Below are 55215 nucleotides of genomic sequence, written 5' to 3'. Positions count from 1 at the left end.
GACCCGGCGCATCAGGCGATCGCCGAGCGACGTCGCCTCCCAGCGGTCGAGATCGTTGCAACAGATGACGAACTCGTCGCCGCCATAGCGCACCAGCACGTCCTCCTTGCGCAGAACGCCCTGCATCGTCGCGGCCATCTCTTTGAGAACGGAATCGCCGCACGCATGGCCGAAATCGTCGTTGATCGCCTTGAACTCGTCGATGTCGACGATGAGCACGCTGAACGGCCGCCCCGCCTCGGGGGTGCAATTGAGCGCATCCTTGCCTTCGCCCGGAAGCCGGCTGCGATCGAAAACGCCGGTCAGCTCGTCGCGTCCGACCCGCTTCAGAAGATCCTCGTATTTTTCTCGATATGTGAGGATATCGAAAATGTCGGAGATCCGCTTCTGCCGCGGCGCCACCAGCGGCGGGCGCTCCAGATGGCGCAGATAAAACCAGGCTAGCACGCCGTAGATGCAGGCCGTCACCATCTTGGCGAGCCAGCCGCCCACCAGAACGTCGATCGGCGCATCGAGAAGCGCCCAGAGCGCCGAATAGAAGCCGATCTGATCGATGGTGAGGATCACCATGGCGCTGACCGCGATGCGCAGGCCAATGCTCTGGCGCATGATCCGGCCGAGCCGCTCGTAAAGCAGGATGATGAGGATGCTGTCGACGAACAGAAGCACCGTTCCCCACACCATCAGCCAGCCCATGTCGTTCATGAAGCTGAAATCCGGCAATTGCCCCGTCGCCGGCGCGACGATGTGATGGCGCGCCAGGAAGACGAGAGCGACGGTCAGGAAATTGCCGATGAGGAGCCCGTAGATCGGCTGGCGAACGGTGGAGGCGTCTTCGCGGATGTAGACGAGGAGAAGGAGTACGAGCTTGCCGGCGAAGAGAACGGTCGAGCCCGGTGAAATTGCAGTCCCCTCCGCGAAAGGCACGTAGAGGATCGCCGCCAGATAGGTTTCCAGGAAATGCATGGCGCCGAGGGCGCAGAAGAAGATGCCGATCCCCAGCCGATGACGAAGCCTGAAGAGACCGGCCATGACCGCGAAATAGACGGTCAGCTCCAAAAACAGCAAAAGGACGTTCATCACATCCATGAGGCGATCCCTCAATGGTGCCGCCCTCCCCTGGTGCCGACCGCTTCACACATGCGGCGCGATTTCCAGGAAGGGGGAACGGCGTCACTTCGACTTTATGGAGCCCATAAATCCGATGTGCGGGATCAAACCAAGTGAAAAACTTGATTAAAAGACGAGCAATCTCTCCACAGAGCCGCCGCCTTCAGCCGCCGACCGTCAACTTCGTCAGACAATAAAAAACGGCCGCAGCATGCGCTGCGGCCGTTGGAAAACCGAAATCCCTCGGACCCTAGCCGAGCGACTTGACGATCGCTTCCGTCATTTTCTTGGCATCGCCGAACAGCATCATCGTCTTGTCGAGGAAGAAGAGCTCGTTCTGAATGCCGGCATAGCCCGACGACATGGAGCGTTTGACGAAGAGCACCGTGCCCGCCTTGTCGACGTCGAGGATCGGCATGCCGTAGATCGGCGATTGCGGATCGTCGCGCGCGGCCGGGTTGGTGACGTCGTTGGCGCCGATGACATAGGCGACATCGGCCTGGCTGAACTCGGAGTTGATATCTTCGAGCTCGAAGACCTCGTCATAGGGCACGTTCGCTTCGGCCAGCAGCACGTTCATATGCCCCGGCATGCGGCCGGCGACCGGATGGATGGCGTATTTCACTTCCACGCCCTCCTTCTTCAAAGCCGCCGCCATTTCGTGAAGCGCGTGCTGCGCCTGCGCCACCGCCATGCCGTAACCCGGCACGATGATGACCTTGGAGGCGTTCTTCATCAGGAAGGCCGCATCTTCCGCCGAGCCCTGCTTGACCGGACGATCGTCGGCACCGCCGCTCGCAGCCGTGGTCTCGCCGCCGAAACCACCGAGGATGACGGAGATGAAGGAGCGGTTCATGCCCTTACACATGATGTAGGACAGGATCGCACCCGACGAACCGACGAGGGCGCCCGTGATGATGAGCGCTGTGTTGCCGAGCGTAAAGCCGATGCCGGCGGCCGCCCACCCCGAATAGGAGTTCAGCATCGACACGACGACGGGCATGTCCGCCCCGCCGATCGGGACGATGATCAGAACACCCAGCGCCAGGCTGACGATGGTAATCAGCCAGAAAGCCGTGTGGCTCTCGCTGGCCGCAAAGATGATGATGCACAGAAGCAGGAAGACGCCGAGGCCGATATTCACCTGATGGCGCATCGGCAGCAGGATCGGCTTACCGCTCATACGTCCGTCGAGCTTCAAAAACGCAATGATCGAACCAGTGAAGGTGATCGCGCCGATCGCCACGCCGAGCGACATCTCGACGAGGCTCGCTCCGTGGATCGATCCGACATCGCCGATGCCGAAGGCCTGCGGCGCATAAAGCGCGGCTGCGGCCACCAGAACGGCGGCGAGGCCGACGAGCGAATGGAACGCGGCCACCAGCTGCGGCATCGCCGTCATGGCGATGCGCTTGGCGATCACCGCGCCGGCGCCACCGCCGATGGCGATCGCCAGGATGATGAGACCCCAGGATCCGAAGCTGGCCGGCGGATGCCCGATCAGCGTGGTGAGCACGGCAATGACCATGCCGGCCATGCCGAACTGGTTGCCCTGGCGGCTGGTTTCCGGGTGTGAAAGACCGCGCAGTGCCAGAATGAAAAGGACACCCGCAATCAGATAAAGAAAGGCTGTGACGCTGGCAGACATCAGGCGCGCACTCCCTCAGCGGCGGCGCCTGCCGCCCGAGCCTTGGAAAACTGGCTCATTTTACCGCTCTTTCCGCTTGTACATGGACAGCATGCGCTGCGTGACGAGAAAGCCGCCGAAAATGTTGACGCTCGCCAGCATCACCGCAAAGAAACCGAACCAGCGCGCTGTGCTGGAACCGTCCGCGACGAGGTCGACGCCGACCGCGAGAAGCGCGCCGACGACGATGACCGACGAGATCGCATTGGTCACGGACATGAGCGGCGTATGCAGCGCCGGCGTCACCGACCAGACGACGTAATAGCCGACGAAGATCGCCAGCACGAAAATCGAGAAGCGGAAGACGAACGGGTCGATCATGCCACCGCTCGCGGCATGCGCGAGCTGACCCACGGCCTCCCCGTCTCCCAGCGCATTGAGCGCCTGCGAGGCGGCTTCCCGCGCCGCCTCCGCGGCCGACTGCGCCTGTTCGACAGCCTGCCTTACTGTTTCTTCAGCCATCGGCTATCCCCTATTTCTCGTTCGGCGCGTTCGCCGGCTCGCCACCAAACTGCGGGTGCACGACGGCCCCGCCATGGGTGAGCAGCGTCGCCGCCACGATCTGGTCTTCACGGTTGATGGAAAGGGCCTTCGTCTCCTTGTCGACCATCGGCTCGACGAAGGCGTAGATGTTGCGGGCGAGAAGCGCCGAAGCGGATGCTGCGATCTGGCCCGCCATATTGACGATGCCGATGAGCGTGACGTTGTCCTTCACGACCTGCTTGTCGGCTTCCACGCCCTCGACATTGCCGCCGCGTTCCACGGCGAGATCGACGATGACGGAACCGTCCTTCATCGACTTCACCATCTCCGCATCGACGAGCTTCGGGGCCGGACGGCCAGGAATGAGCGCCGTGGTGATGACGATGTCCTGCTTGGCGATGTGCTCGCGCACCAGCTCCGCCTGCTTGGCGCGGTATTCCGCCGACATTTCCTTGGCGTAGCCGCCGGCCGTCTCCGCCGCCTTGAACTCTTCGTCCTCGACCGCGATGAACTTGCCCCCGAGGGACTCCACCTGCTCCTTGGCGGCCGGGCGCACATCCGTCGCCGTGACGACGGCGCCGAGGCGCTTGGCGGTCGCGATCGCCTGCAGGCCGGCAACGCCAGCCCCCATCACGAAGACGCGGGCGGCCGGAACCGTGCCCGCAGCCGTCATCATCATCGGCAAGGCGCGCCCATAGGCTTCCGAAGCCTCGATGACGGCACGATAGCCCGCAAGGTTCGCCTGCGAGGAGAGAACGTCCATCGACTGGGCGCGGGTGATGCGCGGAATGAGCTCGAGCGCGAAGCCGGAAAGCTTCGCCGCGGCCATCTTCTTCAGTGCCTCCTCATGGCCGTAAGGGTCCATGAGGGCGACCACGGCCGCGCCTTCCGGAAAGCCGGAAAAATCGTCCGGACGGCGAACGGTGAGGACGACATCGGCACCTTGAAGGGCCGCCTGCCGGGTCTGGGCGATGTCCGCGCCCGCCTCGGCGAAGACCTCGTCGGCAAGCGAAGAGCCTGCCCCGGCCCCACTCTCCACGACGACATCGGCGCCGAGAGACTTGAATTTCTTGATCGATTCGGGAGTTGCCGCGACACGCGGCTCGTCGTCCCGCGGTTCCTTAAGAACTGCAATGCGCATAATGATTTAGCTCAGGCCACTGCGAAGAGGAAGAAGACGAAAGTAATCCCGAGGACGACCGCGGAGGGTCCCCATCTGCTCTGCCTGAAAAGGCCGTAGAACAGCGTGCCAAGCGTCAGCGCGAGCGCGATAGACCCGAGCCACAGGGCGCCCCCGAGGCCGAATATAGCGACGATCAGGACGATCGTGACGACATGTATGATGCCCAAGATGAGGAGCGACAGAAATCTGTCGTACGTCTTCTCATGGTGCTCGTAATCCATTGCGGAACCTGTCGACGCCATCACCTGTTCAGCCATGCGCTACTGCCCTTGCATCATTTGGCGGGATATATCGCCGGCCTTACCACGCCATCTTAGACAAGGGCAACGCCGGGTAAACCTCCAAATGCCGCAGGGGCCGGAAGAGAGCTGAAAAGAAACGCAAAGACGGCGCCACTTGGGCGCCGTCTTGAGTAAAGATCAGGCGTTGCGTCCCAGACGCGGTTCTCAGACGCGGTGCAGCGTGAAGGACGCGCCCGGCTGACGGCAGGTCATGCTGCTCGAGCCTGCAAGCGTGCAGGTGGCCGCGCGCTGCTGCTTCGTGGCGATGGAGTACCAGCTGATCTCGACCGTCTGCGGACCGGCCATATTGTAGCTGCCGGAGGCGAGCTGGGCGCCCGTCTTGGCGTCTTCGGTGGTCATGGAGCCGTTCGAGAAGGTCGAGACGAAGACCCGGTCGCTGGACATCCAGCGCCCCTCGACAGGCGATGAAATCTCTCGTCCCCCGATGCCCGTTTGACAGCCGGCCAGAAAGGCCGCGGAAAGAAGGACGGCAGCGGTAACGTAACGGGTTTGCAAATTGAGCCTCCAGCAGTTCATTGCTGCTTTAATGCCCTTGCCGCGAATTTGATCCCGCAGATTCAACGACAAGATTCGCGGCTCGAAGCGCCGCCGCCTGGTTGCGGGTGACCGTGTCGACGGAAAATCCGTCGATTTCCTCGTTGAAGAGACGGTGGAAATTCATCTCCGCACGCAGATGCAGGAAGACCCCGCCGAGACCGATCGCCGCACGGTCCATGAAGACGAATTCGCGCGGCACGGTGACCGGCCCTTTCTCCTTGAGAGCCATATGCACGCGGTAGGCCTCGCCACGCCCGTACTGTGCCGGCGAGATGCCGTCGGCGATCGCCCGCGTCCGATCGTCGAGAAGCGGCCCATAGATGAAGCGCGCCCAGATGTTGAGGATATCGATGAGCTCGTTGGAAAGCCCGCGAAAGCCCCAGGTCTCGTACGCGCTGACGATACGCTCGCGGTCGTCGCTCTGCAGCCCGCGATAGAGCTCGATCACGCCTTCCACGAAATGCGGCGGGAAGATGCGCACGCAGCCATAGTCGAGGAGATTGATGCCGGCGGGGCGCCCCTCCTCCTCAAAGACCGTGTAATTGCCGAGATGCGGATCGCCGTGGATGATCGCCTGATGGCTGAAAGGCTGCCACCACGCCTTGAACATGGAGGCGGCGAGATGATTGCGCTCCTCCAGTGAATGGTCACGGTAGTCGAGGAGCTTCTTACCCTCGAGCCAGGTCATGGTGAGAAGCCGGCGGGTGGAGAGCTCAGGCCGCAATTTCGGCACGCGCACCCGCGGCTCGTCGGCAAGGACCGCGTCGTAGAGAGCCATATGCTTGGCCTCGCGCTCGTAATCGAGCTCTTCGCGCACCCGCGCGGCGATCTCTTCGGCCATCTCGCGCGTATCGATCGCCGTATCCATCCGCCGGTGCAGCGAGAACAGAACGGAAAGCTGTCCGAGATCGGCTTCGACCGCGCTCGCCATCTCCGGATATTGCAGTTTGCAGGCAAGCTTCGTCCCGTCGTGATCGACGGCACGGTGCACCTGGCCGAGCGAGGCGGCGGCGGCCGGCTGATGCTCGAACTCCTTGAAGCGGCTTTGCCAGCCCGCCCCGAGCTCCGCCGTCATGCGCCGCTTGACGAACGCCCAGCCCATCGGCGGCGCGTCGGACTGAAGCTGCGTGAGTTCGGCGGCATATTCCGGCGGCAGCACGTCGGGGATCGTGGCCATGAGCTGGGCCACCTTCATGATCGGACCTTTGAGCCCGCCCAGCGCCTGCGCCAGCTCCTGCGCGTTGCGGCTCGGATCGATCTCGCGACCCAATGCACGCGAACCAACCATGCGCGCCGCGATGCCACCCATTCCCGCACCCACACGCGCATATCGCGTCATACGGCCGGTAAAACGGTTGCGTTCATCGTCACGAGGCGGATCAACAGGCATCGAGATAACCTTCACGTCATACGGCAAGCGGGATCGTCGTATGCGCTAGATAGGGTGCCTGAGGCTGACCTTCATCCGCCAATCGCACATCGCCAGGCTGAAACTTCTCCGGCACAGCGACGAGAAAGTGCAGGCGCTCTTCGGCGGGCGGGCCGCCACGCCAAGGCTGCCCCGCAGAGGCACTCCGGAGCGCTTTGCAAAACGGATCGCCAAAAAGGAAAAGGGCCGCCAGATTGGCGGCCCTCCGCGAGAAGCGGGCAATTTGCCCAGAATTTACTCGTTCACGAAAGCGACAGAGGTTGCTCCACCGTCCCGAGACCGATCAGGCAAATACCCCATCCATTCTCACTCGACACTGGATCACCTCCTTTCAAGCTGTTTCGACCGATTCTGAGTTTCTTCATCAAGCGACCGCTTGGCAAGCGCAAAATTTGCAGGGTCAGCAAATTTTCTAGGCCCGATGAAAAAGCGCTCATACGCGCTGTTTGCTGCAGCTCATGCTGCCTGCACCCTCTCTAATTCGTCGATCAGCCCTTCGACAACCGAAAGGCCCTGCATCCAGAAGGCGGGATCGGACGCATCGAGCCCGAAGGGGGCCAGAAGCTCTTTGTGGCGCTTGGTGCCGCCGGCTTTCAGCATGTCGAAATAGCGGTCCTGGAAACCGGTCTCGGCATCGCGATAGACGGCATAGAGCGAGTTCACCAGGCAATCGCCGAAGGCATAAGCGTAGACGTAGAAGGGTGAATGCACGAAATGCGGGATATAGGCCCAGAACACCTCATAGCCTTCGCCGAGCCGGATCGAGGGTCCGAGGCTCTCCTTCTGCACCTCCATCCAAATCTCTCCGATCGCCTCCGCCGGCAATTCGCCGTCGCGGCGCGCCGTGTGGACGCGGCGCTCGAACTGATAGAAGGCGATCTGGCGCACGACCGTGTTGAGCATGTCCTCCACCTTGCCGGCGAGAAGGATTTTCCGCTCCTTCGGCGTCGCGGCATTGTCGAGCATGGAGCGGAAGGTCAGCATCTCACCGAAAACGCTCGCCGTTTCCGCCAAGGTCAGCGGCGTCTGCGCCATCAAAAGCCCCTGCTCCCCAGCGAGGACCTGATGCACGCCATGCCCGAGCTCATGGGCGAGCGTCATCACATCCCGTGCCTTGCCCTGATAATTGAGGAGCACATAGGGATGCGCGCTCGGCACCGTCGGATGCGCAAAGGCGCCTGGCGCCTTGCCCGAACGCGTCGGCGCATCGATCCAGCTCTTATCGAAGAAGCGCCCGGCAATCTCCGCCATGCGCGGATCGAAACTGCCATAGGCGGAAAGCACCGTCTCTTTCGCTTCCTGCCAGTCGATCGTCCGCTTCAACGTCTCCGGAAGAGGCGCATTGCGGTCCCAATGGTCGAGCTTGTCCTTGCCGAGCCATTTCGCCTTCATCGCGTAATAGCGGTGCGACAGCTTCGGATAGGAGGTCGCCACGGCCTGCACCAGCGCATCGACCACCTCCGGCTCCACCCGGTTGGCGAGATGGCGCGCCGAAGCCACATCCGTGAAGCCGCGCCAGCTGTCGGAGATCGCCTTGTCCTTCGCAAGCACATTGGTGATCAGGGAGAACGTGCGGAGATTCTCACGAAACGTGTCGGCAAGCGCGGTTGCGGCGGCCTTGCGCTGCGCCTCGTCATGGTCGGTCAGAAGATTGAGCGTCGGCTCCAGGGTGAGATCCTTCCCGTTCACCTTGAAGCGGAGCGCCGCCATCGTCTCGTTGAAGAGCCGGTTCCAGGCGCCCCGGCCTGTCAGCGACTTCTCATGGAAAAGCCGCTCGATCTCATCTGAAAGCTGATACGGGCGCTCTTCGCGCAGATCGTCGAGCCACGGCTTCCAATGCGCAAGCTCCGGGCTCGCCATGGCCTTGTCGAGCACCGCATCGTCGATCCGGTTGAGCTCCAGCGGGAAGAACAAGAGCTTGGTCGAAACCCCGGTCAGCTTGTCCTGCAGATCGCCATTGAATTTTGCCCGCTTAGGGTCGCTCGTATCGCCGGCATAGACGAGCCCCGCATAGCTCATCAGCCGACCGATGATCTCTTCGATCGCCTGAAATTCCTCGATCACCCCGGCAAGGCGGCCGCCGCCTTCGGGACTTTGCGCGATCTCGGCGAGCTTGCCTTTATATGCGCCCTCGAAAGCCGTCGCCTTTTCGTCGACCTTGGCGATGTCGGCGGCCACTTCCGGCGCATCCATCGACGGGTAGAGGTCGGACAGATCCCATTCCGGCAGGGCGCCGAGGCCCTCGTCTGCGACCTGCGCACCCTCCTTCGTCACATCGAAGCCAGGCTGGAACTGCAGCAAACTCTGCTCGGTGCGCATCAATAACTCTCCTTGATAGCTGGTGCAGACGACGTAACGCTCAGCCTCTCATCTGGCAATTTGTGCGGCAAGAGCAAGCTTTGTGGGCGCGCCTCACGAGCGTGGCCGAGAATTCCCGCGCCGCGAAAGTGATCGCGGAACGCAAGATTTCCGTCGGTCCGGCGTCATGGGTAACAACCCCTTAACCTGAGTCGGGGCAGCTTGGTGCGAAATGAAACGCTCTCGTGCCCACGAAGACGCTTGATGCCAGCTCGTATGCTTCTGGTCGATGACGACCCGATCACCCTGCGTCTGCTCGCAGGCATGATGCAATCCTTCGGCTATCTGTCGGAATCGGTTTCCGGCGGCCAAGCCGCCCTCGATCGCCTCAACGACACCACCTCGCCTCCGGTCGATGTCGTGATCCTCGACCTCGTCATGCCCGATGTCGACGGAATGATGGTGCTTGAGGAATTGAAGAAAAGGCCCGCGCCTCCGGCGGTCATCGTCCAGACGGCGCAAGGCGGCATCGATACTGCCGTCTCGGCGATGCGTGCCGGCGCCTTCGACTTCCTGGTCAAGCCGGCAGCTCCTGAACGCCTGCGCGTATCGATCTCCAACGCACTCAAACTCTCGGCGCTCCAGGGAGAGGTGCAGCGCCTGCGCCACCGGCGCGAAGAAACCGTCTCCTTCGACGACATGATCGCATCCGCGCCGGCGATGATGCGCACCATGGAGCTCGGCCAGCGTGCGGCACGTTCTACCATTTCCGTCCTCATCGAGGGCGAGGCCGGCACCGGCAAGGAATGGTTTGCGCACGCCATCCATGGCGAGAGTGCCCGCCGGGCGAGGCCCTTCGTCAGCGTCGATTGCGGCGCCGTCCCCGCCGACGATATCGAGGTCCTTCTCTTCGGCCGTCCCGCGACAGGCACGTCACCGGCCCTTCGCGGCCGCATCCACGAAGCTCAGGGCGGCACACTGCTTTTGCGGCAGATCGCGGATCTGCCGGCCAGTGTGCAGGCGCGCCTTGCCGCCGTTCTCGAGGAGGGCACCCTCCCCCTTCTCAGCGGCGAACGTGCGACGCGCTGCGACTTTCGCCTCATCGCCACGACCGACCGCAGGCTCGTCGACCGCGTGGCCGAGGGCGTCTTCCGCGAGGACCTGTTTTACCGGCTGAACGTCTTCCCGATCTGGCTGCCGCCACTGCGCGACCGTGTCGAGGATCTTCTCCCGCTCGCGGCCACCTTCCTCGCCCGCTTCGCCGCCGAAGAGGGCCGTCCCCGGCTCAAGGGCCTCGCACCAGAGACGGAAGCGCTTCTCGCCGCCTTCCACTGGCCCGACAATATTCGCCAGCTCGAAAACGCCGTCTACCGCGCCGTCATCCTGTGCGAGGGAGAGTTTCTGCGCCCTTGGGATTTCCCGCAGATCCAGACGGCTCTCGACGCCGGCGCCATCCCCGAACTGGTCAAAGCCTGGCAAAACGAAGGTGCAGCCGCAGCCCGCACACGAGCGTCCGGAACGGGCCATGTTGCACGCGCGCACCATCGCGAGAGGGAAACACCTGACAAGTCCTTTGCATCGGCTGACAAAATCTCGCCCCCCCTTTATGGTCTCCTGCATCTTCTGGATCGGGACGGTGAGATGCGGGCGCTCGATGCGCTCGAGGAGGCAGCTGTGCGCTTTGCCGTCGAGCATTACGGCGGCCGGATGAGCGAAGTGGCAAGGCGCCTGCACATTGGCCGCTCGACGCTTTATCGGAAGCTGAAAGACTACGGGATCGAGACGGCCGCCGCCGATGCGGCCTGAGGCGCAGGTTCGCCGAAGAATGACAAGCTGGAGAGTTTGATGCGGTTGAGAGGTACGGCGGTTTTCCTGGCGTTGATGGCGGCGACACCTGTCGCAGCGGCACCTGCCCTAACGGTTGCCACGATCGGCGTCGAAGACGCCGCCGAGACGTCGTCACCGGCCATCACCACAGAGGCCGCAGCGATCCGGGCCGCTCTCGCCCATCAGCCGCAATTTGCCGATCCTCGCGCCAAAGACATCGCCGCGGCGGTGCGCAGTTTCTACGAGGAGCGGTCTTTTGCGCCCGTGTGGATTCACAACGGCGAAGCGACAGCGCAGGCCCGTGCTCTGCTCGACCGCATGGCGCGGGCGGCCGAAGACGGTCTTGCTCCTTCCGACTACGAGGCGATCGAGCTGCCGCAAGACGCGCTCACCGATACCGACGTCATCGCGGCGAAGGATGTGGCACTCAGCGAGAACGCGGCCCGCTTCATCACGCATCTTGCGATCGGCCGGGTTCTGCCGAAATCGGTCGACAAGGAAGTCTATTACACCCCGGCACTGCCGGATCTCGGCGAAGCCCTGGCCAAGACGACCATGGCGAAGGATGTCGACGCCACGATCTCCGCCTTTGCGCCCCCGCATCCGCAATATCAGGCGTTGAAGGCGAAGCTCGCGAAACTGCGCGAAAGCGACGGCAAGCCTTTGCCGCACATCGCCGAGGGACCGACCCTGAAGGCCGGCCAGCGCGATCCGCGCGTCGTCACGTTGCGCGAGCGCCTTGGCATCGAGATCCCGGAAGCGCCGCAGAAAGCGGTGTTCGCCCCCGCCGCGGATATGCCGGAGCCGAAGACGACGGGCTCGCTGGCGCAGAGCGTTTCCTCCAGCAAGATGGATGAGGCCTCGAGGTCACAGCCCCCGGCAGGGTTCCTGGAGAAAGCGCACGATTACAGCGCCGATCTGAAGCTCGATCCGACGCCGGCTGCCTTTCGCGCCGGCAACGACGCGATGCTCTACGACGACACGGTCGTCGCCGCCGTCGAAGCCTTCCAGCGCGAAAACGGCCTTTCGGTCGACGGCATGGTCGGTCCGCAGACGCTTCAGACCCTGAACGGCGCGAGCCGCGAGAACCGCATCAAGACAGTCATCGTGAATATGGAGCGGTGGCGCTGGATGCCGCGCGAATTCAGCGACGACTATATCTTCGTCAATGTGCCGGAATTCATGGTCCGCGTTTACCGCGACGGTGCGCTCAACCACGAGGCGCGCGTCGTCGTCGGCCAGCGGGCGCATCCGACGCCGCTGTTCGGCGATCAGATGGACCATCTCATCCTCAATCCTTACTGGAACGTGCCGAACTCGATCGTCACCGCGGAAATGCTGCCCAAGATCCGACAGGATCCCTATGGATACTTCGCCTCGACCGGTTACCAGCTCCTCGCCGACATTCGCGGCAAGACGTACCGGCTCGATCCGACGCTGATCGACTGGTACGCGGTCGACACGCGGCAGCTTCGTATTCGCCAGCCGCCGGGCGACCGCAATGCGCTCGGCCGCATCAAGTTCATGTTCCCGAACCGTCATGCCGTCTACCTGCACGACACGCCCGCAAAGAGCCTGTTTACGCGATCCTCTAGGGCTTTTTCTCACGGCTGCGTGCGCGTGCAAGACCCGATGGCGTTTGCGGACGCCATTCTGGCCGACGATGACCAATGGAATTCCAAGCGGCTGAAAAGAATGTTTTCGAACCAGGAAGTGCGCATCAATCTGCAGCGGAAACTGCCGGTTTTTCTTGCGTACTTCACGATGATCCCAGAAGCGGACGGAAGCTTGAAGACCGTTCCCGACGTTTATGGCTATGACGAGAAGCTAGCTAAATTACTGAATCTGTAACCATGACATGGGCTGAGGCGAGAAAATGGCGCCTCAGTCGCATTTTCGCCATAGCTTTCCATTTTGTAATTGAGCGTTAAGCAAGAGAAGCGAGAATTCGCTCTCGTGCCTGGGGATGGGGAAGGGGCTTCCCTCAAGAGAAGGCGATCACGCTTGCTGATACCGGCCGAGTCCAAACTCTCGCGCCTGCGCGGCCCAATGATGTGCCTGACGCTGGCCTTCGCCCTCCTTCTCGGAGGTTCCGATCCGTCTCTTTCGCGTTCCGGCGACCGAACCCTAAAACTCTATTTCGCCCATACCGGCGAACACGGCGAGTTCACGTTCCGCCGCAATGGCCGCTACGACCAACGCGAGCTGAAGCGCCTCAACTACTTCCTGCGCGACTGGCGTGCCGACGAGCCGACCGATATGGATCCGCGCCTCTTCGACCTCGTCTGGGAGGTCTACCAAGAGGTCGGCGCGCAGAACCCGGTCACGGTCGTCTCCGCTTTCCGTTCCCTGAAGACCAACAATATGCTGCGCAAGCGCTCCTCCGGCGTCGCCAAGCGCAGCCAGCACACCGCCGGCAAGGCGATGGATTTCTTCATCCCGGGTGTGCCTCTCGAAAAACTCCGGAAAATCGCATTGAGGAAGCAGGTCGGCGGCGTCGGTTACTATCCGACCTCCGGCTCGCCTTTCGTGCATCTCGATGTCGGCAGCGTCCGCCACTGGCCGCGCATGACGCGCCAGCAGCTTCTGGCGCTCTTCCCGGACGGCAAGACGCTGCACATCCCATCCGACGGCAAGCCTTTGCCGGGCTACAAGATCGTGCTCGCCGAATATGGCCGCAGCGGCAAGAAGGAGACGCTCGGCAGCTCTCGCGGCTCCTCGAACCCGAACGAGAAGGCGACCGTCGTCGCCTGGCTGAAGAATGTGTTTGACGGCGACGAGGACGAGGGCGATCAGACCCGCCCGATGCGCTCCAAGACAGCTCCGGCGCGGGCCCTTGCCCCCGTCCAGACGGCACGCTCCGCACCTCAGGAAGTTCAGGTCGCAAGCGTAGCGCCGCAAGAGCTGTCGCCTCCGGAGATGCTGCCACGCGCCGCTCCTTCCGCCATCCGGGCGATCGCAGTTGCGACGCGGACCGAGACGGCGGATCCGACCGCATCTGCGGCACCCCAGATAGCCGAGCAGGACACTGTCGGTCTTCTCGCTTATGCGGCGATGGCGCAGGCCCGCCCGGACGGCCTGCCAGCCGTCATGCCTGAGACGGCACGCCTGGCGACGGCCGAGGATGCCAGCGAGTTGACGGCTCTTTATGAGCGCGCGCTTGCAGATGCCGACCCGGCCACCGCCGCCCCGCGCGATGCGCGGGCAACGGCCGGCCTCGTCCTGGCGAATGCCGTGATGGCCCCGTCGAATATGGCGAAAGAAATCAGTCTGCCGGCAGCCCGTCCGATCGTGACGGCCTCGCTCGGCGCCGAGCCGCAGGGTTTTGATGCCATTGACGCCGCTGCGGGTCTCGCCGGATCGAAAACCGGGATCGCCTCCGAAGAGGAAGCGACGCTCGCCTATGCCTCTCCCCAGGAGCGCCTCGCCCAGGAACGCCTCGACACACCAGCCGCGCTCGAAGAAGCCGCCGGCCTCGCCATTCCGCAGGAGACCCCGCTGAGCCTCGCAGCCGCAGTCGAGATGACGGCGCCGTCGGCACCGGCCGCTCGCCTCATCACCCAAAGGCCCGATTCCGGCGATCTGTCACGGCTGATGGGCAAGGATACGACGCGGACCTTCATCTTCGCCCTGTTGCAGGCCCCGCGGCCCTCCGGCGCGGTCGAGTTCTTCGCCATTCCGGTGAATGAGGGCGTCGCCCGGGCCATCAGCAAGGCAGAGCAGCTGCGCACCGATCGCTTCGCCACGAAGGACGACCTCGCCTTCATCGACGAACCCGACCAGGTCTATCTTCTCGTCGCGTCGCTGGACTGACGCAGATCCCAGAGATCATTCACCAGAGATCACTCAGCGGTGTCCGCGCTCAAGAATGAGCGCCGACCCATCCGCTCACGTGGCGGGCGCCGCCGCTGCGCTCGCAAGCCCTTCGCCGAGGTAGCGATCGAGCGCCTCCCGATCCTCCGCCGAAACGTGCAGACAGAGCTTTGAACGGCGGTTGAGGATATCCTCCGCACTCACCGCGAACTCCGCACGGCGGAGATACTCGACCTCCTTCTGATAGAGGTCGGCGCCGAAATGCCGTCCGAGATCGGCGGGCGATGACACCCCTTCCAGGATCTCGAACGTCTTCGTGCCATAGGCGCGCACAAGCCGGGCGATCAGCGGACGCGGCAGACCCGGATGCTGGCCGGCCACTTTCTCTTCGAGCGCGGCGAGACCGTCGATCGGAAAATCGCCGCCCGGCAGAGGCGCATCGGCGGTCCAGGGCTTGCCCCGCTTTTCGTTGAGCGCCGCCTCGATGCGCAGAAGAACCGTCTCGGCAAGACGCCGGTAGGTGGTCAGCTTGCCACCCAGAACGTTGACGAGCGCCGCTCGGCCATCGCCATCGTCGACCTTGATGACGTAGTCGCGGGTCGCTGCCTGTGCCGACCCGCTGCCTTCGTCGACGAGCGGACGGACACCGGAAAACGACCAGACCACCTCGTCCGGGCGCACCGTGCGGCGGAAATAGGCGCTGATCGCCTCGCACAGATAGCTGGTCTCTTCGGGCGTGATGCGGACTTTGGCGGGATCGCCGTCGTAATCGCGATCGGTCGTGCCGATCAGCGTGAACTCCCCTTCATAAGGGATGGCGAAGACGATGCGCCCGTCGGCATTCTGGAAGATATAGGCGCGGTCGTGCGCGTAGAGTTTCGGCACGACAATGTGACTGCCCTGCACGAGACGCATGGGCTGCTGCTTCGCACCCGCGGCCGTCTCCAGGACATCATCGACCCAGGGACCGGCCGCATTGACCACGAGCCGGGCGCGAACTTCGCTTTCCTCGCCATCCGACGTGCGAAGAATGGCTTTCCAGCCGCCCTCGACGCTCTCCAGCTTGACGACCTTGGTCCGCGTTTCGATCGTCGCGCCCCGGTCACGGGCATCGCAGGCGTTGAGCGTCACAAGCCGCGCATCGTCGACCGCGCAGTCGGAATATTCGAAGCCGCGCCGATAATCGCCGGCAAGCGGCTCACCGGCCGGGTCGTGCCTGAGATCGAGCGTCTTCGTCGGCGGCAGATTCTTGCGCCCGCCCAGATGGTCATAAAGGAAAAGTCCGAGCCGCAGAAACCAGGCTGGGCGCAACCCGCGATGATGCGGCAACACGAAACGCAAGGGATGGATGATGTGCGGCGCGATCGCCCACAACCTCTCCCGCTCCATCAGCGCTTCGCGCACCAGACGGAACTCGTAATATTCGAGATAGCGCAGACCGCCGTGAATGAGCTTCGTCGACCACGACGAGGTGCCGCTGGCGAGATCGTTCATCTCGCATAAGAGAACCGACCAGCCACGCCCGACCGCATCCCGCGCAATGCCGCATCCGTTGACGCCGCCTCCGATAACAAGAATGTCGTAGCTCGGCGTCATGATAGAGGCTCCTGCGGGAGGCAAAGAAAGGGGCGGGAAAGAAAGGTCGATCGCGCCCGTCTCGCCTCGCAAGGCTCACACACGGGCGCGGCGCAATCCTCGTTCATCGGACGGGTCAGGCGGCCTCATCGTCGTCGAGCGCCGCCGGCGCCATGCCGAGCGCATGCATATAAAGGTCGAGGATCGCCTCCTGCTCCTGCCGCTCCGCGACATCCTGCTTCCGGAGGCGCACGACCTGGCGCATCACCTTGGTGTCGAAGCCGTTCGATTTGGCCTCCGCATAGACCTCGCGGATATCCTCAGACAGGGTCTTCTTCTCTTCCTCCAGCCGCTCGATACGTTCGATGAAGGCGCGCAGCTGGCCGGCGGCCACCCCGCCCGGTCCGGATGACTCTTCGGCCATGATTTTCTCCTGAGATTCAAGTTCTTGGGTTTCGCGTGCAGGTGATGCCCGCTTCGGTCAATGCCGGAAAGACCTCATCCACGTTTTCCACGCGGCGGGCCGGCCTGCCCTTAATGCTGTGGCTTGTTCTTCTCGAAATCGGCTTGCTGGTCGGCGTTCGCAGGCGTCTGGTGACGGCTCTTCCACTCCTCGTACGGCATGCCGTAGACGATCTCGCGGCTTTCGGCCTTGCTGAGCGCAAGGCCCCTCTCCTCCGCCGCCTCCTGATACCAGTTCGACAGGCAGTTGCGGCAAAAGCCGGCCAGATTCATGAGGTCGATATTCTGCACGTCGCTGCGTGCGCGCAGATGCTCGACAAGCCGGCGAAAGACAGCCGCCTCGATCTCGCTTCGCTCCCTATCTTCGCTCACTGTCTCTCCTTTCACGCTTGCGCATCGGCATGCGAGCCGTAATGGCGGATCTCGTAGAGCTCCTCATTGGCGAGAAGTGGGCGCAGGAGCGCTTCCAGGCGCTCGGCCCATTCCGCGATGCCGGAAGCGGTGGAGATAAGGTCGTTGCGGACTTCGACGAGGGCATGCGCGAGGCCGCGCAACGTGCCGTGTCGGTAAAGCGTGTCGCCGGCGAGAGCCCCCGTGTAAGGCTCGTTGTCGCCGATCCTGAGACCATGCTCGCCCCTCAGCGCCTCCAAAAGCGGCAGCGGCAGGCGGGGATCCTTGTCCCACAGAATTCCTGCATGCCAGGGCCGCCGCGTTCCCTTCCAATCCGGCGTGAACGAATGCACCGAAAAGATGACCGGCGGACGCCCCGCCTCGATCATCTGATCGATCGTCTCCGACACTTTGCGATGGTACGGCCGATAGAAGCGCTCAAGACGCCGCGCGCGCTCATCGCCTCCGATGCGGGCATTGCCGGGCACCACCGCCCCGTCGGAAATCCGCATGACGAGGGTCGGATCGTCCTCGCCGCGATTGGGGTCGATCAGCAATCTGGAGAATTGCGTGAGAACCGCCGGTGCATCCAGACGTTCGGCGAGCTCCTCGCTCAACGCACCGGCACCGATATCGTAGGCGATATGGCGTTCAAGCTCCGCTGCCGGCATGCCGAGATCGCGGTATTCCGGGGGTATGCGCCGCGTGGCGTGATCGCAGAGGATCAGAAGTCCGCCACCCGGATCACCCGGGACAACCTTGTAGGAATCGGCAGGCGCGGTCTCGGTCACGGCCCGCGCCGCATTCGTATCGTTCATCTGTCCGTGTGAAGCAGTTTCGCAAGGGGCCCGGCCATGTTAGGCCCTGCCATCCATAACGCCGCCCGGCTTCGAGGCCAAGGCGTGCCGGAGATTGTCTTGAGCGAAGCTGGTGAACGTAGCGGTCTCGTGACCGCAATGCCGGATATCATCCCGATGTCCGCGCTGGTGCTCGGCGCCTTTGCCATGGGCGCCTCCCCGATCTTTGTCCGTTTTGCCGAAGTCGGCCCTTTGACGAGCGCCTTTTGGCGCGTCGCACTTGCCCTGCCGCTCTTGTGGATCTGGGCGAGGCTCGAAACCCCGTCCGGCCGCACCGCACCCTCCTGGCGGCCCGTCGCCGGATCGCTGGCACTGGCCGGCATCTTCTTTGCCGGTGACCTCACCTTCTGGCATCTCGCCGTTCTCAACACGACGGTCGCCAACGCCACCTTCATGGCGACGCTCGCGCCGGTCTGGGTGGCGCTCGGGTCCGGCCTCTTCCTGGGCGAGCCGGTCGACCGCCGGCTTGTCGTCGGATTGGGCCTGTGTCTCCTCGGCGGCGGTTTCCTTATCGGCGAGAGCCTCTCCGTCTCGCCGGAAAATCTCGCCGGCGATATCTACGGCCTCATCACCTCGCTCTTTTTCGGCGGCTATTTCATCGCCGTGCGCCGTGCGCGGCGGGTCCTCGGCGGCGGCCGGACGCTGTTTCTTTCCTCCATCGTCACCGCCGCCGTTCTCGCCGTAGAAGCCGTCTCGATGGAAACGCAGCTTTGGCCGCAAAGCGGTGCCGCGGTCGGGGCCCTCTTATCGCTTGCCATCATCAGCCATTCCGGCGGCCAGGGCCTTCTCGCCTTCGCCCTCGGCCATCTGCCGGCCGCCTTCTCGGCACTGGTGATCTTCCTGGAGGGTGTTGCCGCGGCTCTCCTCGGCTATCTCGTCTTCAACGAATCGCTCGGCGCCCTCCAGGCGGTCGGTGCGGCCGCGATCTTCGCCGGTGTCATCTTTGCGCGGCCCCGCACGCATCGCCCCGTCACCAAGCCGCTCTGAGTGCTCCCCACACGGCCATCTGCCCAAAATCTCGCCGTTCCAGCAACGACTTTGCCGCACCACCTCGTTGACAAGCCGCGCTCACTGCGCAAAACCCGCGCTGGGGCAGCCGAGAATGTGAGAACGTCGAGAGACCTTATGACGCCAGTACGTCTCGGGCTGATGGTCACCACCCTAGCCGCCTTCCTCGCCGCGACAGCCGGAACCGCCCTGGCAGACCTCCGGTTGTGCAACAAGACCTCGAGCCGCGTCGGGGTTGCAATCGGCTACAAGGGAGCCGACGACTGGCAGACGGAAGGTTGGTGGAACATTGATCCCGGCGTATGCGAAACGCTTCTCGCCGGGGCCCTGTCAGCCCGCTACTATTACATTTACGCCGTCGACTACGACCGCGGTGGCGAATGGGGCGGCAAGGCCTTCATGTGCACGCGGGACAAGGAATTCACCATCACCAGTGTCGGCGACTGCGTCGCCCGCGGCTTCCAAAGAACGGGCTTTTTCGAGGTCGACACCGGCGAACAGGCAAGCTGGACAGTACAATTGACAGAACAGACGAGCGGGGGCGTGGATAGCCAATGAGACGCAATCGCAAGGTCAAGATCCTGGCAACTCTGGGTCCTGCCTCGAACACCGCTGAGACGATCAGCGCGCTCTTCGTGGCCGGAGCGGATATTTTCCGCATCAATATGAGCCACGCCACCCATGAGGAAATGCGCCGCCTGGTGCGCCTCATCCGCAATGTGGAGGCCGAGCACGGTCGCCCGATCGGCATTCTCGTAGACCTGCAGGGTCCAAAGCTCAGGATCGGTGAGTTCGCGGAAGGCCGCATCCCGCTCGAAATCGGTCAGAAGCTCATCCTCGACAGCGACCCGACGCCTGGCGACAAGAATCGTGTGCAGCTGCCGCATCGCGACGTGATGGAATCCCTGCGCCCCGGCGCCCGTGTTCTCCTCGATGACGGCCGCGTCCAGCTGCGCGTCATCAAGAACGCGCCGGACCAGGCGGAAACCGAGGTGATCGCCGGCTCGCAGCTTTCCAACCGCAAGGGCGTCAGCCTGCCGGACACGACGCTCAAGACCTCGGCCCTCACCCCGAAGGATCGGCGCGATCTCGAAGCCGCGCTCGAAGAACCCATTGATTGGGTCGCGATGTCCTTCATTCAGCGCCCGGACGACATCGCCGAAGTGCGCAAGCTGGCGCGCGGGCGCGTCGGCGTGCTCGCCAAGATCGAAAAACCCCAGGCCGTCGAACAGCTCGATGAGATCATCGAGCTCGCCGATGCCATCATGGTGGCGCGCGGCGATCTCGGCGTCGAAATCCCGCTCGAGCAGGTGCCGGGCATTCAAAAGCGCATCACGCGGGCCGGCCGGGCCGCCGGCAAGCCGGTCGTCGTGGCGACGCAGATGCTGGAATCGATGATCGGCGCGGCGACCCCGACGCGCGCCGAGGTGTCGGACGTGGCCGGCGCCGTCTTCGAAGGGGCCGATGCCGTCATGCTGTCGGCCGAATCGGCATCCGGCGAGCATCCCGTCGATGCCGTGCGCGTGATGAATTCCATCGCGGAAGCGGTCGAGCGCGATCAATATTATCCGATGATCATCAATGCCCAGCGGGCCGAACCGCTGGCAACCGGCGCCGATGCCATTACGGCCGCAGCGCGCCAGATCGCCGAAACCCTGTCGCTTGCGGCCATCGTCTGCTTCACATCGTCGGGTTCGACGAGCATGCGTGCCTCGCGCGAGCGGCCGACCGTGCCGATCCTCGCTCTGTCGCCCGTACGCGAAACGGCACGTCGGCTCTCCCTCGTCTGGGGACTGCATTGCGTCGTCAGCGACGACGTCATGAACATCGACGAAATGGTCGACCGCGCCTGCTCCGTTGCCCACAACGAGGGCTTCGCGGCACCTGGAGAACGGATCATCACGACGGCCGGCGTCCCGTTCGGCACGCCGGGGTCGACCAATCTCCTCCGGCTCGCCTTCGTCAGCCCGGACGGTCATTCAGGGATGTAAGGCCGGCCTCTGGCCGGCATCTGAAAAGCGAAAAGGCGCCGAGCCCCTCGGCGCCTCACCTGCTGCGGCGAACACTTGGCACACCAGACGCTCTGTCAGGAGACGTCTGCCAAGAGACGCCGAACCAGAACGCCCGGCCAGCGATCAGATCTCCTGGCCCGCCTGTTCCTTTTCCAGCTCTTCGAGCGCCTCGCGCGCTTCCGTCAATTGGGGATGGATGGCAAGAGCCGCCTTGAACGCGGCGATCGCCTCGTCCTTCTCGTCGAGCTCGCGCAAGATCATACCGAGCCCGACGAGCGCCCCGAAATGGCGCGGCTCGATCTGCAGCGTGCGCTCGATATCGGCGATCGACTTGCCGTATTCCTTCTGCGCGAAATGCGCGGTCGCCCGCTTGTTCCAGCCTTCGGCAAAACCTGGATCGAGAATCACGACCCGGTCGAGCACGTCGAGAGCGGCGCCCCATTCCTCGCCGTTCATCGCCCGGCTCGCCCAGCCCATGAACAGATCGATCGTGTCGCTGTCGGATTCGCGGAAACGGCGCAGCAGCTCGCTCTCCGCCGGCTTGGCGGAGGCCTCGTTCGGCGCGACCTTGAGCATCTCGAAGAGGTCATCTTGCGAGAGATCGCGCAGCGACGGCGCCTCATGGCGCATGATGGATGACGGATGGCCCCCAGAAGGATCGTCAGGGGATGGGTTGGCCCGAGGCAGCTCCTGCGCCCCGCCCTGAGACGGGATCGTGAGAGCGGCAAGGAGCGCGGCACAGCCGGCGCTCAGGCACAAAAGTTTCCTCATGCCGGAAAGCTAGAGCCTGCCGACATCGGCGTCAAAGGGGGAAATGCAACAAGAGGGCCGCGCAAAGACGGCCACCGGAAGGGTTCAGCCCTGGCGGACTTTGAACTTCTTCTGCGTCTTGTTGATGATGTAGATGCGTCCCTTGCGACGAACCATGCGGTTCTCGCGGTGACGGTTCTTCAGCGTCTTCAGCGAATTGCGAATTTTCATTGATCTCTCGCAGCGCCCTTCAGGCGCGCGCCCGTGCTCGTTTTCGGCGGTGAGATAGGCGCGGGCAGCGCCTTTTGTCAATCCGCAGAGGGAGAATCTGCGCTTTGTCGGCATGACGCGCGCCTCCCCGCCACCTATGCTCGCTCTCTTTGGGACGATCCCAGCAAAATACCAGGAGAACCGGGATGCCTTCACCCATTCTGTCGTGGCAGGTCTGGGCACTTCTTGCCGCCGTCTTCGCCGCCCTGACGGCGATCTTCGCCAAAATCGGCGTGGAAAACGTCAACTCCGATCTCGCCACCTTCATCCGCACGGTGGTCATCCTGGTGGCTCTGGGCGGGATCCTCATAGCCCTCGGCGAATTCCGCGGGCTGCCGGAGATCCCGGCGCGCAGCTACGCCTTTCTCATTCTCTCGGGCCTCGCCACCGGCGCGTCCTGGCTCTGCTATTTCCGCGCGCTCCAGCTCGGAAACGCCTCGCAGGTGGCGCCGATCGACAAATTGAGCGTGCTTCTGGTCGCCATCTTCGGCGTCACCTTCCTCGGAGAGAAACTGAGCGCGCTCAACTGGCTCGGGATCGCCGCCATTGCCGGCGGCACCTTCCTCGTCGCCTATCGCGCCTGAAGCTCGCTGCGGCCGCGGATGAGCGCACCGAACAACTCCTCGTCGCCGATCACGCCTTTGACGCCGTCGTCACCGACGACGACGAAATCTCCCCGATGCATCAGCCGCGCATCGATCAGATCGCGCAACCCGGTCTCGCGGCCGACCCGCACCAGGCTTCCGGGCGCCAGAGAACCGGAGCGGAGATTTTGCAGATCGATGAGCGGCAGCGTCTCACCGTTGCGCACGATCCCATCCGAGACGAGTTCGTAGCTCTCGGCGCCGCCGTTCTCGGCTCGTGCCCCCTCGCCCGTGGTCGTCGACCCCTCTCCGTTCACCCGCAGAGGCCGCATCACCTCCTGCGCCCGCAGGACGTTGAGCGGGTTCATATGCGAGACGAAGGCGCGCACATACTCGCTCGCCGGCGACAGCACGATTTCCTGCGGCGTGCCGACCTGGACGATGATGCCGCCTTCCATGATGGCGATGCGGTTGCCGAGCTTCAAAGCCTCGTCGAGATCGTGACTGACGAAGATGATGGTGCGCTGAAGCCGCCGCTGCAGATCGAGAAGCTCGTCCTGCAGGCGGTCGCGGATCAGAGGATCGAGTGCCGAAAACGGCTCGTCCATGAGAAGGATCGGCGCATCGTTGGCGAGCGCACGGGCAAGCCCGACGCGCTGCTGCATGCCGCCGGACAATTCCTCCACGCGTTTGTCGCCCCAGCCGCCGAGGCCGACGAGCTCGAGCTGGCGTTCCACGTCCTTGCGCCGACGGCGTCGCCCGACATGTGAGAGTTCGAGCCCGAGCGCCACGTTTTCGCGCACCGTCCGCCACGGCAGCAGCGCGAATTGCTGGAACACCATGGAGACGCGGTTGCGCCTGAGTTTGCGCAATTGCCGCGTCCCGCAGGAATGCACCGGCACGTCGCTCTCGCCGTTATGCACGAAGACCTCGCCGCGCGTCACCGGATTGAGACCGTTGACGGCGCGCAGCAGCGTCGACTTGCCGGAGCCGGAAAGCCCCATCAGCACCACGACCTCGCCGTCATAGACGTCGAGGTCGGCATTCTTGACGCCGACGATCTGATTGGTCTCGTCCTGGATCTCGGCGCGGCTCTTGCCGGCATCGATCAAGGGCAGCGCTTTCGCCGGATGATCGCCGAAGACGATATCGACGCCTTTGAAGCGGACGACCGGCTGGCGTGAGGATCTCCCGCTCATGCCTTTTTGTCCGTCTGGCCGCGGCACAGGCGATCGAGGATGATGGCGACGAGGACGATCGCCACGCCCACCTCGAAGCCGCGGGCGATATTGACCTGATTGAGCGCTCGCAGCGTCGGCACGCCGAGCCCGTCGGCACCGACCAGGGCGGCGATCACCACCATGGAGAGCGACAGCATGATCGTCTGCGTGAGCCCCGCCATGATCTGCGGCAGGGCATAGGGAAGCTCCACCTTGAAGAGCCGCTGCCAGGAGGTGGCCCCGAAGGAATCGGCCGCCTCGATCAAAGGCCGCGGCGTCGAAACGATACCGAGCTGGGTGAGGCGGATGGGTGCCGGAATGGCGAAGACGACCGTTGCGATCAGCCCCGGCACCATGCCGAGCCCAAAGAGAATGAGCGCCGGGATGAGATAGACGAAGGTCGGGATCGTCTGCATCAGATCGAGGATCGGCCGCAGCCCCTGCATCAGCCAGGGCCGTCGCGCGGCCGCGATGCCGATCGGCACGCCGATCACCATGCAGATGATGGCGGAGGACAGAACGAGAGCGAGCGTTTCCGTCGTCTCTTCCCAATAGCCCTGATTGACGATGAGAAGGAGACCCGCCGCCACGAAGATCGCAAAAGCCAGCGAGCGCCTCAGGAGAAAAGCCAGCACCGCGGTGAACGCGATGACCGCAAACGCCGGTGGCTTTTGCAGGAGAAACAGGATCGCGTCGATCACATAGCTGAGGGCAAAGGAGATGCTATCGAAGAAGCCGGAGGCGTTGGCTGTCAGCCAGTCGACGCCGTCGCGCGCCAATGCGCCGATCGGCAGTTTGTGCTCTGTCAGCCACTCCATACGCTCTTCGTTCCCCCTTGCTTCACCGCGCGAAACAGCAGCGGCCATGGGGGCGCAAGAAACCAGACTCCTCGGCGACTTCCAAGTGCAATCGCACGATCGGCCTCGCCTCGTACCGCTTTCGCTTGCGGCAGAGCGATATCAAAATCTCCTGTTCACACGGCCGTGAAGGCGCGTGAAACGGCGGTTTCTGGCCACGACAGGAACGCCCGATTTCCACAGCGCGTCTTTGTCACAGAGGCGCCGTCTCGCCAGAGAGAAACTATGGCGCCAAACGCTGAGCGGCCGCCGAAAGCTGAGCGGCCGCCGAGAGCTGAGCGGCCGCCGAGAGCTGAGTGGCCGGAGGGGCATCCCCTCCGGCCCAGACTGTCTCGGGCGCGGCCTATTTGGCAGCGACGTCGTGCTCGGCCGCCTGGTCGAAGAGCGCGCTGAACTTCTTCTTCGCCATGCCCGGCGTCTTCACGGCTTTGGCCTCTTCGAGATTGCTCGAGGAATCGCCGACGACGATGAGCGCCACCATCCCCATGGCGAAATGCGGCGTGCAGCGAACGCCGTAGACACCTTCCTTGTCGAGCGTCACGGAGAAATCCTTGCTCGTCTTGCTCTTGAAGGCTTCAGCACCCTCCGGGAGCATGCCCTTCATGGTTTCGGCGTTGTGCCCAGGATTGGCGGCGATGAAATTGATCGTGTCGCCCGGCTGCGCCCGCACGAAATCCGGTTCGAAGACCATGACGCCCTTTTCGCCCTTGTTGAGCATCTTGACGTCGAACTCTTCCGCCTGAGCCGGGAGCGCGAAGGATGCGAGCGCGAGGCTGGCGGCAAAAGCGGCGAGAGAGGTCTTGGCGAGGGTCATGATCATGGTCCTGTCGTTGCGGCGTCCGGGGGTGCGCCATGGCATCTTGATAGAGCCCTTCCGACCGACGAACTTTGTGCAATCACAAAGACTTGGATCTTTGGCGTGGCGTCACCCGCCCGTCTCTCAGGCGGTGAGATGGCGATAGATCGCCGGCAGCGCCGCCGGAAGCCGCTCGCCATGCGGAACGATCGCATAGGCGCCGCGGCCGAAGAGATAGGGAAAGTAATCGCGCGCCGCCTCATCGACGGTGACACCGAAGACGCGGATGCCGTCCTTGCGCGCCTCGCGGATCGCCATGCGCGTATCCTCGATGCCGTAGCGACCCTCGTAATAATCGATGTCGTTCGGCTTGCCGTCGGTCAGAAGCAGGAGCAGCCGGTGCCGCTGCGGCCGCTCTTTGAGGCCGGCGGCAACATGCCGGATGGCGGCACCCATTCGCGTATACTGGCCAGGTTTGAGCACCTCGATCCTCCGGATCACGCGCGCGCCGAGCGGCTCGTCGTAATCCTTGACGCTCGCAACGCGCACAGATGTCCGGCGCCTGGAGGTGAAGGTGAAGATCGCATGCTCGTCGCCACAGGCGGTGAGCCCGTGCGTCAGCGCGAGAAGCGCGCTCTTCTCCACGTCGAGCACGCGGTGGTCGCCCAGCCACGCATCCGTCGACAGCGAGACATCCATGAGGACGGCCATGGAGAGATCGCGGTCATTGGCGCGCGCCGTGGTGAAGACACGCTCCGATCCCGCGCCGCCCGCCCGGCGCTCGGCGACATCGCGGACGATCGCCGCAAGATCGATGTCCTCGCCATCGGGCTCGCCATAAAAGATCTGCCGTTTCGGGCGGAGCGCCTCGAACTGCCGCCGGACCTGGCGAATGCGCCGCTGCATCTCCGCATCGGGCGTCCAGTCCTCGCCCTCTTCGGCCGCTGGTCCGGCGATCACCCGGCAATGATCGCGGCGATAGCCCTGCCGCTTGAAGTCCCATTCCGCATAGGTGAGGCTCGCGGAAAGCGCCTCCCCTTCGACCGCGGCCGGCGCCAGATCGAGATCCATCTTCACGCGGCTTGCGGCGCGCTGCCGGTTCGAGCCGATGCTGAGTTCGGGCAAATCGTCGGCCGCCTGCCTTGCGCCGTCCTCGTCGTCGTCTTCGACCTTGCGGTTGACGTTGACCATTTCGGCGACGCTGAAGATCGTCTCGAACCGGTGCAGGATCAGAGGATCGCCGCGGTCACTCTGCTCGCTGTCGTGGCGCGAGGCCCGCCGGCGCTTGGCATCGACCGTGACGGATTCCCCGCCCGGCTCGTCGCCCTCCTCCGCGCGGGCCAACCCGTCGCCGGCCATCACCTCGCCCCAGAGCGGCACCGGCAGAAACGGCCGGTAACCCCGCGGGGCTGAGAGGCCAATGGCAGCATGCGCGTCCTCGATCAGCGCCAGAAACCGCCCGCCATCGGCCCGGCGGCCGCCCAGAAGGCTCATGATCGCAGCCTCGATCTCGGCCTCAGCGCCGGAGAGAGCCCGGCGCGGGCGCACCTCCAGCGTCGCCTGCCGCAAGCGCTGATAGGTCACCCGCAATCCGGGCCAGGCCACCAGCGTCGCCCGAATGGCAGCGACCGCGGCCCGCAGCCGCAAGACGTCCGCAACGAGCGGATCGGCGGCCGTCGGTGTCGGCGAGGCATGCGCGAACCAGGCCGCAAGCCATTCATAAAGCGCCTCGTTGTCGGCGCGGGCCGGAAAAAACGTCGAGCACATCCGGCAGCCGCAGCGTCTCGGCATCGAGGATCGCCTGGGGCATCTTTTCCGCCCCGAGCCCGACCTTCTGCAAGAGCGGCAGCCGGTGCAAGGAGACGCTCGCCGCCCCTTCGGCGATGCGGACGGCGCCGCTGCCGCCGAAAGCGCGAAACATGACGCCGAGCCGCGTACGCACCTCGTCGAGACGGACGGCCGCCTCCGGATGATGCCGATAGGTGCTGACACCGCCCACAAGCCGGTGCCAGAAGACGCCGACCGTCTCCTCGGGCTCGAAGATCGACATCGCCGTCAGCCGAGCGCGATCTCTGCGATGCGGGCAAGCGCCGTCATCACGTCGGGATCGTCGGTCAGGGGCTGCAAGAGCGCCGCCTCGATCGCGATCTCCGGCTTGATGCCGCTTGCGATCAGGCTGGCGCAATGGATGACGAGACGCGTCGAGGCGCCTTCCTCGATGTCCTGACCCGTGAGTTCGCGCAGCGCATTGGCGACCCGCACGAGCGGCACGCAGCGCTCGCGCGGCAATCCGCTTTCGCTCGCAACGATGCGCGCCTCTTCCTCAGGCGCCGGAAAGCCGAACTCGAGCGCCACAAAACGCTGGCGCGTGCTCGGCTTCAAGGATTTCAAGACATTCTGGTAGCCGGGATTGTACGACACGACGAGCATGAATTCCGGCGGCGCGGCGAGGAGCTCGCCGGTGCGTTCAAGCGGCAGGAGACGGCGGTCGTCGGTGACCGGATGCAGGACGACGGTCACGTCCTTGCGGGCCTCCACCACCTCGTCGAGATAGACGATCGCGCCTTCGCGCACCGCCCGCGTCAGCGGCCCGTCGACCCAGACCGTCTCACCACCCTTCAGAAGATAGCGCCCGGTGAGATCCGCGGAGGTGAGGTCGTCGTGGCAGGAGACCGTGTAGAGCTTCCGCCCGAGCTTTTCGGCCATATGCGCGACGAAGCGGGTTTTTCCGCAGCCGGTCGGCCCCTTCAGAAGCACCGGCAGCTGGTTGCGATAGGCGTGTTCGAAGAGGAGGCATTCGGAGCCCGAGGGCGCGTAGAAGGGAAGCTCCGGCTCGGACAGGGCTGTGTTGATCAGCGCGGACATGATGGGCTCCGGCGGGTGTTCGGGAGATTTCGGCTGCTCGGGAAAAGACGCCGGGCGGGACCCCCGCCCGGCGCTGGCTCAATCTATTCGGCGGGCTGCAAGACCGCAGTCCGGCTGGGACGGCGTTCCCGCACGGGACCGAAAATCGAATAGAGGTAGAGAAGCGCGGCCACGACCACGAGGGCCCCGGAGCCGAGGCGGATCCAGTAGAACATGGCGAGTTGGTCCTGCACCTCCATGTAGCTTTCGCCCATCACGCGCTGCAGCTGGATCTGGACGATGCCCGCGAAGGTGAGCGCGAAGGTCATCACCGTCATCGCCGTCGTCATGATCCAGAAGGAGAGGATGTTGAGCGACTGGTTGTAGGGCTTGTGGCCGCGCAGATACGGCATCGCATAGGTGATGAGCGCAAGGTTCAGCATCACATAGGCGCCGAAGAAGGCGAGATGCCCATGGGCTGCGGTGAGCTGTGTGCCGTGGCTGTAATAGTTCACGAAGGACAGGGTGTGCAGGAAGCCCCACACGCCCGCGCCGAAGAAGGCACCCACCGTGCAGCCGAGAGACCACAGCATCGCGGCCTTGTTCGGATGATCCCGCCGGCCGCGCCAGGCCATGGAGAAGGCGAAGATCACCATGGCGAAGAAGGGCGCGACTTCGAGCGCTGAGAAGATCGAGCCGACCCACTGCCAGTAGCCCGGCGCACCGATCCAGTAATAATGATGGCCGGTGCCCAGGAGCCCCGAAAACAGCGCCAGTCCGACGATCGAATAAAGCCATTTTTCGATGACCTCGCGATCGACACCGGTCATCTTGATCATCAGGAAGGCGAGGACGGAGGCCATCACCAGTTCCCAGACGCCTTCGACCCACAGATGGACGATGTACCACCAGTAGACCTTGTCGAGAGAGATGTTGGTGGGCTCGTAGAAGGCGAACAGCCAGAAGACGGCGATGCCCCAGAGGCCCAGAAGCAGGACATTGGTGACCGCCGTCTTGCGACCGCGCAGCACCGTCATCGAGATGTTGTAGAGGAAGATCACCGCGACGACGGCGATCGCCACCTTGATCCACAAAGGCTGTTCCAGGAACTCGCGGCCCTCATGGATGCCGACCGTGTAGCCGGCGACGGCCGACAGCGCCCCGAACATCAAGAGCCCGAGCTGCACATAGGCGAGAAACGGGCTTTCGATATCCCGCTCCGCCTCTTCCGGCACGAGGTAATAGGCGCAGCCGAAGAAGCCCATCAAAAGCCAGACGATCAGCGCGTTGGTGTGGATCATCCGGATGATGTTGAAAGGCAGCAATTCCGACAGGAAGTTCGGCAGGACGTAGACGGTCCCGGCCAGCCCGCCGGCGAGAAGCTGGACGGCGAAGAGGCTCATGGCGCCGGCGAAGTACCAGTACGCCACTCTTTGCGATGCGTATTTCATGGGCTTTGTTCCTTCAGCCGGCGTCGTTCGGCGGCCAGTCCTGCGTGTCGATGCGGCTGGTCCATTCCAGGAAGTCGATGAGATCGTTCAGTTCTTTTTCGCTGAGATCGAAGTGCGGCATCTGCCGGCGCCCTTCGATGCCGGTCGGCATGGAGCGGATCCAGGCTTTGAGGCCTTCGCGCGCGATCTCCGGATCGTCGCGCCCGCCGTAGCGCACCCAGACATTGCCGAGCTCGGGGGCGAAATAGGCGCCTTCGCCGAGGAGCGTGTGGCAGTCGATGCAGGCGTTCTTTTCCCACACCCTCTTGCCGTGCGCGACGGCTGGCGTGAGCGTCGCCGTGTCGGTCGATTGGCTCACGATGTGCCAGTGGCTCTCCGCCGTCAGGCCGACGAAGGCGACGAAAAAGAAGATCGACCCGCCATAGAAAATGTTGCGGGCCGCGGATTTGGTGAAGCGCTCGCTCATCGCGCGTGGCTCCGGTGACAGGCAGGCATGGCGTTCCTCTTGCTGCAGGCACTCGTGTCGATGGGCAGACGACTTACGCAGCCACGCCGTAGCGCTCTTTGCAGAAACGCAAACTTTGGAAGCGGCAGGAGCTTCGTGCTCGGAACGGCACCATATGCGCGGGGCCACGAGCTTGTGTTTGCGCAAAGTCGCGCGCGCTCGCCCCTGCTATCGGCCCTTACGGAACACCAGAGGACTTCGGCGATGACGGAGGCGGCGATGACGGATGCGGCAGAGGAGATTGCGGAAGGCTGGGGCCCGCTCGACGGCCTGCCCGGCAATCCGATGATGTGGATCCTGATTCTGGGAGAAATGCTGGTCTTCGCCATTCTCCTCGCCGGGTTCAGCATCGCGAGAGCGCTTCACCCGGCGGAGTTCGCGGCCTCGCAGGCGCATCTCCATCCGCTCCTCGCCGGCCTCGCCACGATCACGCTCGTGACGAGCGGCTGGCTTGCGGCTCGTGCGCTTCACTCCGTCCGGCGCGGAGAGAGCGGGCGCCCTCAGCTTGTCGCGGCGATGCTGATCGGCAGCGGCTTCCTGATCCTGAAAGGCATCGAATACGGGCGGGAATTCGCGGCTGGCATCGGCATCGAAACCGACACCTTTTTCACCCTCTATTTTCTGATCACCGGCTTCCATGCGCTCCACGTGGTGATGGGCATCATCGTGCTCGCCATCGTCGCGTGGCAGAACAGTGCGGAGAACATCGAGACCGGAACCGCGTTCTGGCACATGGTGGATCTCGTCTGGATTCTCATCTTCCCGACCCTTTATCTGCTGCGGTGAGCGAGATGCGGGACATCGATCTGGCCTGGCTCGCGCTCGTCGCGCTGACACTGTTGTCGCTCGGCACCAGTAGCACCGCCGGTGCCGTGTCGGCAGCCCTCATCCTCGCCCTTGCCGCGGCCAAGGCGATGGCGGTGCTGCGCTGGTTTCTGGAGATCGATCAGGCCTCCCGAGGCTGGAGGCTCCTGCTCGACTTCTATGTCGTCGCCATCTGCACCACCATCGCCGGCATCTTCCTGATCGCCGGTCGATTTGCCGAGGCGGGATGAAACCCGCGCGCCGAGGTCTCAAAATTCTCGGCTCTGCGGCAAGTTTTTCGAAAGCCTGGTTCCGCTCGTGAAAAGCCATTCCTTGTGCAAGCAGGCTTTCGCGCACAAAAGGTGCGGGCGCTGCGACCGAGGCCGCTTCCTTAACCGACCGCTGCGCTGCTAAGAGCCGAGACCTTATGCTTCAGCTATCTCCACATTCAGACAAAAGCGCGCCAGGCGGCTCCCCCGGCGGCTCCCAAAGCGGCCCCCAAAGCGGTTCGGCAGACGAGACTGCGATCGTGCGCTTCGCCTCGGCCGGCAAGCGTTTTGCGGCACCGGACGGTGGCGCCGAATTCGTCGCCCTCGAAAACATCGATCTCACCGTGTCCGAAGGCAGCATCACCGGCATCATCGGGCGCTCCGGCGCCGGCAAATCGACGCTCATCCGCATGGTCAACGGCCTGGAACGGCCGAGCTCCGGGCAGGTCATCGTCGATGGCATCGACGTGGCGGCGATGGACGAGCGCAAGATGCGCACGCTGCGGCGGTCCGTCGGCATGATCTTCCAGCATTTCAACCTGCTGTCGTCGCGAACGGCCTATGCCAACGTGGCGCTGCCTTTGGAAATCGCGGGCGTCTCCAAGGCCGAGATCGCCAAACGCGTCACGCCGCTCCTCGAGCTCGTCGGCATCGCCGACAAGCGCGACCGTTACCCGGCCGAAATGTCGGGCGGCCAGAAACAGCGCGTCGGCATCGCCCGTGCACTCGCAACCAACCCCAAGGTCCTCCTCTCGGACGAAGCGACGAGTGCGCTCGATCCGGAGACGACCCGCTCGGTTCTGGCGCTTCTGAAACAGGTCAATCGCGAGCTCGGCCTCACCGTCCTTCTCATCACCCACGAAATGCAGGTGGTGCGCGAGATCGCCGACCAGGTCGCCGTTCTCGATCGCGGCCGCATCGTGGAAAAAGGCGACACCTATTCGGTCTTCGCCCGACCGCAGCACCCGGTCACACGCACCTTCCTGGAAGGCGTGACGGGCGTGCGCCTGCCCGCCTTCGTGACCGAAAAGATGAGGAGCGAACCGGAGCCGGGCGCCGCCGCGGTCGTCAAAATCGTCTTCACCGGTCCGACCGCGACCGACCCGATCCTCGCTGAAATCGGCAAGACGCTCGCAACCGACGTCAACATTCTGGCCGGCGCTGTCGATGAGATCGCCGGCAAGCCGTTCGGCACGCTCGTCGTCGCGATCGACCAGGCGGCGCTCGCCCCCGCGCAGGCGCTCATCGAAGAGCGCGGCCTGACCTCGGAGGTCCTCGGCTATGTCCGCTAACATGTTCTGGCTGCTCTGGTCGGCGACGCTCGACACGCTCTTCATGGTGGCCGTCTCCGCCCTCATCGGCGTCGCCATCGGCGCACCGCTCGGCATCTTTCTCGCCACCAGCCGCAAGGGCGAACTCTTCGCCGCGCCTGCCGTCAACCGCATCCTCGGGGCGATCGTGAACGCGGTGCGCTCCACGCCCTTCATCATTCTGGTCGTGGCGATCATCCCCTTCACGCGGCTTCTGACGGGAACCTCGATCGGCACCACGGCGGCGATCGTGCCGTTGACGGTGGCGACCTTCCCCTTCGTCGCGCGCCTCATCGAATCCTCCATCCGCGAGGTCGATCCGGGGTTGATCGAGGCGGCGCGCGCCATGGGCGCGAGCCCGCTGCAGATCGTCCTCAAAGTGCTGGTGCCGGAAGCGCGGCCCTCCATCACCCTCGGCCTCACCCTCACCGTCGTCAGCCTCATCGGCTATTCCGCCATGGTCGGCGCCGTCGGTGGCGGCGGCCTCGGCGATCTCGGCATCCGCTACGGCTATCAGCGCTTCATGCCGGAGATGATGCTGGCGGTGGTCGTCGTCCTCATCGTCCTCGTTCAGGCCGTGCAGTCGACGGGCGACAAGCTCGCCCGCCATTTCGACAAGCGCAGCCGCAGCAACTGAGCTTCAAAGACCCTCTCAAAACGGAAAGTATCGTCATGGGTTTGAAAACACTCCTCCTCGCAGGTTCGCTGGCCCTCGGCCTCACCGTTCCCGCTTTTGCCGAAACCATCACCGTCGGCGTGACGCCCGGCGAGCAGGGCGAGATCATGGAAAAGGTCCAGCAAATCGCCGCCAAAGACGGCCTCGACATCAAGGTCCTGGAATTCTCCGACTACGTCGTTCCGAACCAGGCGCTGGCCGACGGTGAGCTCGACGCCAACGCCTTCCAGCATCAGCCCTATCTCGACGCCCAAATCGCCGATCGCGGCTTCGACATCGTCGCCGTCGCGCCGACGATCAACACGCCGATGGGCGTCTATTCCAACAAGGTGGAAAAGATCGACGACCTTCCGGAAGGTGCGAAGGTCGCCATCCCGAACGATCCGACCAATGGCGGTCGCGCGCTTCTCCTCCTCCAGGATGCCGGCCTCATCACGCTTGATCCGGATGCCGGGCTGAAGGCGACGCCGCTCGATGTCACCGACAACCCGAAGAACATCGACATCATCGAGCTCGACGCAGCGCAGCTGCCGCGCTCCCTGCCCGATGTCGATGCGGCCGCGATCAACACCAATTATGCGCTGGAAGCCGGACTCGACCCGCGCGCCGATGCCATCGCCAAGGAATCGGCGAAGTCGCCTTATGTGAACGTCATCGCCGTGCGCAGCGAAGACAAGGACGCCGAATGGGTGAAGCGCTTCGTCAAGGCCTATCATGACGAGGCAATCCGCGACTTCATCAACGAGCGCTTCAACGGTGCCGTCATCGCCTCCTGGTGAGGCTGAGCCATTTTCTCTGACAATCGCCGACGCGGAGCGTTCTGCACCGCGTCGGCAGTTTCCTGCGACCTCTGCGATGCGAGCCCATGAGCCGCCCTCGAGATTGTCGCCCGACAAAGAAGAGCGGCCGCGCTCGGGCGTAGCATCCTTTCGGTTCGAGAGGAGACACCAATGCCCGCACCGCCTTTGTCGTGGAACTTCGCCGACATGGCCGTCGACGAATTCCTCACCCGCTACAAAAACGCCATCCCGGTTTTCATGCGCCGCCGGCTCTTGTGCATCGGCTGTCCGTTCGGCCACATGCACTCCGTGCGCGACGCCTGCACCGAGCACGGGATCGAGCCGGAACCGCTTCTACGCGAGCTTGCAGAGCACGTGATCCCGCATGAGCGCCCGGAGCATCAGGCCGAAACGTCCGAGCCGCGAAAGGAGGGGCCTTGAATCCTATGCCCACGAGAAATCCCGCCGAGACCGGCAAGCCGATCACACGCACCGATCAGGGCTTCGACATCGATGCCGGCCTCCTCGCCGAGGCCTTCGCGCTCGAGGTCGAAGAGGTGCGCACGCTCATGCGCCAGGGCGAGATCAAGAGCCGGCTCGAGCGCGGCCAGGACCGCGATGCCGGCACCTTCCGGCTCGTCTTCTTCCATCACGACCGGCGCGCGACCTTCGTGGTCGACGAGGAGGGACATCTCCTCCGCCGGACCTGCTTCACGCTCACCGACCTCGCGGCGGCCCACAGCCCCAGGGCACCTCAATAAAACGGGGTGGGGTTCGTCCCCGCTATTCGGCGTCCTCGGCGCTATTCGGCCCCCTCGGCGATGACGACGAGGGCATGCGGATCGCAGACCACGATCTTCTTTCGGCCGCTCGAGACGAGGCCCCTCGCCTCCCACGCGCTCAGGAGCCGGCTCACCGTGTGCAGCGTCGTGCCGGTCATTTCCGCCACGTCCTGACGGGTGATCGGAAAATCGATCAGAACGCCTTCGTCGGTCTTGCGGCCCGCCTGCTTGACGAGGCGCAGAAGGGCATGCGCGACCCGCCGCTCAACCTCTTCGGTGGAGAGCTCGCGGATGCGCGTATGCGCGTCCTGCAGCCTTTGTCCGACCGTCGCCAGCGCATTGACGGCAAGCGCCGGGCAGCGCGCGACGAGCATATCCCACTGGCTCATCGGCCAGGCGAGAGTCAGGCTGTCGGCGACCGCCGTCGCCGTGCCGGGATAGTCCGGACGGCGGATCGCCTTGGCGATGCCGTAAATGTCGCCCGGATTGACATGGCGCACGACGATCTGCTGCCCGTCGGGCGTCGATTGCGTCACCTTGAGGCGCCCATGCAAGAGGGCAAAAAACTCTCCCGCCGGATCGCCCTGGTTGAAGACCGCGGTGTTGATCGGAATCCGCCGCGTCGTGGCCGAGGCGAGGACTGCATCGAGATCCTCGTCTGAAAGCGTTGCAAAGACGCCGAGATCCTTCACCAGCGAGCGGTCGAGATGTGGGGCGGGCATTCTTCCTCCGGCATCGGCGCACACGGCGGCAGAGATCACCGCGCGTATCGCGAGCTTCGTTCCACTGTCAAAAGTCGTGCCGCGCCAGATGGTTCATCCGCATCGGCACGAAGATTGGACAGGCTTCGGATGCGTCAGAGCATAAAGAAAGAGGGGCCGCCTGCGCAGCCCCTCTCTTGTCTCTTGCCGGTGTGGGAGAATTATTCTGACTGGCTCGCCTGACCGCCGCAAAAGCTCGCCATCTCACTTGCCGAAAGCTGGCCATCGTCATCGGCATCCATCGCCTTGAACATACGCTCATGCACGGCCTGGACCTCTTCGAGCGACAGCGAACCGTTGCCGTCTGTGTCCATCATGACGAGCATCATCTTGCTCATATGAGGCCCCATCATGCCGATGGCGCCGCCCTGCATTCCGCCAGCGCCCATCATACCGGGCCCCATGCTGCCTTGGCCCATCATGCCAGGTCCCATCGCACCTTGACCCATCATGCCCTGGCCCATCATCTGCCCGGCATTGTCGCCGGCATGATGCGCCTCGTGCTGGCTCATCGGCGTGCTGGACTCCTGGGCCTGCGCGGCAACCGCGCCGAAGGCCGTTGCGGTCGCGAGCGCTGAAACGGCGAGAAATTTCTTCATGGGAGAACTCCTGTTCTTTCGAGTGGCCCCGCCGGGGAGAGGGCGGGCATATGCGCCATGTCGATCCCGGCGCCGCAGGCCGGCGAAGCCTCGGATGGCTTCAGGGGAAAGGTTGCGCTGCGTCAGGGAAGGGCCGCGCCGCACTCTCTTCGGCCTGCAAGGCGCGCTGGTCCGCTGTCCATAACGTTTTGATGTAGGTCAGCACGGCATGGATCTCGTCCGGCTCCAACACGCCCTCGAAGGGCGGCATGGTGAGATCCGGCGTGCCGTTGAACGGATCGCGCCAGCCCTTAAGGACCATTTGGTAGAGCACCCCGTCGGGATGGCGCCAGGTATGCCCTTGGGCATTATGCGGTGGCGGCAGGAGGTTGCCGTTCTCATCCGGCTTCTGCCAGTTTTCGGTGCCCTCGCCCGCTTCTCCGTGGCAGGAGGCGCAATAATCGCCATAGATCTGCTTGCCGGCCGCGACGGTCTCCGGATCGAACGGTGTCGCCCCGTCCGCCAGCGCATTCGAAACGGCCGCGAGGCTGGCGAGAATGACGCCCAGGCCTTTAATCATCGGCCCGCGTCCAGCTCTCTGCGTGATCGCGGCTGACGAAGAGGCCGCCATCCTCGGTTCCGGCGAAGACCACGCCTTCCGCGCCGACAGCAAGCGCCGTCACCGCGCTCTCTGGCGCAGCCGCATCGCTCCAGCTCCGCCCGCCATCGCTGCTCTTGGAAAGCGTTGCGCCGGCCGCGGCATAGACATCTTCAGGATGCGCAGGATCGGCCGCGACAGCTTCCACGCTGCCGGGAAAATCCCCAACCTCACGCCACAGGCAAAAGCAGTCCTGCGAAATGCGCAGGCCTTCGGAGGTCGCGACATAGATCCAGCCGGTCTCCATGCTGCCTTCCATGCCGGTGTGAACGATCTCATTGACGCTGCCGACGACGGCATCGAGCTTGGCCGTGAGCGCGCCTTCGCGCGGTTCCGGACCGCGGCTCACCTTCGCCCACTCCACCCCGGCATTGCGGGTGCGGTAGATGCCCTTTTCGGGGATATAGGCGTAAAGCGTGTCGGCCTCGCTCGCATGTGTGGCAAAGGCCGTGACATGGGTGCCAGGCAGATCGCCGGTCGCCTCGCTCCAGCTCTCGCCGTCATCCTTGGAGGCGAAGAGGCCGATCTCGGGCCCGGCTGCGTAGAGCGCATGGTCGTCTCCCGCAGCCACGGAGATCTTATCCATCCTGCCGGCGGCTTCGGCCGGCACATCGAGCTTGCTCCAGCTCCTGCCAGCATCGCGGCTGACGAAGAGATTGCCGTTCGCGATCTTGAGAAGCTCGTCCGGGGTCGCCACTGCGAGGGAGGTGACGGGGCCCGCAACCGTTTCGGCCTGGGCAAGGGCGAAAGCTGGGAGGGTCGCGAAAAAGAGGGCGAAAAGCGGCCGCTTCAGCACGGAGAGCATGGAGGCCTTGGGAAGATGCGTATCTGTCGGGAGCATGGTGGCGTCGGAGAAATGCAAGGGGAAACCGTGGGAGGAGTGGAGAACGGACCGCTCCACCGAGCGGGCGGCCATGCCGGTCGCCCATATTGAGGGCTAAGCGGTCGAAGCACCGCTCGACCCCTAGGGGGTGGGCACTCTCCACCGAAAGCGACGGGGGGTAGACGCCTTCGGCTACGAGAGAGTGCCCACGACCCAGCCGGAGTCGAGCTTTTCGACCTGCAGCGTCTCGCCCGGGCTCAGGCAACGATGCGCCGACATCTGGTGGTTGTTGATCACGGTGATCGTGCTGCCGTCCGGCAGAGCGATCTCGTTGTGGCAGTGATTGAGGCCGAGGGCATCCGGCTCGCAATTGGCATCGCTCAACACCTTGCCGGCTACTGCGGTGGCGGGCGCGCGGCCATCGACGATCTCCAGCAGGTAGCGACCACCCTCGCCGTTCTCCGCCCAGCTGGAGATGGTCTGCCCCTCTGGGATCGCCGGGCTTGCGGAGCCGGCCGCGTTCAAGGAGGGATAGGCGTAGATCGCGATGCCGGCCACGAACATGAGGCTCGCGAGGCCTGTCGGCAGCCAGCTGTGGCGAGGTTTCGCCTTGGCGTTCCGGGTCTTCTTCATATCGCCTCTCCCTGGACGCGGCCGGCCGCCGCGGCGCCGGATCATGTGTCGTTTCGATGGGGAGAAGAGACACCGGTCGTGAAACAGACCTTTGTCAGCGGCTCAGAAAAGTGTGTCAATCTGTGACAAAGGCGGCCGATCGCCCATGGCCGACATCACCGTGGCAGGCGCAACGTCGCGCGCAGGCCCTCTTTGCGATTGGCGAGCGCGATCTCACCGCCATGGGCATAGGCGACGCTCGCCACGATGCTGAGGCCGAGCCCGACACCGCCGGTCTCTCGCCCACGCGAGCCCTCCAGCCGATAGAAGGGTCGGAACACCTGGTCGATACGATCCTCGGGGATGCCCGGGCCTTCGTCGTCGACGTGGATCAGAACGGCATCGGGCCGTGCCTCGATCGAGACCGCCGCCCGGTTGCCGTAGCGCACGGCATTTTCAACGAGATTGGTGACGGCACGGCGCAGCGCCTGTGGCCGGCAGGGAACCACCAGCGAAGGCGGATCGGCACATTCGACCGGCTGGCCGGCCTCTGCAAGATCATCACACAGGCTCTGCACCAATGCGCCGAGATCGACCCGCTGCATGGCTTCGCCCTCCGCATCCTCGCGCGCGAAGGCGAGCGTCGAGCGGATCATCTCCTGCATCTCGTCGAGGGTCGCGAGCGTCTTGACCCGCTCCTCTTCGTCGTCGATCAGCTCGGCGCGAAGCCGCAGAAGCGTGATCGGCGTACGCAGATCGTGCGAGATCGCAGCCAGCATCTGCGTGCGGTCTTCTACGAAACGGCGCAGCCGCGCCTGCATGAGGTTGAAGGCGCTGACGGCACGACGCACCTCGTCGGGACCGCGCTCGTCAAGCGGCGGAGCCGCCACGTCACGGCCGAGACGATTGGCAGCCTCGGCGAATTTGCGCAGCGGCCATGTCATCCGCCTGACGGCCACGAAGGAGAGCGCCAGAACGGCGGCGGCCATGACGAGTGTCGAGGCAAGCGTGCCGGCCGAGGCGCTCATGCCGTGTTCGGGCAAGGCACCTGCAACCGAAACGAAGCTTCCGTCGGCGAGACCGACGGAGACGCGGACATTGGCGACCGCCGTCGGATTGAGGCTGGCAAGGCCGAGACCGCTCTCCTCCGCCGGGTCGAAGACCTGGACCGTCATCCGGCACGCGCTCTCGGGCCCGAGTTCATCGACCATGAGCTCGCGGATCATCCGGCCGCGCCAGTCCTCCTCGTATTCGCGCACCAGCGGATTTTCCGGCGCGATGGACACATCGAGGTCGGTCGCCTGCGCGGCATCGACGAGCTGCGGCCGCTGCCCTGCCGGGACGGCGGCAATCATTTCGACCACCACGGCCGCACGGTGGGCGAATTCGCGCCCGCCGGAGGCCGCCAGCAGCGTATCGCGGTCATGCGAGTAAAACAGCATGCTGACGGCGTGCGTCAGCGTCAGCCCGACCACCAGAAGCAGCATGGTCTGCCCGGCCATGCTGTGTGGCCAGAACCGCATGCGGCCGCTAGCTCTCAAAGCTGACATCGGCCGTAAACATGTAACCGTCGCCCCACACCGTCTTGATCAGAGCGGGATTGGCCGGGTCGTCCTCCAGTTTGCGTCTGAGCCGGCTCACCTGCGTATCGATGCTCCGGTCGAAGGGCACGGCCGAACGCCCGCGGGCGAGATCGAGAAGCTGGTCGCGCGAAAGCACCCGCTTCGGCCTCTCCACGAAGGCGACGAGAAGCGTGTATTCGCCCTTGCTGAGCGGCAGGACGACGCCGTCGGCGCGGTGCAGATCGTGCCGCGACAGATCGAGGGACCATCCTGCAAAGCGCGCCATGGAGCGCTCTTCGTCGAGAACCTGAACCGTCTCCCTCGCCTGCGTCCGGCGCAGCACTGCCTTGATGCGCGCCAGAAGCTCGCGCGAGGAAAACGGTTTGGCGACATAATCGTCGGCGCCCATCTCGAGCCCGACCACACGGTCGGTCTCCTCGCCCATCGCCGTCAGCATGATGACCGGTGTCCCGTTTCCCTCCCCGCGCATCCGCCGGCACAGGCTGAGCCCGTCCTCGCCCGGCAGCATCAGATCGAGCACGACGAGATCGATCCGGTGATTGCGCAAGGCCTCCCACATTTGCGTGCCATTGGCCGCCTGCGTCACCCGCAGCCCGTGCTTCACCAGGAACTTGCCGACGAGATCGCGAATGTCGCGATGGTCGTCGACGATCAGAATGTGGGGCGAGGAGTCCATGGCAAAACTATACAGGCGCGGCCCGCCGCAAAGGTCCAAAAAAGTGTGACGGAGTTTGTCAGAAGCGGCTCCTGTCACGAACCGTCACCGAATCCTATCCCGCCGTCAAACTTGCGAGACGTGTCGCAGCGAGGCTGCCTCTTCAAACACCAGAGGACTTTTCGCGATGCTGAATGGGATCGTCACTTATGTCAGGAACAAGCCGCGGACGACCGCGCTGATGGGCCTCGTCGGCGCCGCGACGACGGCGGTTCTCGTCTGAGATGCGCGCCGCGGCGGCACGCTCTACGCCTATACGCCACTTCTTCTGTGCTTCGCCATGCACGGTCTGATGCATGGGGGCCACGGCGGCAAAGGCCACAATCATGCGCCGGAAGACGAACAGGGCCTGCAGAGAATCCCGGTCGAGCCGAACGATCGGCGCCCCCTCAACCATGACCACCGCTGAGACCCCGCCCACCGTCGAGAGAGCTCTGCGCCCGGCCTCCACGCGCTGGATTTTCGGGATCCCGCTTCTTCTCTTCGTCGGCCTCGGCGTCGCTTTCGCCATCGGCCTGACGAGAAATCCGCGCACGCTGCCATCGGCCTTGATCGGCCAGCCGGTCTCGAACTTTGCCCTGCAGGCGATTCCGGGAGGTCCGCCGGGGCTTTCGAACCGCGACCTCGTGGGCCAGGTGTCGATCCTCAATGTCTTCGCGTCCTGGTGCAGGGCCTGCGAGGACGAACGCGCCCACTGGGTGCGGCTTGCGGCACAGGGAACCGTGCCGTTGCACGGCCTCGACTACAAAGACGATCCGAAGAAGGCCCGCACCTGGCTGGCGAACCGGGGGAACCCCTATCGCCGTGTCGGCTCCGACCGAACGGGCCGCACCGCCATCGATTTCGGCGTCTACGGCGTGCCGGAAACCTTTGTCATCGATGCCCGCGGCCGCATCGCCTACAAACATATTGGGCCGGTGAATGCCCGCGCGCTCGACGACATCATCCTGCCTCTGGTGCGGCGCTTGCAGCAAGAAAGCTCGTCCGGCGAGACAATCGCCGCTCGCGATCCTTCGTAGACGCCCGTCCGCATGACCCACGGCCAGCGACCAACTCGAGCGGAGATCTCTTCACGAAGATATCTGGGGGAGGAGGTGGTGCGGGCGGTCGGAATCGAACCGACACTCTGTCACCAGAACTGGATTTTGAGTCCAGCGCGTCTACCAGTTCCGCCACGCCCGCAAGGGTCCCGGCCGGCCCACAAGGGGCGTCCGGAAATCCGCGCAGATGCTTAGGCGTTGCCGGCCGTCAGCGCAAGATGCTCGTCCACATGATCGCGCCCGGAACGGCAAAGAAAATGATACTGGGAAGACAAAACTGGGCGTGTCCCTGTTTCAGCAGCATTAATGCGCCGACGCGCGAAATTCGCCATCGCCAAGTTAGGGCTTGAGCGCACCGTAACGGAAGGTGATAAGGCTGGGCCCTCGTCACTCCCCGACCGGCAAGGCCCATGCTGCGCGCCCTCTATGATTGGACGATGAACCTCGCCGCGAGCCGCCATGCGACGGCGGCGCTTGCCGGCGTCTCCTTCGTCGAGAGTTCGGTCTTTCCAATCCCGCCGGACGCGCTCCTCATCCCGATGATCCTCGCCGACCGGTCCAAGGCCTGGTATTACGCGACCGTCGCCACCATCGCCTCCGTCATCGGCGGCCTCTTCGGCTATCTCATCGGCGCCTTTCTCTACCAGGCCGTCGCCGCCCCCATTCTCGCCTTTTACGGCTATGGCGACGCCTTCGAGGCATTTGCCGCGAAATACAACGAATGGGGTGCCTGGGCCGTCCTGATCGCCGGCGTCACGCCCTTTCCCTACAAAGTGATCACCATCGCCTCGGGCGCCACACATTTGTCGCTCGTCGTCTTCATGGTGGCGAGCGTCATCGCCCGCGGCATCCGCTTCTTCGCGGTCGCCGGCCTGCTTTATGCCTTCGGGCCGCCGATCAGGACCTTCATCGAAAAGCGGCTTGGGCTCGTCTTCACCGTCTTCCTGCTGCTCTTGGCGGGAGGCTTCATCATCATCAAATATATCCTGCCAGGCTCACATTGATGGCTGCAACCGATCGCACCCTGCGCCTTCTGGCCCTCCTCCTCTTTCTGGCGGCGGGCGCCACCATTCTGACCGCACTCGGCTTCGAACATATCGGTGGCTATCAGCCCTGCGCCCTCTGCCTGCGCGAGCGCCTGCCCTATTACGTCGCTCTGCCGATCACGCTGGTGACGGTGCTGGCGGTCTGGCGGAGCGCGCCACGTGGCCTCCTCGCGGCCCTCTTCGGCGTTCTCGCGATCATCTGGGCCGTCAGCTTCGGGCTCGGCGTGCATCATGCCGGCGTCGAATATCACTGGTGGAAGGGGCCGGACACCTGCGTGCAGACGGGCGGTCCGGGCGATGCCGCGTCGATGTTCAATTCGCTGCAGAGCGGCGTGTCGGGGCCGAGCTGCGACGAGGCGCTGTGGCACCTCTTCGGCCTCTCCTTCGCGGGCTGGAATGCGGTCGCCTCGCTGTTCCTTGTCGCGCTGACGATCTACGCGCTTTACAGGACGCTGGCTAAGCGGCGCTGAGACGGCATGGAGCCAACGCCGAAGCGGCTTACGGCTCCAGCTCCGTATCCCAGTAGAGATAATCCATCCAGCTCTCGTGCAGATAGTTCGGCGGGAAGAGCCGGCCGTTGCGATGCAGATCGTAGGTCGTCGGCTCGAACGGCATATGCCGCGGCCAGATCTTGATCTCCTCGCAGCTCTTGTTGCTCTTCTTCAGATTGCACGGCGCACAGGCGGTGATGACGTTGGTCCAGGTGGTCTGGCCGCCCTTCGAGCGCGGGATCACGTGGTCGAAGGTGAGATCGTCGGGCGAACCGCAATAGGCGCATTCGAAGCGGTCGCGGAGAAAGACGTTGAAGCGTGTGAAGGCGGGATTTCGGGAAGGCTTGATGTAGGTCTTCAAGGATACGACGGAAGGAAGCTTCATGGAGAAGCTCGGACTTCGGATCTGAAAGTCGTATTCGGAGACGATATTCACCCGGTCGAGAAACACCGCCTTGATGGCGTCCTGCCACGACCAGAGCGACAAAGGATAGTAGCTGAGCGGCCGGTAATCGGCGTTCAGGACGAGTGCGGGATGCGCGTTAGGCGAGACGTGTATCGTCATGGCGCTGCGCTAATGCCATCGAAGTCAACGGCCTCCTCTTAGTCGCGCGCATAGTCTATACGCTCTGTGACACGCTTGTGAAGCTCATCTGTCACGTCGGCGAATAAGGATCGCGCAAGCGCCGCGAGGCGGCAGCGCTTGCGTCTCGGCCCTCCTCAGGCCGCGCCGAGCACACGCTGCAGAAACTGCTGCGCCAGGCTGAGCCCGTCCGGCCCGATGCCGTGGCCGATCCCCTGGCTGATGTGCCATTCGACCGGAATCTTAGCGTCCGTCAGCCCCTCATTCGCCATGAAGAGCGCCTGCACCGGGATGAGCTGATCGCTATCGCCGTGCACGAGAAGCACCGGCGGCTTTTGCGCCTCGGGCGCCGCGATCGCCGTCTTGTCGGCGAGAAGACCGGAGAAACCCACGATACCGGCTAGCTTTTTCGGCCGCAGCGGCCCGACATAGAGCGCCATCATCGTGCCCTGGGAAAAGCCGACGAGCGCCGTCTTCGTCTCGTCGACGCCCACCCGCTGCATCTCCTGATCGAGGAAACGGTCGAGCGAGGGCGCCGCCTCTGCCACACCGAGCTTGTAGACTTCCGGGTTCTGGCGGGTGAGGTCGAACCATTGCCGGCCCATCGGTGCGGCCGCGCACGGCTCCGGCGCATGCGGCGCGACGAAGGCGGTATCCGGCAGCGCCCGCGCCCATTCGCGACCGATCGCGATGAGGTCGTTGCCGTCCGCGCCGAAGCCATGAAGGAAGACGACGAGACTTTTTGCCGCGCCTCCCGAGGCTGGGGCGATTCGCGGTCCGTCGAGGAGGGTTAAAGGCATCAGGAATCTCCGAGAGGTATCACGTCTTTTTTGGCAGTGACGGCGTAATAGCGCCAGAACAGGCGGGCGGCGACGCCGCGCCACGGCGACCAGGCTTCCGCGATCCCCCGCAATTCTTTCTCTGAGGGTCGCTCCGCGGCCGCAAAGGCGTGGCGCACGGCATTTTGCAACGCAATGTCGCCGGCTGGAAAGATGTCCCGATGGCCACTCCTGGGTCCCTGGCCGGTCTCGGCTTCTGGTCGCACTACCTCGGTCCCGGCGTCAGGCCGGGCCTTAGGCCCACCGGCTCAGTACCGCCGATTAGCCGAGGTTGGATGGAGGTGAGCCATCCCCGACTAAGCGGCCCGATATTAACATGGACACGACTATAGTGGCGACGTAGCCCGCATTGCTCAGCAGCATCACAGGCGATAATCTAGAGGCCAGAAATAAAAAATGAGGCACCCTTTTAAAGGGTGCCTCAATCTGGGAAGCCGGGGATCCGTTGCCGAAACAACTGCCGATCTAATCCCGACTTTTCGATGTTGAAAATAGGGAATGGTAGGCCGCGCGTCAATGCCAATTAAGCCGCAGCATGTCGCTCAGTTGACGGTCCTTCTATCCCCCGACCGTCTTGCGTCGTTAACAGAACTGACCGGCTCAGCAGAGACCGCCATTGAACTGCATCAAGCTACCTTGCAACTAGGCTCGCGCATGATGCATGTAACCGCAACGATAGAAATTGCTCTGCGCAACACAGTCGCCGACAATCTGAGCCGCTATTTCGGAGTGCCAAATTGGTTGCAGCAACCGCCCATCGCCTTCCGATGGAAGGAGCCGGAACGTAAAAAGATCGAAGGAGCGGTGGATAGCGCCAAACGCGCCGAATACGCAAAACTAAGCCAGGCTCAGAAAGCTCAACTGGATGCAATCGCCTACCCGCGGGGTCGCCCTCCCAACACCCCGCACCTACGCCGAGCAAAGGAGCGACGTCGGCAGATCACTGTCACAGAAGGCAAGGTGATCGCAGAACTTACACTTTATTTCTGGAAACGCCTTTATGGGCCCGAATACGACCATTTGCTTTGGCGGACTACTCTAAAGCGAACCTTCCCTGATAAGAGTCTAACCCGCGCGGCAATCGCAATTCAGCTGGAACAGCTTTATCAAACACGAAATCGCTTGGCCCACCACGAACCCGTTCTGCATCAGCGTTTTTCCGACACAATGACGGCAATTGATTTCATAGTCCAAAGACTGGGGACTACCAGTCCGAGTCCCGAAACGCCCCTCGCCACACTTCTCGCCGATGATATCTACGAGGTACGAGCTCAGGAGGAAGCACTTAGCGCACGCCTCCGCGCGTTTCGTATGTAAAGAGCGAACGCAATAACTCACCACATGTCCTTTAGTTTGATCCGAGAGGTATCACGTCTCTTTTGGCAGTGACGGCGTAGTAGCGCCAGAACAGGCGGGCGGCGACGCCGCGCCACGGCGACCAGGCTTCCGCGATCCCCCGCAGTTCTTTCTCCGAGGGTCTCTCCGCCGCCGCTAAGGCGTGGCGCACGGCATTTTGCAACGCAATGTCGCCGGCTGGAAAGATGTCCCGATGGCCGCAGCAGAAGAGAAGATAGACCTCGGCCGTCCAGCGCCCGACACCATGAAGCGCGGTCATTTCGGCGATCGCCTCCTCCGCCGGCAGGTCTTCCAGCCCCTCGAAGCGGAAATCGGCGACGCAGCTCTCGGCAAGCCGACGCAGCGTGCGGATCTTCGGCCGCGACAGACCGCAAGCCTTGAGCTCCTCCTCATCGGCGGCGAGAACGCTCTGCGGCCCGACCTCCTGAAGCTTGTCGGCAAGACGTCGCCAGATGCTGTCGGCCGCCGCCTTGGAAACTTGCTGCGCCACGATGATGGAGGCGAGCCCCTCATAGCCGCCGTGATGACGGCGCAGCGGCACGTCGCCGGCAAGCGCCACCACCGGCACCAGCCGTTCATCGGCGCGGGTGAGATGCGTGAGACCTTCGGCGATATCCTCGAGGCTGTCGATGCGGCTCAATTCTTCATCACCACGCAGGCCCCTCCCTTGGCGCGCAGCCGGTCGCAGATCCGGCTCGCCTCCGCTTTGCTGTCGGCTCCGAGCCGGACGGCATAGATCGAGGCGCGACCGCGTGCCGGCGTCTTCGCCCGCACCACCATAGGCGGCTCATCGCCGAAGAGCGACGCGTAGCGGCCCTTCAGCCTTTGAAACTGCGACAGAGCCGCAGCCTGCGAAAAGCTGCCGGCGACCTGCGCGCCCCACGGCTTCCAGTCGCCGGAGGCAATGGCCATGCGCGGGCTCGTGCGCGCTGCGGGCAGCTTCCGGCACGCCTCCAGGAAGGAGAGGTCGGGGTCGAGACTGAGATCGCCGAGCTTGGCTTCTCTTTCACGCCAGCGTTCCGCCGGCTCGCCGGTGATGGAGAGAACGAAATTCTGCGTTTCGAAGGGAAGACCGCTGTCGCCGGCAAGCCAGCTTCTCACGCGGTTGGGTCCGGCATTGTAGGCGGCCGCCGCCAATCCCCAATTGCCGAAGAGGCTCCAGTTTTCGCGCAGATACGAGGCCGAATGATAAAGCGCCGGGGCGATGTCGAAGGAATCGGCAAGGCCGCGCGCCTTGGCCGTCGCCGGCATGAACTGGGCGATGCCCTCCGCGCCTTTCGGGCTGACGGCACCGGCATCAAAGCGGCTCTCCTTGAAGATGAGCCGAGCGAAATAGGCGGCATCGAGCCCGAAACGCTTCGCCTGCAATTCGATCGACGCGCAGATCGCCTCGGGTTCGGCGGCAACCTTTTCGAAAGCGGGCGGCACCTTCGCCGGCGGCCCGATGCCGACGACGGCACCTTCCTCCCACGCGATCGCCCGTGGTGCCGAAAGCCCCACGATCGCGACAGCCAGAAGTGTTTTGCCGAAACGCCGCATCGCCCCGAAATCTTCAACCGGATCCGGGCGGAAATTTGGGCCGTCGTCGGCCGCGCGCAAGGGCGCCGGAGGCCTCTCTCAGGAAAGCGCGATACCGGAGCCCGACTTTTCCGCCTGATAGGCGCTCGACAGCCGCTGATACGCGTCTTTGATGCGCGCGACCCGCTCCGCAAAAGCGACCTGCGCATCGTCGGACGAGACGTCGATCAGTTCGACGAGCGCCGTCGCGGTCCAGAAGGCGTTGGTGCCGCGATAGGCCCCGTCCTTGATCCCGAAGACTTCCTTGAGGATGGCGAGATCGTGCGGGATCGCAAAGGCGTCGCGCGTCACCTCATAGGGATAGAGATAGGTGAAATTGTCGAAGCCCGCCCAGGTGATCGCCGAAAGACACAGCGAACAGGGCTCGTGCGTGGCGAGGAACAGACAATCGGCGGTCGCCGGACGTCTCGCATCCGGCAAGCGGTAGAAGGCGTTGAGGGCCGCGACCTCGCCGTGAAAGAGCGGGTTCGTCCGCTCCTGGTTGGAGGCGGCGACGACCAGAGAATAATCGGACTTCTTCAGGATCGCCGCGCCGAACACTTTGTTGCCGGCGGCGACCCCCGCCTCCGTCAACGGCAGGATATCGGTCTCGATGACCTCAAGAAAACGGTCCGCGAGGCGTTCCGCCTCAGGCCGCATCGTCCTGCCGGGTGGCCCCGCCATAACGGCGTGCCACATAGTCTTCGACGAGCGCGGTGAAATCTTCCGCAAGCTTCGGCCCGCGCAAGGTCGTCGCCTTCTCGCCGTCGATGAAGACCGGCGCGGCCGGCTGTTCGCCCGTGCCCGGCAGCGAGATGCCGATGTCGGCGTGCTTGGATTCACCCGGCCCGTTGACGACGCAGCCCATCACGGCGACCGACATCGCCTCGACGCCCGGATAGGTCTCTTTCCAGACAGGCATGCGTGCAGCGATATGGTTTTGGATGTCGCGCGCCAGCTCCTGGAAGAGTGACGAGGTCGTGCGCCCGCATCCGGGGCAGGCCGAAACGATCGGCAGGAACTGACGGAAGCCCATGCTCTGCAGGAGCTCCTGGCACGCTTTCACCTCGAGCGAGCGGTCGCCGCCCGGCTCCGGCGTCAGCGAATAACGGATCGTGTCGCCGATGCCTTCCTGCAGCAGGATGCCCATGGCAGCCGACGAGGCGATCAGCCCCTTGGAGCTCATGCCCGCTTCCGTCAGGCCGAGATGCAGCGCGTAATCGCAGCGCTGCGCCAGCATGCGGTAGACGGTGATGAGCTGCTGAACGTCGGAGACTTTCGCCGACAGAATGATCTTGTCGCGCGGCATGCCGATCTCTTCGGCACGCGCGGCAGAAAGAAGCGCGGAACGCACCATCGCCTCGCGCATCACCGCGGTGGCGGAGATCGGATGCGCCTGGCGGCCGTTCTCGTCCATGAGGAGCGTCAGAAGCTCCTGGTCGAGCGACCCCCAATTGACGCCGATCCGCACCGGCTTGTCGTAGCGCAGCGCCGTCTCGATGATGGCGTCGAACTGGCTCACGCGCTTCTTGCGGAAGCCGACATTGCCCGGATTGATGCGGTATTTGTCGAGCGCCTCGGCGCAGCCCGGATATTCGGCCAGAAGCTTGTGGCCGATATAATGGAAGTCGCCGATCAAAGGCACGTTGACGCCGGCCGCGCGCACCTTGTCGCGAATCTGCGGGACGGCCGCAGCCGCCTCCTCGCGATCGACCGTGACCCGCACCAGCTCGGAGCCGGCCCGGGCCAGCGCCATCACCTGTGCGACGGTCGCATCGATATCGGCCGTATCGGTGTTGGTCATGGATTGGACGGCGATCGGATGATCGCTTCCGACCATCACGCCACCGACGTTGACGGCAACCGACTGGCGCCGCTGAGCGGGGCCTGCGGGCAGCGCGAAATCGCTGAGGCTCGGACGTTCTTGCATGGGCGAACTCGTGGCGAAATCGGTCCTGGAAGTCAACGTCGTTTGCGTCGCGCCGTCCTTGTGTCGCAAGCCATAAGAGAATGGCAGCTTTGCAGGAATTGCGCGCTCAGGCCGCAGTCTGCAACACGGAGACGATATCGTCGACCACGGAGTTGACGACATCGCGATCGTCGCCCTCGCCCATCACCCGTATCACGGGCTCCGTGCCCGAGGGCCGGATGACGAGACGCCCGGAATTTCCAAGCTTCGTCTGCGCCGCGATGATGAGCTTCTGCACCTGCTCCTGCTCGAGCGGCAGATTGCCCTTGTAGCGGATGTTCTTCTTCACCTGCGGCACCGGATCGAAGCGGTGGCAGACCTCGCTGACCGGCTTCGCCTCCTTGCACACGACGGCAAGCACCTGCAGCGCAGCCACGAGCCCGTCGCCCGTCGTCGTATAATCCGACAGGATGATGTGCCCGGATTGCTCGCCGCCGACATTGAAGCCGTGCTGGCGCATATATTCGGAGACATAGCGGTCGCCGACGGGCGTGCGCGCCAGCGACAGGCCGAGCCCGCCGAGAAAGCGCTCAAGGCCGAGATTGGACATGATGGTGGCGACGATGCCGTTGCCGGCGAGCCGTTCCTCGGCCTGCCAGTAAGACGCCACGACGGCCATCAGCTGATCGCCGTCGACCTCGTTGCCCTTTTCGTCGACGATGACGACCCGGTCGGCGTCGCCGTCGAGCGCGATGCCGAGATCGGCGCGCACCTCATGCACTTTGCGGGCGAGCGCCGCCGGCGAGGTGGAGCCGACATCGCGGTTGATGTTGAAGCCGTCCGGCTCGATGCCGATCGGGATCACTTCCGCACCGAGCTCCCACAGAACGTTCGGAGCGGATTTGTAGGCGGCACCATTGGCGCAGTCGATGACGACCCGCAGCCCGTCGAAGTCGAGATGGCGCGGCAGGGTGCGCTTGGCGAATTCGATGTAGCGGTCGACGACCCCGTCGACGCGCTTGGCACGGCCGAGTTCGCGCGGACCCGCGAGCCGGCGCGACAGATCCGATTCCACGAGTTCCTCGATCGCCGCCTCGACCTCGTCGGACAGCTTGAAGCCTTCCGGGCCGAAAATCTTGATGCCGTTGTCGTCGAAAGGATTGTGGGAGGCGGAAATCATGACGCCGTAATCGGCACGCATGGAGCGCGTCAGCATGGCAACGGCAGGCGTCGGGATCGGCCCGAGCAGAAACACGTCGACGCCGACGGACGTGAAACCCGCGACCAGCGCATTCTCCAGCATGTAGCCGGACAGCCGCGTATCCTTGCCGATGACGACGCGCTGGCGATGGCCGTTGCGGTAATAGAGGCCGATCGCCTGCGCCACCTTCATGGCGATCTCCGGCGTCATCGGGAAGGCGTTCGCCGTGCCGCGGATGCCGTCGGTTCCGAAATAGCTTCGTGTCATTCTTGCCTGCGCCCTCTCCTGCGCTGCGCGGTCGCTCGCGCTCCGGCTCGTTCGGTCTGCACCGTCGAAAAACGAAACGGTGCCGCATTTTCCTCAAGGAACAATAAAGGCCCGGAGCGATCTCCGGGCCTCACTTTGTGTATACGAATATATCAGCGACGCCGCTGCAAGGTTGCAACAGGCTCGCATGCCTATCACGTGGGTTGCGGCTCCAGGCCACCATCGTTGCCCGGACGCGGCCGCGATCCCGTTGTGGGTACGGCCGAACCCTTGGCCGGCGGAAGATCGTCGCTCGGATCCTCGCGCACCGGACGCTTGCCGTTGAGGAGCGCGCGGATTTCTTCGCCCGAAAGGGTCTCGAACTCCAACAGCCCCTGCGCCAGCGTCTCCAGCTGATCGTGATGCGTGGTCAGGATCTCCCGCGCCTTGTCGTAACCTTCGTCGACGAGACGGCGGACCTCGCGGTCGATCTTCTGCGCCGTCTGCTCGGAGATGTTCTGCTGCCGTGCCACGGAATGGCCGAGGAACACCTCTTCCTGGTTGTCGCCATAGGCCACGCGTCCGAGCTCTTCGGAGAAGCCCCAGCGCGTCACCATCGCCCGCGCCAGCTTGGTCGCCTGCTCGATGTCGGAGGCCGCACCGGAAGTGACCCGGTCATGACCGAAGGTGATCTCCTCCGCCACGCGGCCGCCCATCATGATGGCGAGCCTCGAGGTCATCTGCTGGTAGGTCATGGAGAGCTGGTCGCGCTCCGGCAACTGCATGACCATACCGAGCGCACGTCCGCGCGGGATGATCGTTGCCTTGTGCACGGGATCGGTCGACGGCACGTTGAGCGCCACGATGGCGTGGCCGCCCTCGTGATAGGCCGTCAGCCGCTTCTCGTCCTCGGTCATGACGAGCGTGCGCCGTTCGGCACCCATCATCACCTTGTCCTTGGCGTCTTCGAATTCGAGCATCGTCACGAGCCGCTTGCCGCGTCGTGCCGCAAGCAGCGCCGCCTCGTTCACGAGGTTCATGAGATCGGCACCGGAGAAGCCCGGAGTCCCGCGCGCCACCGTCTTGAGATTGACGTCGGGCGCGAGCGGCACCTTGCGCGCATGCACCTTCAGGATCTTCTCGCGGCCGACGACGTCCGGGTTCGGCACCACGACCTGACGGTCGAAGCGGCCCGGGCGCAGAAGCGCCGGGTCGAGAACGTCCGGACGGTTGGTGGCGGCGATCAGGATGATGCCTTCGTTCGCCTCGAAGCCGTCCATCTCGACGAGCAGCTGGTTGAGCGTCTGCTCGCGCTCGTCGTTGCCGCCGCCGAGGCCTGCGCCACGATGCCGGCCGACGGCGTCGATTTCGTCGATGAAGATGATGCACGGTGCATTCTTCTTCGCCTGTTCGAACATGTCGCGCACACGGCTTGCGCCGACGCCCACGAACATCTCGACGAAGTCGGAACCGGAAATGGTGAAGAAGGGCACGCCCGCCTCACCCGCCACGGCACGGGCGATCAGCGTCTTACCGGTGCCCGGAGGGCCGACGAGTAGCACGCCGCGGGGAATACGGCCGCCGAGCCGCTGGAATTTCTGCGGATCGCGCAGAAATTCCACGATCTCTTCAAGGTCTTCCTTGGCTTCGTCGACACCGGCCACGTCCTCGAAGGTCACGCGGCCATGCGCTTCGGTCAGAAGCTTTGCCTTGGACTTGCCGAAGCCCATGGCTCGGCCGCCGGCACCCTGCATCTGCCGCATGAAGAAGATCCACACCGCGATGAGGAGCAGCATCGGAAACCAGGAAATCAACACCGAGAAGAACGACATCTCGCTCTCGTCCGGCTCGGCCTTGATGGTGACGCCCTTGTCTTCAAGCAGCGTCACATATTCTGAGTTGTCCGGCGCGTAAGTCGTAAAGCGCTTGCCGTCGCTGTAGGTGCCAGTAATCTGCTGGCCGCTGATCGTGACGTTCTTGATGTTGCCGTCGATCGCTTCGCTGCGGAACTGCGAATAAGTGATTTCCTGCGTCGTACCCTGGCGGGACGGGCTCTGAAACAAGTTAAAGAGCGCCACCAAGAGGAGCAGGATCACGATCCACAGCGCGAAATTCCGGAAATTCTGGTTCATTCTGGCTTTCCCCGATGGCGCTTTCGGCGCCGGATCCGTGAGGGCGTCCTGTCAAACATCCCCTAGATAGGTTGCGAGGGGGTTGATGTGAAGGCACAGAAATGGAGTGCGGCCCGCAAACGCCAGCTTCCGGCAAGCCGATGAGGCCGTCACGCGCTCAACTAATTGATATTGTGCATCTCGGCCGGTCTTGGCGGCAAGCGGTTTTCCACCATCAACCGATCGTAGAGACCCCCGATATGGGGATCGCAAAGCCGGTCGTCGACAATTTGTCGAATGCCGAGATCCGTGCGGCATCCGGCATCCCCCTTGGCCGCGAGGAGGGGCGGAACGGCGATGCAGGTGTCCTCGGCAAACAGCGCCGGCATTGTGCGCTCGAACGCATTTCCGCGTCCGCACCACCCGAAGCCACGAACACGGGCGTCTTCGCCAGCGAGCGCATGCGGCGCGACGATATAACGCCCGTCGAAGACCACATCGCGCCCGGCTGCGAGATTGCAATCTCCCGGCCCCTGCCGGCCCCATTCGCGGCTGACGACGAGACGATTCTCGCTGAGATCGAGCCGGGCTCCATGCAGTGTCGCAACGAGGGAGCCTCCGCCCCCCACCATCGCACTCAGCCTTTCATCGAGAGAAACGAGCGCCTCGCGCGAAGGCGTCGCCACGCGTCCGGATGCAGCCATCAAAAGCCGTCGCAGAAGCGCGAGCCAGGCTTCGAATTCCATCTCCCGGCGCACCGAAGCCGGTCGCAAAATCGTGATCGCTCCGGCCTCGCTCACCGTGGCGCTTTCGGCAGCCTGAAGCGCCGCGCGTTCAAACATTTGATGGATGTGCCCTTCGCGCGCGGCGAAGATGGCGAGCCGTTCGGCCGTCAGCCCGATGGCAGAAAGCTCCGGCGCGGCAAGGCGCACACGCGCCCGCTCCTGCGCGGGATCAGAATTCGTCGGATCATCGCAAAACGGAAGCTTGCGAGCCTCTGCGCTCAGGCGCAGCCGGGCTTTCGAGAACTGTAGGAACGGCCGCGCGATCGTCGGCCATCCCTCCCGTCTTAACGCGGCTTCGATCCCCTTGAGCGCACGCGGCTCGGCGGTGCGTGCCATGCGCATCAGCACCGTCTCGGCCTGATCGTCCGCATGGTGGGCGGTCAGGATGGCGCGGCAGCCTACCCGCGTCGCAACTTCGATGGCCGCCGCATAGCGCGCCAGCCGGGCGGCCGCGGCGATCCCGCTTTGCGGCCGCTCCGCCTCTTCCCAGCGGCGCACATGGTGGCGGAGGTGAAGCCGCGTGCAGACATCTCCCACCATCCGCACCTCGGCGGCACTCTCCGCCCGCAGGCCGTGATCGAAGGTAAAAGCCTGCGGCGCCGGCGCGTCGCGATGTGCGGCAATCTCTGCCGCAAGCGCCAGCAGCGCCAGCGAATCCGGCCCGCCGGAGACCGCGATCAGCGCTCCCCGGTCGAGCCATTCGCGAAGGAGCGGTTCCGCCTCGGCCGCATCGATCGCGCCCTCAGCGGCCGGGGCGCCCTCAGCAGCCGGCGCGTTTCGCTTCTGCGGCCACGCGGTTGGTGAGTGCACCGGACGCGTCCGGATATTTGCGGCCGACTTCGTCGAAGGTGGCACAGGCAGCGTCCTTTTCGCCCAGCGCGGCAAGAGCGATGCCGAGCTTCATCAGAGCATCCGGGGCCTTACGGCTCTTCGGAGCGGTTTTGTAAAGCTCCAGAAACGTATTCGCCGCCGCCCTGTCCTTGTTCTGCTGCAGCTGGCTCTCGCCCAGCCAGAAGCGCGCATCGTTCGCCTGCGCCTCGTTGGGGAAGCGTTCCAGCCAGGCCGCGAAACTCCGCTCCGCCTCGGAATAATCGCCGGTCAGGATATAGCCATAGGCGAAATCGTAATCCTGCCTGGGGTCGCCGGAGAGAGAGGCGAGCGCCGGCCCTTGAGGCTGTTCGGCACCGCTGCCCATGTCATCGACGGGACCGACGGCCGGGGCAGGCCCGCCCGGACCACCGCCCGCAAGCGTCGAGAGATCGATCGGCGCACCGGCATCGAAACCGCCCTCGCCGTCCTGCGCGATGCGCGGATCATCCGGCGAGATGCCCACCGTGCCGAGATCCTGCGGCGGCGCGCCTGCCACGCTGCTGGAATTGTTGGAAGGATTGACGCTGCCGCCCGTCGCGCCGCCATAGGTCGCGCCACCATAGGTGTTGGAGCCGGCCCCG

56 protein-coding genes, 1 tRNA gene and 2 pseudogenes (2 of these 59 running past the window's edge) are annotated in these 55215 nt (G+C 64.1%); 19 read left to right on the top strand and 40 right to left on the bottom strand.

Annotated features, from left to right (window positions below; all coding sequences use genetic code 11):
• The 8 genes from ACK8CP_RS19365 to ACK8CP_RS19330 all read right to left on the bottom strand — a co-directional run.
• Window positions 1-1089: the 5' portion of a GGDEF domain-containing protein gene (locus ACK8CP_RS19365; RefSeq protein WP_414832889.1), read on the bottom strand. Its footprint begins 246 nt before the window's first position; the window shows 1089 of its 1335 coding nt (coding positions 1-1089); its start codon is at window positions 1087-1089; its stop codon lies off the left edge, out of view.
• Between the two features lie 271 nt (window positions 1090-1360).
• Entirely contained in the window at window positions 1361-2758 is a 1398-nt protein-coding gene (locus ACK8CP_RS19360) for an NAD(P)(+) transhydrogenase (Re/Si-specific) subunit beta (RefSeq protein WP_414832888.1), read from the bottom strand.
• Window positions 2759-2818: 60 nt separating this feature from the next.
• Entirely contained in the window at window positions 2819-3259 is a 441-nt protein-coding gene (locus ACK8CP_RS19355) for an NAD(P) transhydrogenase subunit alpha (RefSeq protein WP_092815675.1), read from the bottom strand.
• A gap of 10 nt (window positions 3260-3269) precedes the next feature.
• Window positions 3270-4421 carry a Re/Si-specific NAD(P)(+) transhydrogenase subunit alpha gene (locus ACK8CP_RS19350; protein WP_414832887.1) on the bottom strand — a complete coding sequence of 384 codons (1152 nt, stop codon included), beginning with the start codon at window positions 4419-4421 and terminating at the stop codon, window positions 3270-3272.
• A gap of 11 nt (window positions 4422-4432) precedes the next feature.
• Complete coding sequence (locus tag ACK8CP_RS19345; protein ID WP_414832886.1) at window positions 4433-4720, bottom strand: aa3-type cytochrome c oxidase subunit IV; 288 nt, start codon at window positions 4718-4720, stop codon at window positions 4433-4435.
• A 189-nt stretch (window positions 4721-4909) separates the two neighbouring features.
• Window positions 4910-5149: a hypothetical protein gene (locus tag ACK8CP_RS19340; protein ID WP_234628986.1), complete on the bottom strand. Its 240-nt coding sequence runs from the start codon at window positions 5147-5149 to the stop codon at window positions 4910-4912.
• Window positions 5150-5288: 139 nt separating this feature from the next.
• On the bottom strand, window positions 5289-6692 hold the full coding sequence (locus ACK8CP_RS19335; protein WP_414832885.1) for an ABC1 kinase family protein: 1404 nt from the start codon (window positions 6690-6692) through the stop codon (window positions 5289-5291).
• Between the two features lie 495 nt (window positions 6693-7187).
• Window positions 7188-9050 (bottom strand): M3 family oligoendopeptidase, encoded by a 1863-nt coding sequence (locus tag ACK8CP_RS19330; RefSeq protein ID WP_414832884.1) that lies wholly within the window; start codon window positions 9048-9050, stop codon window positions 7188-7190.
• Between the two features lie 243 nt (window positions 9051-9293).
• On the opposite strand from ACK8CP_RS19330, the gene ACK8CP_RS19325 reads away from it, so the two are divergent.
• From ACK8CP_RS19325 to ACK8CP_RS19315, 3 genes are all read left to right on the top strand, one after another.
• Complete coding sequence (locus ACK8CP_RS19325) at window positions 9294-10835, top strand: sigma-54-dependent transcriptional regulator (RefSeq protein WP_414832883.1); 1542 nt, start codon at window positions 9294-9296, stop codon at window positions 10833-10835.
• A gap of 39 nt (window positions 10836-10874) precedes the next feature.
• Complete coding sequence (locus ACK8CP_RS19320) at window positions 10875-12707, top strand: L,D-transpeptidase family protein (protein WP_414832882.1); 1833 nt, start codon at window positions 10875-10877, stop codon at window positions 12705-12707.
• A gap of 153 nt (window positions 12708-12860) precedes the next feature.
• Entirely contained in the window at window positions 12861-14669 is a 1809-nt protein-coding gene (locus ACK8CP_RS19315) for a DUF882 domain-containing protein (protein ID WP_414832881.1), read from the top strand.
• Between the two features lie 75 nt (window positions 14670-14744).
• On the opposite strand, the gene glpD is transcribed toward ACK8CP_RS19315, so the two are convergent.
• The 4 genes from glpD to ACK8CP_RS19295 form a co-directional block, all read right to left on the bottom strand.
• Entirely contained in the window at window positions 14745-16265 is a 1521-nt protein-coding gene (glpD, locus tag ACK8CP_RS19310; RefSeq protein ID WP_414832880.1) for a glycerol-3-phosphate dehydrogenase, read from the bottom strand.
• Window positions 16266-16380: 115 nt separating this feature from the next.
• Window positions 16381-16668, bottom strand: a complete 288-nt coding sequence (locus ACK8CP_RS19305) for a DUF2312 domain-containing protein (protein ID WP_128291045.1) — start codon at window positions 16666-16668, stop codon at window positions 16381-16383.
• A gap of 110 nt (window positions 16669-16778) precedes the next feature.
• A complete protein-coding gene (locus tag ACK8CP_RS19300) occupies window positions 16779-17078 on the bottom strand; it encodes a DUF1244 domain-containing protein (RefSeq protein ID WP_128291044.1) in 300 nt (99 codons plus the stop codon).
• Window positions 17079-17089: 11 nt separating this feature from the next.
• Complete coding sequence (locus ACK8CP_RS19295; protein ID WP_414832879.1) at window positions 17090-17914, bottom strand: N-formylglutamate amidohydrolase; 825 nt, start codon at window positions 17912-17914, stop codon at window positions 17090-17092.
• A gap of 99 nt (window positions 17915-18013) precedes the next feature.
• Here ACK8CP_RS19295 and ACK8CP_RS19290 point away from each other — a divergent pair, with 99 nt between their 5' ends.
• The 3 genes from ACK8CP_RS19290 to pyk all read left to right on the top strand — a co-directional run bounded on the left by ACK8CP_RS19290 (window position 18014) and on the right by pyk (window position 20952).
• On the top strand, window positions 18014-18940 hold the full coding sequence (locus ACK8CP_RS19290) for a DMT family transporter (RefSeq protein WP_414832878.1): 927 nt from the start codon (window positions 18014-18016) through the stop codon (window positions 18938-18940).
• Between the two features lie 162 nt (window positions 18941-19102).
• Window positions 19103-19519, top strand: coding sequence for a DUF1036 domain-containing protein (locus ACK8CP_RS19285; RefSeq protein ID WP_244514634.1), 417 nt, complete (start codon window positions 19103-19105; stop codon window positions 19517-19519).
• On the top strand, window positions 19516-20952 hold the full coding sequence (pyk, locus tag ACK8CP_RS19280) for a pyruvate kinase (protein WP_414832877.1): 1437 nt from the start codon (window positions 19516-19518) through the stop codon (window positions 20950-20952). The genes ACK8CP_RS19285 and pyk overlap by 4 nt, the downstream gene beginning before the upstream one ends.
• Before the next feature lie 144 nt (window positions 20953-21096).
• On the opposite strand, the gene ACK8CP_RS19275 is transcribed toward pyk, so the two are convergent.
• Together ACK8CP_RS19275 and ykgO are read right to left on the bottom strand one after the other, a co-directional pair.
• Window positions 21097-21744, bottom strand: coding sequence for a tetratricopeptide repeat protein (locus ACK8CP_RS19275; RefSeq protein WP_414832876.1), 648 nt, complete (start codon window positions 21742-21744; stop codon window positions 21097-21099).
• Between the two features lie 84 nt (window positions 21745-21828).
• Complete coding sequence (ykgO, locus tag ACK8CP_RS19270; RefSeq protein ID WP_092815928.1) at window positions 21829-21954, bottom strand: type B 50S ribosomal protein L36; 126 nt, start codon at window positions 21952-21954, stop codon at window positions 21829-21831.
• 185 nt (window positions 21955-22139) lie between these two features.
• Between ykgO and ACK8CP_RS19265 the strand changes: the two genes are divergently transcribed.
• Window positions 22140-22577, top strand: coding sequence for an EamA family transporter (locus ACK8CP_RS19265; protein WP_414832875.1), 438 nt, complete (start codon window positions 22140-22142; stop codon window positions 22575-22577).
• On the opposite strand, the gene choV is transcribed toward ACK8CP_RS19265, so the two are convergent.
• From choV to ACK8CP_RS19230, 7 genes and pseudogenes are all read right to left on the bottom strand, one after another.
• The gene (choV, locus tag ACK8CP_RS19260; RefSeq protein WP_414832874.1) at window positions 22565-23776 is read right to left on the bottom strand and encodes a choline ABC transporter ATP-binding protein; all 1212 of its coding nucleotides are present in this window, start codon (window positions 23774-23776) and stop codon (window positions 22565-22567) included. The genes ACK8CP_RS19265 and choV overlap by 13 nt on opposite strands.
• On the bottom strand, window positions 23773-24615 hold the full coding sequence (gene choW / locus ACK8CP_RS19255) for a choline ABC transporter permease subunit (RefSeq protein WP_128291038.1): 843 nt from the start codon (window positions 24613-24615) through the stop codon (window positions 23773-23775). The genes choV and choW overlap by 4 nt, the downstream gene beginning before the upstream one ends.
• Before the next feature lie 382 nt (window positions 24616-24997).
• Window positions 24998-25513: a pseudoazurin gene (locus tag ACK8CP_RS19250; protein WP_414832873.1), complete on the bottom strand. Its 516-nt coding sequence runs from the start codon at window positions 25511-25513 to the stop codon at window positions 24998-25000.
• Window positions 25514-25594: 81 nt separating this feature from the next.
• Window positions 25595-27500 (bottom strand): annotated as a pseudogene (locus ACK8CP_RS19245) (nitric oxide reductase activation protein NorD).
• Between the two features lie 5 nt (window positions 27501-27505).
• Window positions 27506-28315, bottom strand: a complete 810-nt coding sequence (locus ACK8CP_RS19240; protein WP_261215003.1) for a CbbQ/NirQ/NorQ/GpvN family protein — start codon at window positions 28313-28315, stop codon at window positions 27506-27508.
• Window positions 28316-28398: 83 nt separating this feature from the next.
• A complete protein-coding gene (locus ACK8CP_RS19235) occupies window positions 28399-29745 on the bottom strand; it encodes a cbb3-type cytochrome c oxidase subunit I (protein WP_414832872.1) in 1347 nt (448 codons plus the stop codon).
• Between the two features lie 13 nt (window positions 29746-29758).
• On the bottom strand, window positions 29759-30211 hold the full coding sequence (locus ACK8CP_RS19230) for a c-type cytochrome (protein WP_234629003.1): 453 nt from the start codon (window positions 30209-30211) through the stop codon (window positions 29759-29761).
• A gap of 258 nt (window positions 30212-30469) precedes the next feature.
• On the opposite strand from ACK8CP_RS19230, the gene ACK8CP_RS19225 reads away from it, so the two are divergent.
• From ACK8CP_RS19225 to ACK8CP_RS19195, 7 genes are all read left to right on the top strand, one after another.
• Complete coding sequence (locus ACK8CP_RS19225; protein ID WP_414832871.1) at window positions 30470-31036, top strand: cytochrome c oxidase subunit 3 family protein; 567 nt, start codon at window positions 30470-30472, stop codon at window positions 31034-31036.
• Window positions 31037-31041: 5 nt separating this feature from the next.
• Window positions 31042-31305 (top strand): cytochrome C oxidase subunit IV family protein, encoded by a 264-nt coding sequence (locus tag ACK8CP_RS19220; protein WP_414832870.1) that lies wholly within the window; start codon window positions 31042-31044, stop codon window positions 31303-31305.
• A gap of 275 nt (window positions 31306-31580) precedes the next feature.
• The gene (locus tag ACK8CP_RS19215; RefSeq protein ID WP_414834303.1) at window positions 31581-32615 is read left to right on the top strand and encodes a methionine ABC transporter ATP-binding protein; all 1035 of its coding nucleotides are present in this window, start codon (window positions 31581-31583) and stop codon (window positions 32613-32615) included.
• Window positions 32605-33270 (top strand): methionine ABC transporter permease, encoded by a 666-nt coding sequence (locus ACK8CP_RS19210; protein ID WP_234629007.1) that lies wholly within the window; start codon window positions 32605-32607, stop codon window positions 33268-33270. Before ACK8CP_RS19215 ends, ACK8CP_RS19210 begins: the two co-directional genes overlap by 11 nt.
• 41 nt (window positions 33271-33311) lie before the next feature.
• Window positions 33312-34088 (top strand): MetQ/NlpA family ABC transporter substrate-binding protein, encoded by a 777-nt coding sequence (locus ACK8CP_RS19205; protein WP_414834302.1) that lies wholly within the window; start codon window positions 33312-33314, stop codon window positions 34086-34088.
• A 171-nt stretch (window positions 34089-34259) separates the two neighbouring features.
• Window positions 34260-34529 (top strand): DUF1858 domain-containing protein, encoded by a 270-nt coding sequence (locus ACK8CP_RS19200; protein WP_414832869.1) that lies wholly within the window; start codon window positions 34260-34262, stop codon window positions 34527-34529.
• Between the two features lie 5 nt (window positions 34530-34534).
• Window positions 34535-34849 (top strand): DUF6522 family protein, encoded by a 315-nt coding sequence (locus ACK8CP_RS19195; RefSeq protein WP_414832868.1) that lies wholly within the window; start codon window positions 34535-34537, stop codon window positions 34847-34849.
• Window positions 34850-34890: 41 nt separating this feature from the next.
• Here the strand turns inward: ACK8CP_RS19195 and ACK8CP_RS19190 are convergent, their stop codons facing one another.
• The 7 genes from ACK8CP_RS19190 to ACK8CP_RS19160 all read right to left on the bottom strand — a co-directional run bounded on the left by ACK8CP_RS19190 (window position 34891) and on the right by ACK8CP_RS19160 (window position 40561).
• Window positions 34891-35592 carry a Crp/Fnr family transcriptional regulator gene (locus tag ACK8CP_RS19190; RefSeq protein WP_234629010.1) on the bottom strand — a complete coding sequence of 234 codons (702 nt, stop codon included), beginning with the start codon at window positions 35590-35592 and terminating at the stop codon, window positions 34891-34893.
• 200 nt (window positions 35593-35792) lie between these two features.
• The gene (locus ACK8CP_RS19185) at window positions 35793-36230 is read right to left on the bottom strand and encodes an EF-hand domain-containing protein (RefSeq protein WP_414832867.1); all 438 of its coding nucleotides are present in this window, start codon (window positions 36228-36230) and stop codon (window positions 35793-35795) included.
• 100 nt (window positions 36231-36330) lie between these two features.
• Window positions 36331-36789: a c-type cytochrome gene (locus ACK8CP_RS19180; RefSeq protein ID WP_414832866.1), complete on the bottom strand. Its 459-nt coding sequence runs from the start codon at window positions 36787-36789 to the stop codon at window positions 36331-36333.
• On the bottom strand, window positions 36782-37783 hold the full coding sequence (locus ACK8CP_RS19175) for a WD40/YVTN/BNR-like repeat-containing protein (RefSeq protein WP_414832865.1): 1002 nt from the start codon (window positions 37781-37783) through the stop codon (window positions 36782-36784). The genes ACK8CP_RS19180 and ACK8CP_RS19175 overlap by 8 nt, the downstream gene beginning before the upstream one ends.
• A gap of 99 nt (window positions 37784-37882) precedes the next feature.
• Window positions 37883-38323: a hypothetical protein gene (locus ACK8CP_RS19170; RefSeq protein WP_414832864.1), complete on the bottom strand. Its 441-nt coding sequence runs from the start codon at window positions 38321-38323 to the stop codon at window positions 37883-37885.
• A gap of 155 nt (window positions 38324-38478) precedes the next feature.
• Complete coding sequence (locus ACK8CP_RS19165) at window positions 38479-39825, bottom strand: ATP-binding protein (protein ID WP_414832863.1); 1347 nt, start codon at window positions 39823-39825, stop codon at window positions 38479-38481.
• Between the two features lie 7 nt (window positions 39826-39832).
• Window positions 39833-40561, bottom strand: coding sequence for a response regulator (locus ACK8CP_RS19160; RefSeq protein ID WP_414832862.1), 729 nt, complete (start codon window positions 40559-40561; stop codon window positions 39833-39835).
• A gap of 319 nt (window positions 40562-40880) precedes the next feature.
• On the opposite strand from ACK8CP_RS19160, the gene ACK8CP_RS19155 reads away from it, so the two are divergent.
• Together ACK8CP_RS19155 and ACK8CP_RS19150 are read left to right on the top strand one after the other, a co-directional pair.
• Window positions 40881-41009, top strand: a complete 129-nt coding sequence (locus ACK8CP_RS19155; RefSeq protein ID WP_414832861.1) for a hypothetical protein — start codon at window positions 40881-40883, stop codon at window positions 41007-41009.
• Entirely contained in the window at window positions 40996-41619 is a 624-nt protein-coding gene (locus ACK8CP_RS19150; protein ID WP_414832860.1) for a DsbE family thiol:disulfide interchange protein, read from the top strand. Before ACK8CP_RS19155 ends, ACK8CP_RS19150 begins: the two co-directional genes overlap by 14 nt.
• Before the next feature lie 76 nt (window positions 41620-41695).
• Here ACK8CP_RS19150 and ACK8CP_RS19145 read toward each other — a convergent pair.
• A tRNA-Leu gene (locus ACK8CP_RS19145) sits at window positions 41696-41782 on the bottom strand.
• 268 nt (window positions 41783-42050) lie between these two features.
• Here ACK8CP_RS19145 and ACK8CP_RS19140 point away from each other — a divergent pair.
• Together ACK8CP_RS19140 and ACK8CP_RS19135 are read left to right on the top strand one after the other, a co-directional pair.
• Complete coding sequence (locus ACK8CP_RS19140) at window positions 42051-42644, top strand: YqaA family protein (protein ID WP_414832859.1); 594 nt, start codon at window positions 42051-42053, stop codon at window positions 42642-42644.
• On the top strand, window positions 42644-43156 hold the full coding sequence (locus ACK8CP_RS19135) for a disulfide bond formation protein B (RefSeq protein ID WP_234629019.1): 513 nt from the start codon (window positions 42644-42646) through the stop codon (window positions 43154-43156). Before ACK8CP_RS19140 ends, ACK8CP_RS19135 begins: the two co-directional genes overlap by 1 nt.
• A 28-nt stretch (window positions 43157-43184) precedes the next feature.
• On the opposite strand, the gene ACK8CP_RS19130 is transcribed toward ACK8CP_RS19135, so the two are convergent.
• The 3 genes and pseudogenes from ACK8CP_RS19130 to ACK8CP_RS19120 form a co-directional block, all read right to left on the bottom strand.
• Window positions 43185-43742, bottom strand: coding sequence for an HNH endonuclease (locus ACK8CP_RS19130; protein WP_234629020.1), 558 nt, complete (start codon window positions 43740-43742; stop codon window positions 43185-43187).
• 155 nt (window positions 43743-43897) lie between these two features.
• On the bottom strand, window positions 43898-44560 hold the full coding sequence (locus ACK8CP_RS19125; protein ID WP_414832858.1) for an alpha/beta hydrolase: 663 nt from the start codon (window positions 44558-44560) through the stop codon (window positions 43898-43900).
• Window positions 44560-44766, bottom strand: a pseudogene (locus tag ACK8CP_RS19120) (DNA-3-methyladenine glycosylase 2 family protein); the annotation flags it as partial. The gene ACK8CP_RS19125 and the pseudogene ACK8CP_RS19120, both read right to left, overlap by 1 nt.
• 349 nt (window positions 44767-45115) lie before the next feature.
• Between ACK8CP_RS19120 and ACK8CP_RS19115 the strand changes: the two are divergent.
• Window positions 45116-45916 (top strand): hypothetical protein, encoded by an 801-nt coding sequence (locus tag ACK8CP_RS19115; RefSeq protein WP_414832857.1) that lies wholly within the window; start codon window positions 45116-45118, stop codon window positions 45914-45916.
• Window positions 45917-45947: 31 nt separating this feature from the next.
• On the opposite strand, the gene ACK8CP_RS19110 is transcribed toward ACK8CP_RS19115, so the two are convergent.
• The 8 genes from ACK8CP_RS19110 to ybgF form a co-directional block, all read right to left on the bottom strand.
• Window positions 45948-46595: a DNA-3-methyladenine glycosylase family protein gene (locus ACK8CP_RS19110; RefSeq protein ID WP_414832856.1), complete on the bottom strand. Its 648-nt coding sequence runs from the start codon at window positions 46593-46595 to the stop codon at window positions 45948-45950.
• Entirely contained in the window at window positions 46592-47494 is a 903-nt protein-coding gene (locus ACK8CP_RS19105; RefSeq protein ID WP_414832855.1) for a lytic transglycosylase domain-containing protein, read from the bottom strand. The genes ACK8CP_RS19110 and ACK8CP_RS19105 overlap by 4 nt, the downstream gene beginning before the upstream one ends.
• Window positions 47495-47572: 78 nt before the next feature.
• The gene (locus ACK8CP_RS19100) at window positions 47573-48172 is read right to left on the bottom strand and encodes a nucleoside deaminase (protein ID WP_414832854.1); all 600 of its coding nucleotides are present in this window, start codon (window positions 48170-48172) and stop codon (window positions 47573-47575) included.
• The gene (gene ispG, locus ACK8CP_RS19095) at window positions 48162-49442 is read right to left on the bottom strand and encodes a flavodoxin-dependent (E)-4-hydroxy-3-methylbut-2-enyl-diphosphate synthase (RefSeq protein ID WP_128291020.1); all 1281 of its coding nucleotides are present in this window, start codon (window positions 49440-49442) and stop codon (window positions 48162-48164) included. The genes ACK8CP_RS19100 and ispG overlap by 11 nt, the downstream gene beginning before the upstream one ends.
• A gap of 106 nt (window positions 49443-49548) precedes the next feature.
• Complete coding sequence (glmM, locus tag ACK8CP_RS19090) at window positions 49549-50889, bottom strand: phosphoglucosamine mutase (RefSeq protein ID WP_092815568.1); 1341 nt, start codon at window positions 50887-50889, stop codon at window positions 49549-49551.
• A gap of 194 nt (window positions 50890-51083) precedes the next feature.
• Window positions 51084-53000, bottom strand: a complete 1917-nt coding sequence (ftsH, locus tag ACK8CP_RS19085; RefSeq protein ID WP_234629025.1) for an ATP-dependent zinc metalloprotease FtsH — start codon at window positions 52998-53000, stop codon at window positions 51084-51086.
• Window positions 53001-53161: 161 nt separating this feature from the next.
• Complete coding sequence (tilS, locus tag ACK8CP_RS19080) at window positions 53162-54574, bottom strand: tRNA lysidine(34) synthetase TilS (RefSeq protein WP_414832853.1); 1413 nt, start codon at window positions 54572-54574, stop codon at window positions 53162-53164.
• Window positions 54525-55215 carry the 3' portion of a tol-pal system protein YbgF gene (ybgF, locus tag ACK8CP_RS19075; RefSeq protein WP_414832852.1) on the bottom strand. Its footprint extends 302 nt past the window's final position, so the window shows 691 of its 993 coding nt (coding positions 303-993); the start codon falls outside the window, past its right edge; its stop codon occupies window positions 54525-54527. Before ybgF ends, tilS begins: the two co-directional genes overlap by 50 nt.

The sequence above is a fragment of the Afifella sp. YEN Y35 genome (genome assembly GCF_047553465.1).
GTDB classification, from domain to species: domain Bacteria; phylum Pseudomonadota; class Alphaproteobacteria; order Rhizobiales; family Afifellaceae; genus Afifella; species Afifella aestuarii.
This window is presented reverse-complemented; position numbering and strand designations above follow the sequence as displayed.

Bases quoted from the DNA above. Each gene is read 5' to 3' on its own strand.
- ACK8CP_RS19360 (WP_414832888.1), bottom strand. From the start codon at position 2,758: ATGTCTGCCAGCGTCACAGCCTTTCTTTATCTGATTGCGGGTGTCCTT.
- ACK8CP_RS19355 (WP_092815675.1), bottom strand. From the start codon at position 3,259: ATGGCTGAAGAAACAGTAAGGCAGGCTGTCGAACAGGCGCAGTCGGCC.
- ACK8CP_RS19350 (WP_414832887.1), bottom strand. From the start codon at position 4,421: ATGCGCATTGCAGTTCTTAAGGAACCGCGGGACGACGAGCCGCGTGTC.
- ACK8CP_RS19345 (WP_414832886.1), bottom strand. From the start codon at position 4,720: ATGGCTGAACAGGTGATGGCGTCGACAGGTTCCGCAATGGATTACGAG.
- ACK8CP_RS19340 (WP_234628986.1), bottom strand. From the start codon at position 5,149: ATGTCCAGCGACCGGGTCTTCGTCTCGACCTTCTCGAACGGCTCCATG.
- ACK8CP_RS19335 (WP_414832885.1), bottom strand. From the start codon at position 6,692: ATGCCTGTTGATCCGCCTCGTGACGATGAACGCAACCGTTTTACCGGC.
- ACK8CP_RS19330 (WP_414832884.1), bottom strand. From the start codon at position 9,050: ATGCGCACCGAGCAGAGTTTGCTGCAGTTCCAGCCTGGCTTCGATGTG.
- ACK8CP_RS19325 (WP_414832883.1), top strand. From the start codon at position 9,294: ATGCCAGCTCGTATGCTTCTGGTCGATGACGACCCGATCACCCTGCGT.
- ACK8CP_RS19320 (WP_414832882.1), top strand. From the start codon at position 10,875: ATGCGGTTGAGAGGTACGGCGGTTTTCCTGGCGTTGATGGCGGCGACA.
- glpD (WP_414832880.1), bottom strand. From the start codon at position 16,265: ATGACGCCGAGCTACGACATTCTTGTTATCGGAGGCGGCGTCAACGGA.
- ACK8CP_RS19305 (WP_128291045.1), bottom strand. From the start codon at position 16,668: ATGGCCGAAGAGTCATCCGGACCGGGCGGGGTGGCCGCCGGCCAGCTG.
- ACK8CP_RS19295 (WP_414832879.1), bottom strand. From the start codon at position 17,914: ATGAACGATACGAATGCGGCGCGGGCCGTGACCGAGACCGCGCCTGCC.
- ACK8CP_RS19285 (WP_244514634.1), top strand. From the start codon at position 19,103: ATGGTCACCACCCTAGCCGCCTTCCTCGCCGCGACAGCCGGAACCGCC.
- pyk (WP_414832877.1), top strand. From the start codon at position 19,516: ATGAGACGCAATCGCAAGGTCAAGATCCTGGCAACTCTGGGTCCTGCC.
- ACK8CP_RS19275 (WP_414832876.1), bottom strand. From the start codon at position 21,744: ATGAGGAAACTTTTGTGCCTGAGCGCCGGCTGTGCCGCGCTCCTTGCC.
- ykgO (WP_092815928.1), bottom strand. From the start codon at position 21,954: ATGAAAATTCGCAATTCGCTGAAGACGCTGAAGAACCGTCACCGCGAG.
- ACK8CP_RS19265 (WP_414832875.1), top strand. From the start codon at position 22,140: ATGCCTTCACCCATTCTGTCGTGGCAGGTCTGGGCACTTCTTGCCGCC.
- choV (WP_414832874.1), bottom strand. From the start codon at position 23,776: ATGAGCGGGAGATCCTCACGCCAGCCGGTCGTCCGCTTCAAAGGCGTC.
- choW (WP_128291038.1), bottom strand. From the start codon at position 24,615: ATGGAGTGGCTGACAGAGCACAAACTGCCGATCGGCGCATTGGCGCGC.
- ACK8CP_RS19250 (WP_414832873.1), bottom strand. From the start codon at position 25,513: ATGCCATGGCGCACCCCCGGACGCCGCAACGACAGGACCATGATCATG.
- ACK8CP_RS19240 (WP_261215003.1), bottom strand. From the start codon at position 28,315: ATGTCCGCGCTGATCAACACAGCCCTGTCCGAGCCGGAGCTTCCCTTC.
- ACK8CP_RS19235 (WP_414832872.1), bottom strand. From the start codon at position 29,745: ATGAAATACGCATCGCAAAGAGTGGCGTACTGGTACTTCGCCGGCGCC.
- ACK8CP_RS19230 (WP_234629003.1), bottom strand. From the start codon at position 30,211: ATGAGCGAGCGCTTCACCAAATCCGCGGCCCGCAACATTTTCTATGGC.
- ACK8CP_RS19225 (WP_414832871.1), top strand. From the start codon at position 30,470: ATGACGGATGCGGCAGAGGAGATTGCGGAAGGCTGGGGCCCGCTCGAC.
- ACK8CP_RS19220 (WP_414832870.1), top strand. From the start codon at position 31,042: ATGCGGGACATCGATCTGGCCTGGCTCGCGCTCGTCGCGCTGACACTG.
- ACK8CP_RS19210 (WP_234629007.1), top strand. From the start codon at position 32,605: ATGTCCGCTAACATGTTCTGGCTGCTCTGGTCGGCGACGCTCGACACG.
- ACK8CP_RS19200 (WP_414832869.1), top strand. From the start codon at position 34,260: ATGCCCGCACCGCCTTTGTCGTGGAACTTCGCCGACATGGCCGTCGAC.
- ACK8CP_RS19195 (WP_414832868.1), top strand. From the start codon at position 34,535: ATGCCCACGAGAAATCCCGCCGAGACCGGCAAGCCGATCACACGCACC.
- ACK8CP_RS19190 (WP_234629010.1), bottom strand. From the start codon at position 35,592: ATGCCCGCCCCACATCTCGACCGCTCGCTGGTGAAGGATCTCGGCGTC.
- ACK8CP_RS19185 (WP_414832867.1), bottom strand. From the start codon at position 36,230: ATGAAGAAATTTCTCGCCGTTTCAGCGCTCGCGACCGCAACGGCCTTC.
- ACK8CP_RS19180 (WP_414832866.1), bottom strand. From the start codon at position 36,789: ATGATTAAAGGCCTGGGCGTCATTCTCGCCAGCCTCGCGGCCGTTTCG.
- ACK8CP_RS19175 (WP_414832865.1), bottom strand. From the start codon at position 37,783: ATGGCCGCCCGCTCGGTGGAGCGGTCCGTTCTCCACTCCTCCCACGGT.
- ACK8CP_RS19170 (WP_414832864.1), bottom strand. From the start codon at position 38,323: ATGAAGAAGACCCGGAACGCCAAGGCGAAACCTCGCCACAGCTGGCTG.
- ACK8CP_RS19165 (WP_414832863.1), bottom strand. From the start codon at position 39,825: ATGCGGTTCTGGCCACACAGCATGGCCGGGCAGACCATGCTGCTTCTG.
- ACK8CP_RS19160 (WP_414832862.1), bottom strand. From the start codon at position 40,561: ATGGACTCCTCGCCCCACATTCTGATCGTCGACGACCATCGCGACATT.
- ACK8CP_RS19155 (WP_414832861.1), top strand. From the start codon at position 40,881: ATGCACGGTCTGATGCATGGGGGCCACGGCGGCAAAGGCCACAATCAT.
- ACK8CP_RS19150 (WP_414832860.1), top strand. From the start codon at position 40,996: ATGACCACCGCTGAGACCCCGCCCACCGTCGAGAGAGCTCTGCGCCCG.
- ACK8CP_RS19140 (WP_414832859.1), top strand. From the start codon at position 42,051: ATGCTGCGCGCCCTCTATGATTGGACGATGAACCTCGCCGCGAGCCGC.
- ACK8CP_RS19135 (WP_234629019.1), top strand. From the start codon at position 42,644: ATGGCTGCAACCGATCGCACCCTGCGCCTTCTGGCCCTCCTCCTCTTT.
- ACK8CP_RS19130 (WP_234629020.1), bottom strand. From the start codon at position 43,742: ATGACGATACACGTCTCGCCTAACGCGCATCCCGCACTCGTCCTGAAC.
- ACK8CP_RS19125 (WP_414832858.1), bottom strand. From the start codon at position 44,560: ATGCCTTTAACCCTCCTCGACGGACCGCGAATCGCCCCAGCCTCGGGA.
- ACK8CP_RS19115 (WP_414832857.1), top strand. From the start codon at position 45,116: ATGCCAATTAAGCCGCAGCATGTCGCTCAGTTGACGGTCCTTCTATCC.
- ACK8CP_RS19105 (WP_414832855.1), bottom strand. From the start codon at position 47,494: ATGCGGCGTTTCGGCAAAACACTTCTGGCTGTCGCGATCGTGGGGCTT.
- ACK8CP_RS19100 (WP_414832854.1), bottom strand. From the start codon at position 48,172: ATGCGGCCTGAGGCGGAACGCCTCGCGGACCGTTTTCTTGAGGTCATC.
- ispG (WP_128291020.1), bottom strand. From the start codon at position 49,442: ATGCAAGAACGTCCGAGCCTCAGCGATTTCGCGCTGCCCGCAGGCCCC.
- glmM (WP_092815568.1), bottom strand. From the start codon at position 50,889: ATGACACGAAGCTATTTCGGAACCGACGGCATCCGCGGCACGGCGAAC.
- ftsH (WP_234629025.1), bottom strand. From the start codon at position 53,000: ATGAACCAGAATTTCCGGAATTTCGCGCTGTGGATCGTGATCCTGCTC.